61 protein-coding genes and 1 pseudogene (2 of these 62 cut by a window edge) are annotated in these 57,671 nt (G+C 53.6%); 58 read left to right on the top strand and 4 right to left on the bottom strand.

The annotated features are described in order from the left end of the window. The 16 genes from truB to KNP67_RS02780 all read left to right on the top strand — a co-directional run. Positions 1 to 151, top strand: the 3' end of a protein-coding gene (truB, locus tag KNP67_RS02705) for a tRNA pseudouridine(55) synthase TruB (protein WP_214755814.1). 758 nt of this gene lie to the left of the window's left edge; 151 of the gene's 909 nt are visible here — the last part of the coding sequence; its start codon lies off the left edge, out of view; it ends in the stop codon at positions 149 to 151. A gap of 15 nt (positions 152 to 166) precedes the next feature. Continuing rightward, the gene (locus tag KNP67_RS02710; RefSeq protein WP_021067163.1) at positions 167 to 1,093 is read left to right on the top strand and encodes a bifunctional riboflavin kinase/FAD synthetase; all 927 of its coding nucleotides are present in this window, start codon (positions 167 to 169) and stop codon (positions 1,091 to 1,093) included. Positions 1,094 to 1,217: 124 nt separating this feature from the next. Beyond that, positions 1,218 to 1,487, top strand: a complete 270-nt coding sequence (gene rpsO / locus KNP67_RS02715) for a 30S ribosomal protein S15 (protein WP_015881433.1) — start codon at positions 1,218 to 1,220, stop codon at positions 1,485 to 1,487. Between the two features lie 132 nt (positions 1,488 to 1,619). Next, positions 1,620 to 3,836 carry a polyribonucleotide nucleotidyltransferase gene (gene pnp, locus KNP67_RS02720; RefSeq protein WP_021067164.1) on the top strand — a complete coding sequence of 739 codons (2,217 nt, stop codon included), beginning with the start codon at positions 1,620 to 1,622 and terminating at the stop codon, positions 3,834 to 3,836. Between the two features lie 50 nt (positions 3,837 to 3,886). After that, a complete protein-coding gene (locus KNP67_RS02725; protein WP_029595681.1) occupies positions 3,887 to 5,104 on the top strand; it encodes a M16 family metallopeptidase in 1,218 nt (405 codons plus the stop codon). A gap of 83 nt (positions 5,105 to 5,187) precedes the next feature. Continuing rightward, positions 5,188 to 6,648 carry a UDP-N-acetylmuramoyl-L-alanyl-D-glutamate--2,6-diaminopimelate ligase gene (locus KNP67_RS02730; protein WP_029595680.1) on the top strand — a complete coding sequence of 487 codons (1,461 nt, stop codon included), beginning with the start codon at positions 5,188 to 5,190 and terminating at the stop codon, positions 6,646 to 6,648. Between the two features lie 3 nt (positions 6,649 to 6,651). Next, complete coding sequence (locus KNP67_RS02735; protein WP_214755815.1) at positions 6,652 to 7,905, top strand: lipid II:glycine glycyltransferase FemX; 1,254 nt, start codon at positions 6,652 to 6,654, stop codon at positions 7,903 to 7,905. Further along, on the top strand, positions 7,902 to 8,555 hold the full coding sequence (locus tag KNP67_RS02740) for a M15 family metallopeptidase (protein ID WP_029595678.1): 654 nt from the start codon (positions 7,902 to 7,904) through the stop codon (positions 8,553 to 8,555). The genes KNP67_RS02735 and KNP67_RS02740 overlap by 4 nt, the downstream gene beginning before the upstream one ends. A gap of 95 nt (positions 8,556 to 8,650) precedes the next feature. Continuing rightward, entirely contained in the window at positions 8,651 to 10,318 is a 1,668-nt protein-coding gene (locus KNP67_RS02745) for a ribonuclease J (RefSeq protein WP_021067169.1), read from the top strand. A 62-nt stretch (positions 10,319 to 10,380) separates the two neighbouring features. Further along, positions 10,381 to 12,558, top strand: a complete 2,178-nt coding sequence (locus tag KNP67_RS02750; RefSeq protein ID WP_214755817.1) for a DNA translocase FtsK — start codon at positions 10,381 to 10,383, stop codon at positions 12,556 to 12,558. A gap of 401 nt (positions 12,559 to 12,959) precedes the next feature. Continuing rightward, complete coding sequence (locus KNP67_RS02755) at positions 12,960 to 13,679, top strand: GntR family transcriptional regulator (RefSeq protein WP_021067171.1); 720 nt, start codon at positions 12,960 to 12,962, stop codon at positions 13,677 to 13,679. Positions 13,680 to 13,807: 128 nt separating this feature from the next. Continuing rightward, a complete protein-coding gene (locus KNP67_RS02760; RefSeq protein ID WP_214755819.1) occupies positions 13,808 to 14,893 on the top strand; it encodes a BMP family lipoprotein in 1,086 nt (361 codons plus the stop codon). Between the two features lie 61 nt (positions 14,894 to 14,954). Further along, positions 14,955 to 16,481 (top strand): ABC transporter ATP-binding protein, encoded by a 1,527-nt coding sequence (locus tag KNP67_RS02765; protein ID WP_021067173.1) that lies wholly within the window; start codon positions 14,955 to 14,957, stop codon positions 16,479 to 16,481. Next, positions 16,478 to 17,542, top strand: coding sequence for an ABC transporter permease (locus KNP67_RS02770; protein WP_021067174.1), 1,065 nt, complete (start codon positions 16,478 to 16,480; stop codon positions 17,540 to 17,542). The genes KNP67_RS02765 and KNP67_RS02770 overlap by 4 nt, the downstream gene beginning before the upstream one ends. Next, positions 17,539 to 18,498: an ABC transporter permease gene (locus KNP67_RS02775; protein ID WP_021067175.1), complete on the top strand. Its 960-nt coding sequence runs from the start codon at positions 17,539 to 17,541 to the stop codon at positions 18,496 to 18,498. Before KNP67_RS02770 ends, KNP67_RS02775 begins: the two co-directional genes overlap by 4 nt. Positions 18,499 to 18,580: 82 nt before the next feature. Then, on the top strand, positions 18,581 to 19,387 hold the full coding sequence (locus tag KNP67_RS02780) for a thermonuclease family protein (RefSeq protein WP_029595676.1): 807 nt from the start codon (positions 18,581 to 18,583) through the stop codon (positions 19,385 to 19,387). Positions 19,388 to 19,425: 38 nt separating this feature from the next. Here KNP67_RS02780 and KNP67_RS02785 read toward each other — a convergent pair whose 3' ends face one another. After that, on the bottom strand, positions 19,426 to 19,674 hold the full coding sequence (locus KNP67_RS02785; RefSeq protein WP_021067177.1) for a ferredoxin: 249 nt from the start codon (positions 19,672 to 19,674) through the stop codon (positions 19,426 to 19,428). Positions 19,675 to 19,816: 142 nt separating this feature from the next. On the opposite strand from KNP67_RS02785, the gene KNP67_RS02790 reads away from it, so the two are divergent. The 7 genes from KNP67_RS02790 (at position 19,817) to KNP67_RS02820 (ending at position 26,592) form a co-directional block, all read left to right on the top strand. Beyond that, positions 19,817 to 20,839, top strand: coding sequence for a YpbB family protein (locus KNP67_RS02790; protein ID WP_021067178.1), 1,023 nt, complete (start codon positions 19,817 to 19,819; stop codon positions 20,837 to 20,839). Further along, positions 20,823 to 22,250, top strand: coding sequence for a RecQ family ATP-dependent DNA helicase (locus KNP67_RS02795; RefSeq protein ID WP_029595674.1), 1,428 nt, complete (start codon positions 20,823 to 20,825; stop codon positions 22,248 to 22,250). Before KNP67_RS02790 ends, KNP67_RS02795 begins: the two co-directional genes overlap by 17 nt. Before the next feature lie 41 nt (positions 22,251 to 22,291). After that, positions 22,292 to 22,495 carry a hypothetical protein gene (locus tag KNP67_RS02800; RefSeq protein WP_021067180.1) on the top strand — a complete coding sequence of 68 codons (204 nt, stop codon included), beginning with the start codon at positions 22,292 to 22,294 and terminating at the stop codon, positions 22,493 to 22,495. Positions 22,496 to 22,659: 164 nt separating this feature from the next. After that, complete coding sequence (locus KNP67_RS15535) at positions 22,660 to 23,517, top strand: MerR family transcriptional regulator (protein WP_021067181.1); 858 nt, start codon at positions 22,660 to 22,662, stop codon at positions 23,515 to 23,517. 61 nt (positions 23,518 to 23,578) lie between these two features. After that, entirely contained in the window at positions 23,579 to 24,160 is a 582-nt protein-coding gene (locus KNP67_RS02810) for an adaptor protein MecA (protein WP_021067182.1), read from the top strand. A 95-nt stretch (positions 24,161 to 24,255) separates the two neighbouring features. Continuing rightward, a complete protein-coding gene (locus KNP67_RS02815) occupies positions 24,256 to 25,173 on the top strand; it encodes a D-alanine--D-alanine ligase (RefSeq protein WP_021067183.1) in 918 nt (305 codons plus the stop codon). Between the two features lie 150 nt (positions 25,174 to 25,323). Next, positions 25,324 to 26,592 carry a Glu/Leu/Phe/Val family dehydrogenase gene (locus tag KNP67_RS02820; RefSeq protein WP_021067184.1) on the top strand — a complete coding sequence of 423 codons (1,269 nt, stop codon included), beginning with the start codon at positions 25,324 to 25,326 and terminating at the stop codon, positions 26,590 to 26,592. A gap of 44 nt (positions 26,593 to 26,636) precedes the next feature. Here KNP67_RS02820 and KNP67_RS02825 read toward each other — a convergent pair whose 3' ends face one another. Both KNP67_RS02825 and KNP67_RS02830 read right to left on the bottom strand, forming a co-directional pair. Then, positions 26,637 to 27,644, bottom strand: coding sequence for a YpdA family putative bacillithiol disulfide reductase (locus tag KNP67_RS02825; RefSeq protein WP_214755946.1), 1,008 nt, complete (start codon positions 27,642 to 27,644; stop codon positions 26,637 to 26,639). 36 nt (positions 27,645 to 27,680) lie between these two features. After that, complete coding sequence (locus KNP67_RS02830; RefSeq protein WP_021067186.1) at positions 27,681 to 28,652, bottom strand: asparaginase; 972 nt, start codon at positions 28,650 to 28,652, stop codon at positions 27,681 to 27,683. Positions 28,653 to 28,759: 107 nt separating this feature from the next. On the opposite strand from KNP67_RS02830, the gene prsW reads away from it, so the two are divergent. The 27 genes and pseudogenes from prsW to KNP67_RS02965 all read left to right on the top strand — a co-directional run. After that, complete coding sequence (prsW, locus tag KNP67_RS02835; protein WP_029595670.1) at positions 28,760 to 29,416, top strand: glutamic-type intramembrane protease PrsW; 657 nt, start codon at positions 28,760 to 28,762, stop codon at positions 29,414 to 29,416. A 19-nt stretch (positions 29,417 to 29,435) separates the two neighbouring features. After that, positions 29,436 to 30,101: a flagellar brake protein gene (locus KNP67_RS02840; protein WP_029595669.1), complete on the top strand. Its 666-nt coding sequence runs from the start codon at positions 29,436 to 29,438 to the stop codon at positions 30,099 to 30,101. Positions 30,102 to 30,175: 74 nt separating this feature from the next. Next, entirely contained in the window at positions 30,176 to 30,853 is a 678-nt protein-coding gene (gene cmk, locus KNP67_RS02845; protein WP_214755947.1) for a (d)CMP kinase, read from the top strand. Next, a complete protein-coding gene (locus tag KNP67_RS02850) occupies positions 30,850 to 31,473 on the top strand; it encodes a lysophospholipid acyltransferase family protein (protein WP_021067190.1) in 624 nt (207 codons plus the stop codon). Before cmk ends, KNP67_RS02850 begins: the two co-directional genes overlap by 4 nt. Before the next feature lie 140 nt (positions 31,474 to 31,613). After that, on the top strand, positions 31,614 to 32,762 hold the full coding sequence (gene rpsA, locus KNP67_RS02855; protein WP_021067191.1) for a 30S ribosomal protein S1: 1,149 nt from the start codon (positions 31,614 to 31,616) through the stop codon (positions 32,760 to 32,762). A 130-nt stretch (positions 32,763 to 32,892) separates the two neighbouring features. Continuing rightward, positions 32,893 to 34,203 (top strand): ribosome biogenesis GTPase Der, encoded by a 1,311-nt coding sequence (der, locus tag KNP67_RS02860; protein ID WP_021067192.1) that lies wholly within the window; start codon positions 32,893 to 32,895, stop codon positions 34,201 to 34,203. A gap of 17 nt (positions 34,204 to 34,220) precedes the next feature. Further along, positions 34,221 to 35,264: an NAD(P)H-dependent glycerol-3-phosphate dehydrogenase gene (locus tag KNP67_RS02865; RefSeq protein ID WP_214755820.1), complete on the top strand. Its 1,044-nt coding sequence runs from the start codon at positions 34,221 to 34,223 to the stop codon at positions 35,262 to 35,264. Between the two features lie 80 nt (positions 35,265 to 35,344). Next, positions 35,345 to 35,545, top strand: coding sequence for a DUF2768 family protein (locus tag KNP67_RS02870; protein WP_021067194.1), 201 nt, complete (start codon positions 35,345 to 35,347; stop codon positions 35,543 to 35,545). A 3-nt stretch (positions 35,546 to 35,548) separates the two neighbouring features. Then, positions 35,549 to 36,259, top strand: coding sequence for a hypothetical protein (locus tag KNP67_RS02875; protein WP_021067195.1), 711 nt, complete (start codon positions 35,549 to 35,551; stop codon positions 36,257 to 36,259). 109 nt (positions 36,260 to 36,368) lie between these two features. Beyond that, positions 36,369 to 36,641: an HU family DNA-binding protein gene (locus KNP67_RS02880; protein ID WP_021067196.1), complete on the top strand. Its 273-nt coding sequence runs from the start codon at positions 36,369 to 36,371 to the stop codon at positions 36,639 to 36,641. Positions 36,642 to 36,768: 127 nt separating this feature from the next. After that, complete coding sequence (locus tag KNP67_RS02885) at positions 36,769 to 37,341, top strand: heptaprenyl diphosphate synthase component 1 (protein ID WP_214755825.1); 573 nt, start codon at positions 36,769 to 36,771, stop codon at positions 37,339 to 37,341. Positions 37,342 to 37,361: 20 nt separating this feature from the next. Continuing rightward, positions 37,362 to 38,063: a demethylmenaquinone methyltransferase gene (locus KNP67_RS02890; protein ID WP_021067198.1), complete on the top strand. Its 702-nt coding sequence runs from the start codon at positions 37,362 to 37,364 to the stop codon at positions 38,061 to 38,063. Between the two features lie 3 nt (positions 38,064 to 38,066). Then, entirely contained in the window at positions 38,067 to 39,029 is a 963-nt protein-coding gene (locus KNP67_RS02895) for a polyprenyl synthetase family protein (RefSeq protein ID WP_021067199.1), read from the top strand. A gap of 91 nt (positions 39,030 to 39,120) precedes the next feature. Further along, complete coding sequence (ndk, locus tag KNP67_RS02900) at positions 39,121 to 39,537, top strand: nucleoside-diphosphate kinase (protein WP_021067200.1); 417 nt, start codon at positions 39,121 to 39,123, stop codon at positions 39,535 to 39,537. A 117-nt stretch (positions 39,538 to 39,654) separates the two neighbouring features. Next, positions 39,655 to 40,434, top strand: coding sequence for a CheR family methyltransferase (locus tag KNP67_RS02905; protein WP_029595663.1), 780 nt, complete (start codon positions 39,655 to 39,657; stop codon positions 40,432 to 40,434). A gap of 10 nt (positions 40,435 to 40,444) precedes the next feature. Then, positions 40,445 to 41,605, top strand: coding sequence for a chorismate synthase (gene aroC / locus KNP67_RS02910; protein ID WP_214755826.1), 1,161 nt, complete (start codon positions 40,445 to 40,447; stop codon positions 41,603 to 41,605). Then, entirely contained in the window at positions 41,599 to 42,645 is a 1,047-nt protein-coding gene (locus KNP67_RS02915; protein WP_029595661.1) for a 3-dehydroquinate synthase, read from the top strand. Before aroC ends, KNP67_RS02915 begins: the two co-directional genes overlap by 7 nt. A gap of 1 nt (position 42,646) precedes the next feature. Next, the gene (gene aroA, locus KNP67_RS02920; protein WP_029595660.1) at positions 42,647 to 43,897 is read left to right on the top strand and encodes a 3-phosphoshikimate 1-carboxyvinyltransferase; all 1,251 of its coding nucleotides are present in this window, start codon (positions 42,647 to 42,649) and stop codon (positions 43,895 to 43,897) included. A gap of 36 nt (positions 43,898 to 43,933) precedes the next feature. Next, positions 43,934 to 45,205 (top strand): tetratricopeptide repeat protein, encoded by a 1,272-nt coding sequence (locus KNP67_RS02925; protein WP_214755828.1) that lies wholly within the window; start codon positions 43,934 to 43,936, stop codon positions 45,203 to 45,205. Positions 45,206 to 45,229: 24 nt separating this feature from the next. Then, positions 45,230 to 45,763 (top strand): ReoY family proteolytic degradation factor, encoded by a 534-nt coding sequence (locus KNP67_RS02930; protein WP_021067206.1) that lies wholly within the window; start codon positions 45,230 to 45,232, stop codon positions 45,761 to 45,763. A 165-nt stretch (positions 45,764 to 45,928) separates the two neighbouring features. Then, a complete protein-coding gene (locus tag KNP67_RS02935) occupies positions 45,929 to 46,369 on the top strand; it encodes a DUF2487 family protein (RefSeq protein ID WP_021067207.1) in 441 nt (146 codons plus the stop codon). 110 nt (positions 46,370 to 46,479) lie between these two features. Then, the gene (locus tag KNP67_RS02940) at positions 46,480 to 46,983 is read left to right on the top strand and encodes a QcrA and Rieske domain-containing protein (RefSeq protein WP_021067208.1); all 504 of its coding nucleotides are present in this window, start codon (positions 46,480 to 46,482) and stop codon (positions 46,981 to 46,983) included. Between the two features lie 15 nt (positions 46,984 to 46,998). Continuing rightward, positions 46,999 to 47,670: a menaquinol-cytochrome c reductase cytochrome b subunit gene (qcrB, locus tag KNP67_RS02945; protein ID WP_021067209.1), complete on the top strand. Its 672-nt coding sequence runs from the start codon at positions 46,999 to 47,001 to the stop codon at positions 47,668 to 47,670. 33 nt (positions 47,671 to 47,703) lie between these two features. Beyond that, complete coding sequence (locus tag KNP67_RS02950) at positions 47,704 to 48,498, top strand: menaquinol-cytochrome c reductase cytochrome b/c subunit (RefSeq protein WP_021067210.1); 795 nt, start codon at positions 47,704 to 47,706, stop codon at positions 48,496 to 48,498. A 99-nt stretch (positions 48,499 to 48,597) separates the two neighbouring features. Beyond that, entirely contained in the window at positions 48,598 to 49,212 is a 615-nt protein-coding gene (locus KNP67_RS02955; protein WP_214755830.1) for a DUF1405 domain-containing protein, read from the top strand. A 38-nt stretch (positions 49,213 to 49,250) separates the two neighbouring features. Further along, complete coding sequence (locus tag KNP67_RS02960; RefSeq protein WP_029595658.1) at positions 49,251 to 49,934, top strand: zinc metallopeptidase; 684 nt, start codon at positions 49,251 to 49,253, stop codon at positions 49,932 to 49,934. A 61-nt stretch (positions 49,935 to 49,995) separates the two neighbouring features. Further along, positions 49,996 to 50,301: pseudogene (locus KNP67_RS02965) on the top strand (GreA/GreB family elongation factor); the annotation flags it as partial. On the opposite strand, the gene KNP67_RS02970 reads toward KNP67_RS02965, so the two are convergent. Further along, positions 50,264 to 51,031 (bottom strand): YitT family protein, encoded by a 768-nt coding sequence (locus KNP67_RS02970; RefSeq protein ID WP_251130765.1) that lies wholly within the window; start codon positions 51,029 to 51,031, stop codon positions 50,264 to 50,266. The pseudogene KNP67_RS02965 and the gene KNP67_RS02970 sit on opposite strands and share 38 nt — an antisense overlap. A 111-nt stretch (positions 51,032 to 51,142) precedes the next feature. Here KNP67_RS02970 and bshB1 point away from each other — a divergent pair, with 111 nt between their 5' ends. From bshB1 to dinG, 8 genes are all read left to right on the top strand, one after another. After that, a complete protein-coding gene (gene bshB1 / locus KNP67_RS02975; RefSeq protein ID WP_214755834.1) occupies positions 51,143 to 51,826 on the top strand; it encodes a bacillithiol biosynthesis deacetylase BshB1 in 684 nt (227 codons plus the stop codon). After that, the gene (gene bshA, locus KNP67_RS02980; RefSeq protein ID WP_021067216.1) at positions 51,823 to 52,944 is read left to right on the top strand and encodes an N-acetyl-alpha-D-glucosaminyl L-malate synthase BshA; all 1,122 of its coding nucleotides are present in this window, start codon (positions 51,823 to 51,825) and stop codon (positions 52,942 to 52,944) included. Before bshB1 ends, bshA begins: the two co-directional genes overlap by 4 nt. Further along, positions 52,941 to 54,080 (top strand): CCA tRNA nucleotidyltransferase, encoded by a 1,140-nt coding sequence (locus tag KNP67_RS02985; RefSeq protein WP_058763416.1) that lies wholly within the window; start codon positions 52,941 to 52,943, stop codon positions 54,078 to 54,080. The genes bshA and KNP67_RS02985 overlap by 4 nt, the downstream gene beginning before the upstream one ends. Further along, positions 54,053 to 55,015 (top strand): biotin--[acetyl-CoA-carboxylase] ligase, encoded by a 963-nt coding sequence (locus KNP67_RS02990; protein WP_214755835.1) that lies wholly within the window; start codon positions 54,053 to 54,055, stop codon positions 55,013 to 55,015. Before KNP67_RS02985 ends, KNP67_RS02990 begins: the two co-directional genes overlap by 28 nt. A 218-nt stretch (positions 55,016 to 55,233) precedes the next feature. Then, a complete protein-coding gene (gene panB, locus KNP67_RS02995; RefSeq protein ID WP_021067219.1) occupies positions 55,234 to 56,070 on the top strand; it encodes a 3-methyl-2-oxobutanoate hydroxymethyltransferase in 837 nt (278 codons plus the stop codon). Further along, positions 56,067 to 56,897: a pantoate--beta-alanine ligase gene (panC, locus tag KNP67_RS03000; protein WP_214755837.1), complete on the top strand. Its 831-nt coding sequence runs from the start codon at positions 56,067 to 56,069 to the stop codon at positions 56,895 to 56,897. The genes panB and panC overlap by 4 nt, the downstream gene beginning before the upstream one ends. A 5-nt stretch (positions 56,898 to 56,902) precedes the next feature. Further along, positions 56,903 to 57,286: an aspartate 1-decarboxylase gene (panD, locus tag KNP67_RS03005; protein WP_021067221.1), complete on the top strand. Its 384-nt coding sequence runs from the start codon at positions 56,903 to 56,905 to the stop codon at positions 57,284 to 57,286. 107 nt (positions 57,287 to 57,393) lie between these two features. Then, positions 57,394 to 57,671: the beginning of an ATP-dependent DNA helicase DinG gene (gene dinG, locus KNP67_RS03010; protein WP_214755839.1), read on the top strand. 2,533 nt of this gene lie beyond the right edge of the window; the window shows 278 of its 2,811 coding nt (coding positions 1-278); its start codon is at positions 57,394 to 57,396; its stop codon lies beyond the right edge, outside the window.

Genomic DNA, 57,671 nt, shown 5'->3' on the forward strand with positions numbered 1-57,671 from the left:
GTATATTCGAAACGGAGGTCGTTTGAACGACGTCTCGCTCGAATTTGAACTGTTTACTGTCTATAATGAAGAAGGAATTCCACTTGCCCTCTATCGACGGCTTGACGGAACAACAGACGCAACTGTCGAGGTCATGTTGACTATCGACTAAAGGGGAGATTGAAGTATGGAAACGATCCATCTGACGTATCCTGAGACACCAGACCTGGTCCCTTCGGTCATGGTGCTCGGATTTTTTGACGGCGTCCACACCGGACATCAGGCCGTGATTCGGCATGCGCAGGCGCAAGCAAAACAGCTTGACGTGCCCGTGACCGTCATCACGTTCGACCCGCACCCGAAACAAGTGTTATCGAACAAACCGGATGCGGTCCGTTACATCACACCGCTCCAGCGGAAATTGAACCGGATTGCCGCACTCGGTGTCGAACGGTGCATCGTCATCACGTTCACGAAAGAGTTGGCGAGCCTGTCGCCACAACAGTTCGTGGATGACTATTTGATTGGTGCCGGTGCGGTCCATGTGACGGCAGGTTTTGACTACTCGTACGGTAAATTCGGCGAGGGGACGATGGAAACGCTGCCGTATCATGCGCGCGGTCGCTTCACGACCTCGGTCGTCGCCGAACAGACGAGCGGCGGCGAAAAAGTGTCGTCGACGCGGATTCGTCAGTTGCTCGGTGCCGGTGATGTCGATGTGGCGAGCGAATTGCTCGGTACGCCGTACGTTATCTGCGGGGAAGTCATCCACGGTGACGCCCGAGGCCGGACGATCGGCTACCCGACGGCGAACGTCGTCATGGACGCATCGTATGTCATGCCGCGTCTAGGCGTCTACGCGACGCGTGTACGGCTTCAGGACGGTCGGACGTTCGACGCGATGACGAACGTCGGTCGGCGGCCGACGTTCTATGCGACCGGTGACGTCTCAATCGAGAGCCACTTGTTCGACTTCTCGGAAGATTTATACGGACAATTGATCGAAATCGAATGGATGCACTATTTACGGGACGAGCGGGCGTTCGACGGACTCGACTCGCTCATCGCCCAACTCAAGCAAGATGAGACGGCCGCTCGGGCAATCCTGTCTTGACTTTGGATGGGTGGTACGGTATCCTATTTTGGTACGCAAAGTACACCGCTTCGCTTGGCTGATCGATTCACCAACGTCGGCTCGGCAACGCGGCAATTTTCTATTAAATGGAGGTGGAGAGGCAATGGCACTCTCAAAAGAACGTAAGAACGAAATCATCGCGGAATACGCGACAAAACAAGGTGACACTGGTTCACCGGAAGTTCAAGTTGCAGTATTGACTGAACAAATCAACACTTTAAACGATCATCTTCGTACACACAAGAAAGACCACCACTCACGTCGCGGTCTTTTGAAAATGGTTGGACGTCGCCGTAACTTGCTTACGTACCTTCGTAACAAGGACGTTACACGTTACCGTGAATTGATTCAACGCCTTGGTCTCCGTCGTTAATCCGAACGGACCATGTGACGGGCTGGGACACTTGTTCCTAGTCCGTTTCTTCTTTTTTAGGAGGAAAATCATTAGACATTCATATGAATGAGTTACATAATAAACTAGATAAGGTTTGAGAGGAGAATGTTCATGTTAGGTACGAAACAAGTATTTTCTACAGAATGGGGCGGGCGTCCGCTGTCTGTAGAAGTCGGGCAACTTGCGAAACAAGCAAACGGCTCGGCACTCGTCCGTTATGGGGACACGGTCGTGCTCGCCACGGTCACAGCATCGAAAGCGCCGAAGGATTTAGATTTCTTCCCGCTCACGGTCAACTATGAAGAAAAATTATACTCGGTCGGTAAAATTCCAGGAGGTTTCCTCCGTCGGGAAGGTCGTCCTGGGGAGAACGCGATTTTGACATCGCGCCTCATCGACCGTCCGATCCGTCCGCTTTTCCCGGATGGCTTCCGTCATGATATCCAAGTGATGATTTACGTCATGTCGAACGACCCGGACTGCCCAGCTGAGATGGCCGGTATGCTCGGAACGTCAATCGCACTCTCGATTTCAGACATCCCGTTCGATGGCCCGATCGCCGGTGCGACAGTCGGACGCGTCAACGGTGAGTTCGTCGTCAACCCGACGACGGCTCAGCTCGAACAGACAGACCTCGAACTCCAAGTCGCCGGAACGGCAACTGCAATCAACATGGTTGAAGCAGGCGCCAACGAAGTACCGGAAGACGTCATGCTCGAGTCAATCTTGTTCGGTCATGAAGAAATCAAGAAATTGGTCGCTTTCCAAACGGAAATCGTCGAAGCTGTCGGGAAACCGAAGTTCGAATACACGGTGTCGAAATTTGATGACGCCTTGACGGCTGAGCTCGAAGCAGCTCGTCCAGAAATCAACGCTGCGGTTCAAGTCGAAGAGAAGCATGCGCGTGATGCAGCAATCAACGAAGTGATTGCCAAGTACGTCGCCATCTACGAAGAGCGCCTCGTCGACGAGCCGGCCAAGTTGAAAGAAGTGTCTGGCATCTTGAACAAATTTGTCAAAGATGAAGTTCGCCGTCTCATCACGGTCGATAAAGTTCGTCCGGACGGTCGTCGCCCGGAAGTCATCCGTCCACTTGCGTCGGAAACGGGCTTATTGCCACGCGCCCACGGCGTTGGATTGTTCACACGTGGACAAACACAAGTCATGTCGGTGGCGACACTCGGCGTCATCGGAGATGCTCAAATCATCGACGGCATCGGTCTCGAAGAGAACAAGCGCTTCATGCACCATTACAACTTCCCGCCGTTCTCGGTCGGAGAAGCTCGTCCGGTGCGTGCGCCAGGTCGTCGTGAAATTGGTCACGGTGCTCTCGGAGAACGTGCGTTGCTCCCGGTCATCCCGAAAGAAGCCGACTTCCCGTACACGATTCGTCTCGTCTCGGAAGTACTCGAGTCGAACGGTTCAAGTTCACAGGCGTCAATCTGTGGCTCGACACTCGCTCTCATGGATGCAGGGGTTCCAATCAAGGCACCGGTTGCCGGGATTGCGATGGGTCTCATCATGGAAGGCGAACATTACACGGTTCTCACGGACATCCAAGGACTCGAAGATCACCTCGGTGACATGGACTTCAAAGTCGCTGGAACGAAAGACGGGATCACGGCGCTCCAAATGGATATCAAAATCGCCGGAATCACGCGTGAGATTTTGGAAGAGGCACTCGAACAAGCACGTTCAGGCCGTCTCCACATCTTGAATCATATGCTTGAGACGCTCGACGCACCGCGTCCGCAGTTGTCGAAGTATGCACCGAAAATCGTGACGATGACGATCAATCCGGATAAGATCCGCGATGTGATTGGACCGGGCGGGAAGATGATTAACAGCATCATCGACCAAACGGGCGTCAAAATCGATATCGAGCAAGACGGAACGGTCTTCATCGCGTCGACCGATCAAGATGGCATCGATATGGCGATGGCCCTCATCGGCGACATCGTCCGTGAAGTCGTCGTCGGCGAAGAGTTCGATGCAACGGTCCGCCGCATCGAGAAGTTCGGCGCGTTCGTCGAATTGTTCAAAGGGAAAGACGCGCTCGTCCACGTCTCTGAGTTCAGCTTAGAGCGTGTCGCGAACGTGGAAGACGTCGTTAAACTCGGCGATACAATCAAAGTCCGTGTGACGGAGATTGACGACAAAGGCCGAGTCAATGCCTCACACAAAGTACTCATCCTTGAAGGATTATCACCGGAAGAACGTGAAGCATACGAAGCAAAACGTAAAGCGCAGCGCGAAAGCCGTCCACCACGTGACAGCCGTCCGCCGCGTCGTGACGGAGACCGTCGTCCGCCACGCTCGACAAACTAATCATGATGGCCATCGTCTGGTGCGATGGCCTTTTTCATAGGAGTGATAACATGGAATGGATCACATTAGACAACGGCGTCCGCATCGTGATTGAGCCGATGGCGGATGTCCGTAGCACGTCGACCGGTGTCTTTATCAAAGCCGGAACTCGGACCGAAGACATGACCGAGATCGGCATCAGCCATTTGATTGAACATATGTTATTTAAAGGGACGAAGACGCGAACGGCAAAAGAAATCGCGTCGTTCTTCGATGAGCTCGGGGGTAGCGTCAACGCGTTCACGTCGAAAGATCATACGTGCTATTACGTGAAGACGCTTGACGAGCACGCGGTCATCGCGTTCGATGCGCTCGCCGACATGCTGTTCGATTCGTTATTTGATGAGACGGAGCTCGAGAAAGAGAAGCGGGTCGTCTTAGAAGAAATTAAAATGTATGAGGACACACCGGAAGACCTCGTCCACGAGCTGCTCGCGAAAGCCGTCTATAAGGACGACATCCTTGCCGAACCGATTCTCGGGACGGAAGCGAGCGTCCTCAGCCTATCGCGGGACCAACTGCTCCGTTACGTCGCTTCGACGTACACGGGCAATCGTGTCGTCGTTTCAATCGCCGGGCATGTGACCGATGAATTGATTGAGGCGGTCAAGACAAGGTTTGCCGACCTCCCATCAGGGGAATCTCCGAAAGAATCGACGACTCCGATTTTATACAGTGACGTGATGAAAAAACAGAAAGAGACAGAGCAAGCACACCTCTGTTGGAACTTTGAGGCGATTGCCGCCAAAGATGACCGTCTGCCGCATTTGGCCTTGATGAACAATGCCATCGGGGCCACGATGTCATCACGTCTTTTTCAGTCGATTCGAGAAGAAGAGGGGCTGGCATACTCGATTTACTCGTACTACACGACGTTCGATGACCACGGGACGTTCACCATCTATATCGGGACATCTCCGGATACGCTCGCCCAAGTCGAGACGATTATGACGCGCGAACTCGAGACGTTGATTGCGGACGGATTGTCCGACGAGGAAGTCGAGAAAGGCAAGCGCCAATTGAAAGGCTCGCTCGTCCTCGGGAATGAGAGTACGAGTGCCCGCATGAACCGAAACGGTCGAAACCTCGTCCTGCTCGACGATGTCGAGGACTTGAATGAGGTGCTCGATAAAATCGATCGCATCGATGTGCATGGTGTCAACGCCTTAATCAGAGAGGTGCTCAGCCACGCCCCTGCCAAATCTTATGTCCTTCCGTCCGAAGACTGACTTGAAACCGAATTGTAAGTTCTCTACACTGATTAAGAGGTATTCTTTACTTTGGACAGGAACAGGTGAAAGAAGGGAAAGACTTGAACTTAACGGATTTAGCTAAACACATTCAATTGATTAATCAACCAAACTTACAAGCCATCCCAGTGACCCATGTGACGACCGACTCGAGAGAAGTCGTCCCTGGGACGCTGTTCGTCGCCATCAAAGGCTATACGGTCGACGGCCATGACTATGCCGAATTGGCGGTCAGCAAAGGGGCCGTAGCCGTCGTCAGCGAGCGTCCGCTCTCGTTAAGCGTACCGAACTTAATCGTGCGCGACAGCACACGATCGGTCGGCCTCTTAGCGTCGGCGTTCTATCAGTATCCGTCTGAACAGATGCGTCTGTTCGGGATCACGGGGACGAACGGCAAGACGACGACAACGACGATTTTGCGCGACGTCCTCACCGAGCTCGGTCATAGCACCGGATTGATCGGCACGGTCGAGGTCCGCATTAACGATACGATCGTCCCAAGTAAAAATACGACACCGCAAAGCTCGGAGCTACAACAGTTGCTCGCCCGGATGCACGCAGAAGGCGTGACCGATGTGATGATGGAAGTGTCATCGCACGGACTCGAACTCGGCCGTGTCATCGGGACGGACTTTGATATCGTCGGATTCACGAACTTGACGCACGACCATCTCGATTTCCACGGTACGTTCGAGAACTATGCGCGAGCGAAAGGCCTACTGTTCGCACAGCTCGGACAGATGGCGTCACGTCACAAGGTCGCCGTACTGAACGCAGACGACCCGTACAGCAAGCTGTATGAGACGATGACAGGGGCGCGAGTAATTACTTATGCGATTGACGCGATGGCAGACGTGACGGCATCAGATATCGTTCAGACGCTGTCAGAGACGAGCTTTTGCCTCAACTATCAAGGCGAACGCCATCCGTTGACGGTTCAATTCATCGGCCGCTTCAACGTGTATAACATCTTGCTCGCGACAGGTTGCCTGCTCGCGGCAGGCTATCGCTTGCCCGAAATCGTCCAGGCGCTCGAAGCGATCCATCCGGCCAAAGGGCGGATGCAACGCCTCGATGTGCCGGGCTATAACGTCTATGCGGATTACGCCCACACGCCCGACGGCATCGAGCAATGCTTGAAGTCGCTCGTCGGCGTGCCGAAAGAGAAGATTGTATTCTTAATCGGGACAGGCGGAAATCGTGACGTTACGAAGCGACCGACGATGGGAGAGATGGCCTCGAAGTATGCGGGAACGGTCGTCATCACGACGGACGATCCACGCTTTGAAGCCTACGACTCAATCACGAGCGGCATCGCTGCCGGGATGACCCACGACAATTTCGTTGAGATCGGGGACCGCGAAGAGGCGGTCCGCTACGCGGCCAAATTGGCCGAGTCCGATAACATCGTCGTCCTGGCCGGCAAAGGACATGAGAAATATCAAATCATTGGCAATGAGAAAATTCCGCTAGATGAAGAAGCGATCGTCCGAGCGACAATTTTGAAGACGGAGGAATCATGATTTATGGCAGTACAACCGATCACCTTGACAGAAAAAGAGCATGACGAGTTCGTCAAAACACATGACCGTGGGGATTTGCTTCAACTCTCAAGTTGGGCCAACGTCAAACGACAAAACGGCTGGTTCGCCGAGCGGATCGCCGTCGCGACCGGTGATGTGACGAGCGGGGTCGCATTACTCTTGTTCAAACGCGTACCTAAACTCCCGTTCACGCTTTGCTACGCGCCACGCGGTTTCGTCGTCGACTATGACGATGTGGCTTCGTTGACCGCGTTGACCGAAGAAGCGAAACGGGTCGCCAAAGCGAATAAAGCAATCACCGTGAAAATCGATCCAAATATCGACCGAGACGAAGTGCCAGGCCTGTTGACGGAAATGGCTAGCCTCGGTTTTAGCCATAAAGGATACGGCGGCGGGTTCGATTACGCCCAGCCGCGGTTCACGATGGAGACGGACTTGCGTCCGAGCGAGAAAGAGATTTTTGGCAAGTTCCATCATAAGTTCCGCTATAACGTGCGTTTGGCAGAACGAAAAGGAATCGTCTGCACGGAAGTCGGTCGCGATGGTCTCCAGACGTTCGCGGAGTTGATGAAAGTGACAGGCGAGCGGGACGGCTTTGCCATCCGCGGCCTTGATTACTTCGAGAACTTATACGATTGCCTGCAGCCAGGGGACGCGCGTCTGTTCTTGACGAAACTCGAACCGAAGCTCGCGCTCGACCAACAGATGGCCACGCTCGAAAAAGCCGAACGTGACCTCGGCAAGATTGAACGTTCCCTCGAGACGGAGACGGTCGAGAAGAAACGGACAAGTCTGTTGAACCGTCAAAAGCAGACGGGCGAACAGATTGAAAAGATTAAAGCTGCGTTGCCGGAACTGAACGAGTTGCACGACAAGTACCCGAACGGGCTCGTCTTATCGGGCGGTCTGTTGACGTTAGCCGGCCGACGCTCGTATTACTTGTACGGTGCGTCTTCGAACGAGTTCCGTGACTTCATGCCGAACCACCTCATGCAATGGACGATGATGCAAGCGGCCAAGGCGAGCGGGGCCGAACGCTATGATTTCGGTGGCGTATCGGGCAGAACCGACGCCGATGATGAGTATGCGGGTCTGTATGCGTTCAAATCAGGTTGGGGTAGCGATATGATCGAGAAGGTTGGCGAGTTCGATCTCGTCTTGAATCGTCCGCTCTATTTCGCCCTTGAAACAGGATTACCGCTCGTCAAAGGACTCCGTAAACGGTTGCGCCGATGAAATGGACCGGCGTCTTGACGTTCGCGATGACGGCTTTTTTAGTCGGAATCTTTTTAGCGTATACGTTGTCACGTCCGGGGCCGATGCCATGGGTCGATGAACCGACGTTCGAGTCGGGGATGTGTGAGCGCAACTCGCGCTCGGAAGCGGTCATCGTCGAGCGTAGCGAGAAGGCGTTCGCCAAACTGCATCCGCACGTACGGGAGCGGAGTGAATCGTTCGTGCGGCTAGCCTATTCGTGCCTCGGTCTCGAGGTTCGCCTGACGTCAGGATACCGTTCAGCCGATGAGCAGAACGCCCTGTACGCCCAAGGTCGCTCGAAACCAGGTCAAGTCGTGACGAACGCCAAAGCAGGTGAGAGCTACCATAACTATGGCCTTGCCGTCGACTTCGTCATCATTCACAACAACCGCGCCGACTATGATTTGGAGTCGGACCACAATCGGTCGGATGAACCGGATTGGCAAGAACTAGGGGAGCTCGGCAAGGCGCTCGGCTTCGAATGGGGCGGGGATTGGAGAAGTTTTCCGGATTACCCACACTTACAAATGGACTTCGGTTTGTCGATTCGTCAGCTCGCTTCCGGGAAACGTCCGGATGACAAAGCGACGATGCCGCTTGCCGATGTGATGAAACCTCTCGTCGATTGAACGGAAATGTTGGCATATCAGCAGTTTTCCGATACAATATTCAGTAGCGATAAGTGGACGAAACAGAATATGCAACATCTAGGAGGTTTTTGTTAGTGTCAAAGAAGAAGACAGAGAACGTTAGCGTCTTTGCGCTTGGAGGCGTAGGCGAAATCGGGAAGAACATGTACGTCGTGGAACTAGACGACGACATCTTCGTCATCGATGCCGGCCTTATGTTCCCAGGCGATGAGATGCTCGGGATTGATATCGTCATCCCGGACATTACGTATTTGAAAGAAAATAAAGATCGGGTACGCGCGATTTTCATCACACACGGTCACGAAGACCATATCGGTGGACTCAGCTACGTACTCCGTGATTTGAAACACGTTCCCGTATATGGGACGAAATTGACGCTCGGTTTAATCGAGCTCAAATTGAAAGAGGCTGGCTTATTGAAAGAAGTCGACCTCCGATTGATTGACGCCAAAACGAAATTGACTATCGCTGATCATTTCATCACTTTCTTCCGCGTCAACCACTCGATCCCGGATTGTGTCGGGGTCTGTATCCAAACGTCACAAGGCGCCATCGTTCACACGGGCGACTTCAAGTTTGACTACACACCGGTCGATGGGAAACAGTCAGACTTCAACAAGTTGGCGGCCATTGGCCAACGGGGCGTCCTTTGCCTCTTGTCGGATTCGACGAACGCGGAACGTCCGGGTCAAACCGGTTCGGAATCGCTCGTCGGCGCCGAGTTGAACGACGTCATCTATCAAGCCGAAGGCCGCGTCATCGTCGCGTCATTCGCCTCGAACGTGCACCGTCTGCAACAAGTGTTCGCGGCAGCCGAAGCGAACGACCGTAAAGTGGCCGTCGTCGGCCGCAGCATGGTCAATATCGTCGAAGTGGCCCAGAAGCTGAACTACTTGCGCTTCAAGCCGAAGACACTCGTCGAGCTTTCACAAGTGAATCGCTTGCCTGACAACAAAGTCGTCATCTTGACGACTGGTTCGCAAGGTGAGCCGATGGCGGCCTTGACGCGCATGGCGCGCAACGCCCATAAACAAGTGAACATCCGCCTGAACGATACGGTCGTCATCGCGGCGACGCCGATTCCGGGGAACGAGAAGTCCGTCTCGAAGACGATTGACCTGCTCTTCCGCTCAGGCGCCAACGTCATTTATAACCAACGCAAAGTACACGTCTCTGGACACGGTTCGGCCGAAGAGCTCAAGCTCATGTTGAACCTCGTCAAACCGAAGTACTTCCTCCCGATTCACGGGGAGTACCGGATGCAGATGGCCCACTCGAAACTCGCCGAGCAAGTCGGTGTGAAGTCGAACAACATCTTCATCGTTGAAAAAGGAGATGTCGTTGAGTTCACGGGCCGCAAAGCCCGGATGAGCCGCAAAGTGCCGGCTGGAAACGTCTTAATCGATGGAATCGGTGTCGGGGACGTCGGGAATATCGTGCTCCGTGACCGTCGTCTCTTGTCGCAAGACGGTGTCGTTCTCTGTGTCGTCACGTTGAACCGGAAACAGAAGAAATTGATTTCAGGACCTGAACTCATCTCGCGTGGATTCGTCTATATGCGTGAATCGGAAGAGATGATTTCAGAAGCGAACCGCATCGTCACGAAACAGATTGAGAAGAGTCTCCAAGCTGGAAGTGATTGGACCGAGTTGAAATCAAATATCCGCGAACGGCTCAGCGTCTATTTGTACGAGCAGACGAAACGTCGTCCGATGATCTTGCCGATCATCATGGAGATTTAAAGAATTGAGATTAAGGCAAAAGTCATCAGACTTTTGCCTTGTTTTTTTAGGAGGAATCTAAGGTGGCACAAAAAACGAGAAAAACTCCGGTGAAGCGGAAGCGACCGACGACGAGACGTGCGAAAAAACAGCCCATCCCACTGCGTACATATGGCTGGATCGCCTTCGTCCTGTCGATTACGGCCTTCATCTTTTCCCTGTTCGATTTCGGATGGGTCGGCAATCAGACGTCGCTTCTCGCGACGACGTTGTTCGGGGGCTGGGGGGCACTGACGTATTTGGCAATCGCGTTCACGTTGCTCGTCTTCTTAAATGAGTTTCGTCCGATGCAACGGACCGGGATTCTATTGTTGTTCACGTCGTTTCTCATGTTCGGGGACTTGGTATGGGGGGCCGAACGAGGCGAGGTCAACGGGGCGCTCTATCGACTCAATCAATACTTGCTCTCTGACTTCGGGATTGTCTTTTTAGGCGCCCTCTGCATGATTGTCGGGATTTCCCTATTGTCGCCAACGATTTGGCGGACGATGGGTTCGCGGCTGCTTGAGACGGGCACGGCCATCAAACAAGAGTGGCACGACCGGGAACGGGTCAAACCGGCCCCTGTGAAGCGTCAGAAGGCTGTCCCGGCCCCGGCAAAGGTCGTGGAACCGACACCTGCCGAAGCGGAGCCTGAGGCGGATGCGGTGACGATGCACGATATCCCGATCGTCGGGTTCAGCGAGAAAGTCGTCGCCGAGAAACGTCCGAAAACGGAGGAGGCGGCCCCGTCGGAAGAAGTGACCGACCTGCCGACCGAGGATATGATGATGACGGCGTCACAGGATGTATCGGATACGTATGAGCTTCCGACGTTCACCATTCTCAGTGAACCGGTCGTGACCGATTTGTCCGGCGAGAACGCCCGCTTGAAAGCGAATGCGACAAAACTCGTCCAAACGCTCAAATCGTTCGGCGTCGGCGTGAAAGTATTGAAGATTCATCTCGGGCCCACCGTGACGAAATATGAACTGCAACCGGATATCGGGGTCAAAGTGAGCCGCATCACCTCGCTCAGTGACGATCTTGCCCTCGCGCTCGCGGCGAAAGATATCCGCATCGAGGCACCGATCCCGGGCAAAGCAGCCATCGGGATTGAAGTGCCGAACCAGGAAGTGGCCCCGGTCTGTCTCCGTGAAGTGCTCGAAGCTGATCCGGTCAAGCGGGAACAGTCGCCGCTCCTCGTCGCATTGGGCCGCAGCATCAGCGGTGAGACGGTGACGATCGCCTTGAACAAGATGCCGCATTTGCTCGTCGCCGGTTCGACTGGTTCGGGGAAATCGGTCTGCATCAACGGAATGATCGTGTCGCTCTTGATGCGGACGCGTCCTGATGAGGTCCGGCTCATGATGATTGACCCGAAAATGGTCGAGTTGAACGTCTATAACGGTGTCCCACACTTATTGACGCCGGTCGTGACGGATCCGAAGAAAGCGGCCCAAGCGCTCAAACAAGTCGTCGCCGAGATGGAGCGGCGCTATGAGCTGTTCAGCCGCTACGGAGTCCGGAACATCGAAGGCTATAACGAACTCGTCGATAAGTCGGATGACGAGGACGCGAAGCGTCTGCCGTTCATCGTCGTCATCGTCGATGAGCTCGCCGACTTGATGATGGTCGCCTCGAACGACGTCGAGGACGCGATTATGCGTCTCGCCCAGATGGCTCGGGCAGCCGGCATTCATATGGTACTTGCCACGCAGCGTCCATCGGTCGATGTCATCACCGGTGTCATCAAAGCGAACATCCCGTCACGGATCGCGTTCGCGGTCTCGTCGCAAACGGATTCCCGGACGATTCTTGACGGCGGCGGTGCGGAAAAGCTGCTCGGACGGGGTGACATGCTCATGCTCGCCAACGGGATGAACAAACCGATTCGTGTCCAAGGTGCGTTCGTCTCGGATCAAGAAGTCGAGACGGTCGTCAATCACGTCATCGCCCAACAACGGGCCCAGTATGTCGAGGCGATGATGCCGAAAGAAGAGGAAGTCACGACGATCGACTCGGACGATTCATTGTTTGAAGAAGTCGTTCAATTCATCTTGACGCAAGAGACGACTTCCACTTCGATGATTCAACGAAGATTCCGCATCGGTTATAATCGAGCCGCCCGATTGATCGATTCGCTCGAACAGGCTGGATATGTCGGGCCGTCAGAAGGCTCAAAGCCGCGGAAAGTGCTCATTAACCAACCAGAGGGTTAAACATTAAAACGAACGATTAGGTATAAAAAATCCTAATCGTTCGTTTTTTATATAATTTCAGATAATCCTGTTCAAACGTGATGATCGAGGTCGACGTCATGTTGAGACGAACTAATATAGCACATCTGACCTATTCGAGACATTAAGACATACTACTAAAATCGTTGAACCGCTTTCATTTTTTAATACCGTTTACATTTTACGTTTTCTTTTCAAACGGCTTCACAACAGGTATTATAGACTAAGAGGTATACATAATCCCTTCACTTTAAAATATTTCCCTGATTCCGAACAAAAAGTATTGCGTTCTAATTCTCGAATCCCTATACTTAGTATTGGCAAGGACATTCATACGTCAGATGTCTGAGCACTGGTTAGAATAGGTAAAGGTGGTGAGGCCCATGTCGATCAAGCTCGATCATCGCTTGCTCTATCTTCGCGTGATTGAGAAAATCAAGCAAGATATCGACGATGGTGTCTATCGTGAAGGAGAGAAACTTCCTTCAGAGTTCGAGTTGTCGAAGCAACTAGGAGTCAGTCGAGCGACACTCCGGGAAGCCCTTCGTATCCTCGAAGACGAGAAATTTGTCGTGCGGAAACATGGCGTCGGAACATTTATCAGTTCAAAACCCCCGTTCACTTCAGGGATTGAAGAACTGTTCAGTGTCACGGACATGATCATGCGCGCCAAGATGACACCAGGAACGAAAGTATTGGTGGCCGAAAAGGTTCTAGCGACCGAGAGAGAAGCTGAGCGTCTGAAAATCGAACCGAACTCGCCGATTTATCGGATCGTGCGGATTCGTTATGCAGACGAGACACCAGTTGTATACTGTGTCGATAAAATTCCGGCCCACCTCGTCTCGAATCCTAAAGCGTTGACGGAAGGTAAGTCGTTGTTTGATGCGCTCGAACAAGAGGTAGGACGTCGGGTCGCTTATGCGATCACGCACATCGAACCGAGTGTGAACGCGGAAATCTCGACGCAACTTCAAACGGACCAACCGTTACTGGCATTAAAGCAATTGCATTACGATGAGAGCGACTTACCGCTGCTCGATTCGGCGAACTTTTTCCGAGCGGACCGCTTCGACTTCCACGTCGTTCGCAAACGCGTCTAAGCACGTTCGTTTTATCCGGAAACGGTTATTTTTGGGGAACAGCGTGAAAGCGCTTTCTTATACCGGTGTAAAGACTACTGATGACATGACAACCTTAATTGTTATGATCCGAAAGGGGAAACACGACGATGAACAAGAAAAAAACGATTCTCTCAGCTTTAGCAGCAGGTCTCACACTCTCAACAGTGCTCGCAGCATGTGGCGGGGATGACAATGAAGGTGCTTCAAACGGCGAAGGCGGCGGCGAAGGCAGCGACTTCAAAGTAGCAATGGTAACCGATACTGGCGGTGTCGATGATAAATCGTTCAACCAATCAGCTTGGGAAGGTCTTACGAAGTTCGGGAAAGACAACAACTTGACTGAGAACGAAGGCTTCAAATATCTTCAATCTTCAAAACAAGCGGATTATCAGCCTAACTTGCAACAATTGGCACGCGATAATTTCAACTTGATTTACGGAATCGGCTTCTTGATGGGCGAAGACATCCAAAAAGTTGCTGAGCAGTTCCCAGACAACAACTTCGCAATCGTCGACATGGTCGTTGATGCACCGAACGTCGCATCGATCACGTTCAAAGAGCAAGAAGGTTCGTTCCTCGTCGGTGTTGTCGCTGGTCTCACTACGAAAACTGACAAAGTTGGATTCGTCGGTGGCGTTGAGTCTGACTTGATCAAGAAGTTCGAGAACGGTTATAAAGCTGGCGTCATGGCCGTTAACCCGGATGCAACAATTGACGTGAAGTACGCTGAAGACTTCAACTCAGCTGAAAAAGGTACAGCAATCGCTTCAGGTATGTACGGAGCAGGTTCTGATATCGTGTATCACGCAGCAGGCGGTACTGGGGTAGGGGTATTCACAGAAGCGAAAAACCGTAAGAAGAACGGCGAAGATGTATGGGTCATCGGTGTTGACCGTGACCAATACGAAGAGGGTCTTCCAGAAAACGTAACGCTTACTTCAATGGTCAAACGTGTTGACACGGCTACTTACGAAGTATCGAAACTTGCAATGGAAGATAAATTCCCTGCAGGCGAAATCGTTGAGTTCTCTTTGAAAGACGATGGAGTAGGGATTGCTGAAACATCTGATGAGAACGTTGCAGCTGACGTCCTCACAAAAGTTGAAGAGTACCGCACACAGTTGATCGACGGAGACATCACGGCTCCAGCGACTGACGCTGAGTTCGAAGAGTTCATGAAAACAGTAAAATAATTCATTGAGTTAGGGGGGACCCATGCGGTCTCCCTTTACTTAAAGTTAGGGGTGGACTTTCTTGGAATATGTAATTGAAATGCTCAATATTCGCAAAGAGTTCGGAACGTTCGTTGCCAACGACAATATCACCCTCCAATTGCGTAAAGGAGAGATTCATGCGTTGCTCGGCGAGAATGGTGCCGGAAAATCGACGCTCATGAACGTCCTGTTCGGTCTTTATCAGCCGGAAGGCGGGGAGATCCGCGTGCGTGGGGAGAAAGTGAACATTGAGAATCCGAACATCGCCAACGACCTTGGGATCGGTATGGTACACCAACACTTCATGCTCGTCGAGAAGTTCACGGTGACCGAGAACATCATACTCGGCTCAGAGCCGAAGAGTGGATTGACGGTCGACCGGGCCACGGCGCGTAAAAAAGTTATGGAGATCTCGGAACAATACGGTCTCCGCATTGATCCGGACGCTAAAATCGAGGACATCTCGGTCGGGATGCAACAACGTGTCGAAATTTTGAAGACGCTCTATCGCGGCGCTGAAATCTTGATTTTTGACGAGCCAACCGCTGTATTGACGCCACAAGAGATTCAAGAACTCATTCAAATCATGAAGCGTTTGATCGAAGAAGGTAAATCGATCATCTTGATCACGCATAAACTGAAAGAGATCATGCAAGTGGCCGACCGCTGTACGGTTATCCGTCGCGGACGTTATATCGGCACCGTCGATATCGATGAGACGGTCAATGAAGACCGTTTGGCTGAAATGATGGTCGGGCGTGAAGTTAACTTTGATGCGGAATATTCCAAGGCAGATCCACAGCAAGTCGTCCTCGACGTGCAAAAACTCGTCGTCAAAGACAGTCGCGGGCTTGAAGCCGTCGACGGCTTGGATTTACAGATTCGTTCAGGAGAGATTCTTGGAATCGCCGGGATTGATGGAAACGGACAGACCGAGTTGATTGAAGCTATCTCAGGCTTGAAGAAACCGGAGTCTGGAAAAGTATTGTTGAATGGGAAAGACGTGACTGGGTTCACGCCACGTAAAGTGACGGAATCTGGCGTCGGTCATATCCCGCAAGACCGTCATAAACACGGACTCGTCCTCGACTATTCGATTCGGGACAACATGGTCCTCCAAACGTATTACAAAGAGCCGTTCTCGAAGCGTGGTTTGATGAACTATAAAGCTGTGGCTGAGAAAGCGAAGGCGTTGATTGAGAAGTTTGACGTCCGAACTCCATCGGTCGATGTGCCAGCCCGTGCCTTATCAGGTGGTAACCAGCAGAAAGCGATTATCGCCCGTGAAGTCGACCGGTCACCTGACTTGTTGATTGCGGCCCAACCGACGCGTGGACTTGACGTCGGTGCAATCGAGTTCATTCATGAACAGCTCATCAAAGAACGTGAGAAAGGACGCGCCGTCCTCTTAATCTCGTTCGAACTCGAAGAGATTTTACACGTCGCGGACCGAGTCGCCGTCTTATATGAAGGTAAGATTGTCGGGATTCGTGATCCGAAAGAAACGACCGAGCAAGAACTCGGCTTCTTGATGGCCGGCGGTAAGAGAGGAGAAGAAACAGTATGAATAAGTTAGGATTCAATCGACTGCTCATCCCGCTCTTGTCGATTTTGATGGGACTTCTCGTTGGGGCAATCGTCATGCTGATCGGCGGTTATGACCCGATTCAAGGGTTCTCGTCATTGTTCGAAGGTATGGTCGGAAGCCCATATGCAATCGGAGAAACACTTCGTGCCGCAGCGCCGCTCATCTTCTCAGGTTTAGCGGTCGCGTTCGCGTTCCGGACCGGTCTCTTCAACATCGGGGTCGAAGGTCAAGTGTTAATCGGTTGGGTGGCAGCCGTTTACGTCGGAATCAACTTTGATTTACCGATGTTCATCCACCTTCCGCTCGCGCTTCTCGCGGCTATGTTCGCGGCAGCGCTCTGGGCGTTCGTCCCTGGTTTTTTGAAAGCCAAGTTCCACGTCCATGAAGTTATCACATCGATCATGATGAACTATATCGCCTTGTACACGACGAACGCGATCTTGCGTAGCGTCATCGGCGTAACGAACGAACGGACCGAGTCAATCAACGAGTCGGCGTCGCTCGCGTCGCCATGGCTTCAAGAAATGACGCAGTTCTCACGCTTGCACTGGGGTGTCCTCATCGCTGTGCTCGCGGCGATCGTCTATTACTACATCTTGCAACGGACGACGCTCGGCTATGAGCTTCGGGCCGTCGGTTTCAACAAACACGCGTCGCAATACGCAGGTATGAGTGTCAATCGCAACATCATCCTATCGTTCGTCATCTCGGGTATGTTCGCTGGACTCGCTGGAGCGATGGAAGGTCTTGGTACGTTCAACGGGATGACGCTCAGTGCCTCGTTCACTGGGGTCGGATTCGATGGGATTGCCGTCGCCCTTCTCGGTGCGAACACAGCCATCGGTGTCGTCTTGGCAGCCATCTTGTTCGCCGGACTCAATATCGGTGGACTCGCGATGCAGCTCGGCGCCAACATTCCGTCCGAGCTCGTCAAAGTCATCATCGCCGCCATCGTCATCTTCGTGGCGTCTGGTTATGCGTTCAACTACGTGATTGACAAATTCAAAGGAAATCGTAAGAAAGGAGTGGAGAAAAAATGAGCTTCTTAGAAGTCCTCTATATCGTCGTTCCGGTCGCGTTGGCCTATGCGACTCCACTCATCATCGCGGCGCTCGGCGGCATTTTCAGTGAACGTTCGGGTGTCGTCAACATCGCCTTGGAAGGCATCATGGTCATCGGTGCCGCCACGGGAATCATCACGACGCTCACGTTGACGGAGATGGGGCTTGGTGGTCTCAGTCCTTGGATCTCGCTCTTGGTCGCGATGGTCGTCGGCGCACTCTTCTCACTCTTCTTGGCAGTGCCGGCCATCCTTTGGCGTGCTGACCAGACGGTGCTCGGGGTCGCGATCAACATGCTTGCGATCGGTCTCGCCATCTTCGTCGTCCGTGTCCTCTACAACAAAGGACAGACCGATTTCATCGAGTTTCGGATTGCGAAAGAGAACGTGCCGATTTTATCGGATATCCCGGTGCTTCGTATGTTCTTCATCAACGTCCAGTACACGTCGTTCATCGCCATCGCGCTCGCGTTCGTCGTCTGGTTCGTCATCTTCAAGACGCCGTTCGGCCTTCGTCTCCGCTCGGTCGGGGAACACCCGATGGCAGCTGACACGATGGGAATCAACGTCACGAAAATGCGCTTCATGGGCGTCATGCTCTCAGGTGCGTTCGGCGGTCTCGCCGGTGCGGTCTACGCCGTCACGGTCACGACGAACTTCAGTGGGACGACGATTGTCGGTCAAGGCTTCTTGGCCATCGCCGCCATGATCTTCGGGAAGTGGAACCCGCTCGGCGCGCTCGGAGCCGGCCTCTTCTTCGGTTTCGCCCAAGCGTTGTCGATCATCGGCAGTAACTTGCCGGTCATCAGCAACGTGCCGCAAGTGTTGCTCTTGATTGCACCGTATGCGCTTACGATTCTTGCCCTCGCGGGTGTCGTCGGACGTGCGGATGCACCGAAATCAGTCGGTATCCCATATATTAAAGGGAAACGCTAATCACCAAAAGGACAAATGTCCATTTCACCAAGGTTGTTTGACGCTTAAGTCAAACAACCTTTTTTGTTATACTGGTGTAGAGGTGAGACAATTGAAAAAATGGTGGCAACTGCTGATTGCCGTCGTGCTGAGCATCTCGCTCGCAGGCTGCTCAGTCGATGACTGGTTCGCTGAACAAATCGACCCGCCGGAGTCGCTCGTCGAACTCGAGGCCGACTTTCCGTCGGCGTCGGTCACGCAACAAGTCGCACGGCCGCTCGGCAAGACTGAGACGGTCACGCTCGACCGCGTCATCGACGGGGATACGCTCAAAGTCGAGTTTGAGAACGGGGCGACGGAATCGATTCGCCTCTTGCTCGTCGATACGCCAGAGACGAGTCATCCGACGTTGCCGGTACAACCGTTCGGAGAAGATGCAAAATCATTCGTCGAGCGTTGGCTACCAGAAGGGGATACGATCACACTGGAGTATGACGTCGGGCGCTACGATCGCTATCAACGGACACTCGCCTACGTCTGGTACGATGATGCGATGCTGAACGAGGAATTGTTACGTCGCGGTCTGGCGCGCGTCGCCTATGTATACGCGCCGAACACGCAACACATCGATGCGTTCCGGGACGTCGAACAGGCCGCGCGTCAGGAATTGCTCGGGATTTGGAGTCTCGAGGATTATGTGACCGGCAACGGGTTCGACTACGAGGCGACCGAGCCGGCCCAGCCGAAACGAGACACGGATGGATGTGACATTAAAGGGAATATCAATCGGGACGGAGAGAAGATTTATCACGTTCCGGGCGGGGCGAGCTATGAGCGCACGATCCCGGAAGAGATGTTCTGTACAGAGAAAGAGGCGCGGGAGGCCGGTTTCCGCAAAGCGACACGTTAAAAAAAGACATGTGCGCCGAGATGGCACACATGTCTCCCTTATTCGTACTTGAGTGCGTCGCCGTCGAATGATTCGTCTGCGACTTTGATTGAGTCGGTCGGGCAGCCCTCGAAGGCGTCCATCAAGTCCTCATACAACTCATCCGGGACTTCAATCGTACCCGTGTTGTCGTCCATCAAGTTGAACGCGAGGCCTTCGTCATCATAGTCGAAGATGTCTGGGGCAGCTGCTCCGCAGGCCCCACATGCGATACATGTATCTTTATCAACAATCGTAAATTTTGCCATTTGTAACCCTCCATACGTTTCGTCTCTCTGCATAGAAATGATTTTCTACTGACTATGAGTAATTGTAGTCTACATACCCAAATATTTCAATGAGGAAACGAATAACGTTTTGGAAGCATAATTTTAACAAGGAGGTGGAACGATGGTTCATTTAGCGGACGGGGTGTTATTACTATCCATCCAACGCTTGAAAGGTGAACGTAGCGAGCGCAGTTTGTTTCATGTGTTGAACGGGAAACGATCGGCGACGACGCTGCAAGATGCCTTTTTTTATGATTTGGAACCGATTTTTGGCTTGTTCCCCTACACGAAGTACGACTATGAGAAACTGCTCGCCTCGTTCGAGAAGCGAGGTTGGCTCAACCGCTCGAGTTTTACCTTGACCGAAGCCGGGTCCATGCTCGCTTCGCCCGAGGCCGTCAGCGACTTGTTCGACCGTCTCGGCGGCGAGTACCGGGACTATACGACGATGACATGGAAACGGCTCAGCCTGTTCGTGCAGACGTTCATGTCGCTCGAGCATGAGCGGACGTTTTATCCGGTCCAGGCCGATCGTCTGGCCGAACGTTGGGTCAAACAAATCGTGCGGACCGAACGCGAATGGCGACCGTTGATTCAAAGTTTCCATCACGAGCTCGAGACGGCGCTTGAAGACATCGGCGACCCTTATGCGACCGCCGTCGTTTATAGGTTCACGGGAGCGTTCGAGACCGGGTATACGTATGAACAAATCGCGGCCCTCCTCGACGTCGATGCACGGACGGCCCGGCTCTACTTCTTGGCCGGGTGGAATGCGCTCCTCTGGAAATTGCCGCGAGATGCGAAACTGTTAGGATTCGCCCACGGCTTATCGAGTGAACGGATGACCTTATCGGCGCGAGGGTCGTATGAACAGTTCTTGGCTGGTCGATCGTTCCAACAAGTCCAGTCACAGCGGCGGTTGCGCACTAGTACGATTGAAGACCACGTCGTCGAGATGGCGATGTATTTAGACGAATTTCCGCTCGATCAATTTGTTCCGCTCGAGCAAATCAAGCAAGTCGAGCAACTGCGTGACGAATCGAGCTGGGCGCTCAAACCGATTTTTGAACAAATCGACGGGATCAGTTATTATCAAATCCGATTGGTGTTCGCACGATTGAAACGAGGTGAGACATTTGTTTGAGAAGACGTTGAAGCGGGTGTTCGGTTATGACAGTTTCCGTCCGGGACAGCGCGAGGTGATCGATGCGGTCGCCGATGGACAAGACGTGCTCGCCATTATGCCGACCGGGGCCGGGAAGTCATTGACGTTCCAACTCCCGTCCTATATCAAGAACGACGGCTTGACGATTATCGTCTCGCCGCTCTTGTCACTGATCGAGGACCAGATGCTCCATATCCGCGAGCGCGGCGAACGTGGGGTTGCCCGATTGACGTCGATGGAGACGCTCGAAGAGAAGCAAGAGATTTTAAACCATTTGAAACGGTACCGCTTCTTGTATTTATCGCCGGAGCAACTTGCCGTGCCCCATGTGACACGGGCGCTGGCGCGCACAAAGATTCAAATGCTCGTCGTTGACGAGGCGCACTGTATCTCGCAGTGGGGCCATGAGTTCCGCCCGGAGTATGCGCGCCTAGGTGAACTGCGCAAGCAGCTCGGCAGTCCGCAGTGCATGGCTGTCACGGCGACCGCACCGGAGACGGTGAAACGAGATATTGTCGAGAAACTGGCGCTCTTCTCGCCGGCGCAGTTCGTCCACTCGGCGAACCGTCCCGAGATTCGCCTCATCGTGGAACGTCTCGGGTCAGAAGATAAGATGCGCCGTCTGAGCGAACTCGTCCACGACGTGCCGAAACCGGCCGTCATCTATACAGCGACACGGCGTGAGGCCGAAGCGCTCGCCCTCCATCTCGATGACGCCTTGTTTTATCACGGTGGCATGTCGACCGAGGACCGGCGCCTTGTACAGTCACAATTTTTACGTGACGAAGTCGCCATCATGGTTTGTACGAGTGCGTTCGGGATGGGTGTCAATAAAGATAACGTCCGTTCCGTCATTCATTATCAAATCCCGGCCACGCTCGAGGCGTACATGCAAGAGATTGGTCGGGCTGGGCGTGACGGCGAGCCGGCTTTCGCGGTCTTGCTATACGCCGAAGGGGATGAGCGGATTCAACAGTTTTTGATCGACCAGCAATATCCGAAAGACAAAGATATCCGTCTCGCCTATTTTGAACGAGACAATGGCACGAGCCTGGCCCAGTTGCCACGTTTATTGCGCTTGAACGAGGAAGATCCGGTTTGGGGACTGTTGAATCAGATGCTTGCCGAGCGGACGCTTGCCGAGGCGGTGGATTGGGTAAAAGATAGAAAGCGGGCCCGGTATCGTCAACTCGGGCAGATGATGGACTATGCCCTCATCAAGACGTGTCGGCGCGATTATTTGTTAAATTATTTCTCGGAGCAACCGGTCAAGCAAAGCGATTGTTGCGACATCTGCGGCGAAATCGTGTTCCCGCCGTCGGAGCAACTTGTGTCTAAAAATGTGACAGATTGGAAACATCGGTTGGCTCGTATCTTTTCCTTTGATTGATATCATAGTAAAATGATAAAAAAGGTAAAGGAGGGCACACGTTGCGACATCGGAACCAAGCGGACTCACTTCGTGAAAAAGTGGTGGACACGTTGCCATCTCGCGCTGAACGGCAAGAGCATGAGCGAAAAGAGAAATTGAACGACAACTGGCTGAAGCGACCGCTCGCCATGATGCTGACACTGACGATGTTTGCCATTATTCTTGTATTTTTATATATAGGTCGTCACGACATCTTTTTCTAAACAATACGACGAGAACGTCGTATTTTTTTTATGATTGCGTGCCCGAGGTTGTGAATATGCACAATCTCACCAATTTCTCACAAGATTTGCACAATAAAACAGGTAAAGCCGTACAGATGGGTCTATACTGAAAGAGAAGAACTAGTAGGAAAGGAGGGGCTGCTGTGCCGAAGTACTCCATCAAGACGGTCGCGTCACTCACCGGAGTCAACCCGACCACGATCCGGGCGTGGGAACGACGCTATCAATTCATCGTTCCGAGCCGGACAGATTCGGGTCATCGATTGTATTCCGACCAAGACGTCGAGAAGATAAAATGGGTCGTTGAAAAACAACGGGAAGGATTGACCGTGTCCCAAGCGATTCAACAGCTACATGAAGCCCCGAAGCCGAAGCCTGCCCGCCTTTATGACGAGGAGCTCATGGACGGGTTGCTCGAGGCGTTACTTTCATTTGATGAACGTAAGGCGCACGATTTGATTAATCGTGCCTTTAATACGTTTAGTTTTGAAAAGGTTACGACAGATATCATCGGTCCGTTATTGATGGAAATCGGGACACGTTGGGAGAATGGGACGATTACGATTGCGCATGAACATTTTGCGACGGCCTTTTTGCGTGCCCGCCTGTCTACGTTGTCGCTCCAAATGCCGATGAATCCCTTTTTGCCGCGCATCATTTGCGTCTGTGCCCCGGGCGAGATGCATGAGATCGGGCTCTTGTTCGTGACGCTTTACTTACGCCAATACGGTTATGACGTGATTTTCCTCGGTGCGGGATTCCCGAAAGAGGATTTGAACGAGGCGTTGCACGATATCGATGCCAAGTGTCTGATTTTCTCATGTACGTTGACAGAACATCTCGATGGCCTGAAAGACGCGATGCAGTTCATCCAAGCCGACCACCCGAACCTCGTCATCGGGGCCGGTGGTTACGCGGTCAGCCTTCAAGCGTCCGAATTCGGATCGGCCTTCCTCGGGGACACGCCCGAGGCGTGGACCGAGTGGTTGTCAACTATTTGACAGCTCGAACAAACGGGAGTAGCTTATAAAGTAGGATTGATTATTCTTTGGAGGTTTTCGTTTGAGATTTGAAAAGCAAACAAAAGAACATTTAAGGGTATATTTGACCGCGAGCGACCTATCCACTCGAGGCATCGCCATCGATACCATCGTGGGGGAGAGCGGTCAAGACCTGTGGCGGGAATTGCTTGAGACGGCGGAAGCGGAATTTGGCTTCATGCCGCAAGGGACCGTCGACTTGAACGTGACGATGTTTCCCCGTGACGGGCTCGTCATCGACGTCCAGAAAGTCGATGCGCCCGTAGCGGAATCGGATCAAGAGCAAGTCGAGATTCGGCTCACCATCGACGTGATTCATCATTTGATTTATCAATTTGACGATATCGAGGACGTCATCAACGCCTCGATTCGCTTGTTCCCACATATGCGAGACACCGAGCAAGGCGGAGCGTTCTATCATTACGAGGGACGATATTATCTGCACTTTGTCGAGGTGCTCAAACCAGACGTGGAAGAACGACTGGCCGCCATCTTGTCGGAGTACGGTCGGACGACGACCGTCAGTCCGTACGTCATGATGGAGTACGGGAAGACGATTCAAACTGAACAGGCCGTGAAACAGCTGTACGATACGTTCGCGTAAGTACGGCTTTTTACCGTTCTGTTTCTATTGTTTTCGGCCGACACATGGTATGATAAAACTTGAATTTTGGAGTAGCTAGCTGAAGGAGAGATTTGATGAAAGTCGCGGTATTATATGGTGGTGTATCAGGTGAGCGGGAAGTGTCGCTCACGAGTGGTAAAGGAATGATTGAAGCGCTCGAAGAACGGGGTCACGACGTCGTGGCGATTGATTTTCACCCGGACCGGGCCAATGAACTGTTGACGCTTCAAGCCGACGTCGTCGTCAGCGCCTTGCATGGCAAATACGGTGAAGACGGACGCGTGCAGTCGCTCTTGGAGATGGCGGGCTTGCCGTACACGGGGTCTGGTGTGTTGGCGTCCGCGCTCGCGATGGACAAAGCCCGTGCGAAAATCATCTTCGCCGCTGCCGGCATCCGAATCGCCCGTGACGTCCTCATCGAGACAGGGGACGATATCGACGCGAAAATCGTCGAGTGGGGCGGTGAATTCCCATGTGTCGTCAAACCGGCCCAAGAAGGGTCTTCGAACGGATTGACGATCGCGATGGACGAAACGATGCTCCGTGAAGGAATCGACAAAGCGTTCGCCTGCGATACGGCCGTCTTGGTCGAACAATATATTAAAGGCCGTGAATTGACGGTACCTGTACTCGGAAACCATGGCGCCGAAGCCGCGCTCCCGGTCATCGAGATTATCCCGAAAAACGAGTTTTATGACTATGAGTCGAAGTATTCAGAAGGTGGATCGATTCACGTCTGTCCGGCCGAGTTGCCGGCTTCGTTGACCGAAGAAGTTCAGGCGGCCGCGATTCAAGCGCACCGTGCCCTCGGCTGCAGCGGATATTCCCGCTCAGACTTCCTCGTGTCAGAAGACGGGCTCGCCTATATTTTAGAGACGAACACACTGCCTGGCATGACGCCGCTCAGCCTGTTCCCGGACAGCGCCCGCGCCGTCGGCATCTCGTACGGTGAACTGTTAGAGCGATTCATCGCACTCGCACTTGAAAAGTAAGAAGGGGCACCCCCTTCTTTTTTCGTTTTAGAAAACGCTTTCATTATTTTTGTAAAAGCCTTTCAAATTGGGCGCGTATCAGATATACTTTTAAACGAATACGAGGTTGATTCTTGGGGGAGAATCGACAATTTAGGGGAGGAAACCTTCATGATTACGGATCAAGAAAAAGGTCATCAAAAACGAAAAAACATCCTTGAATCGACACAAGAAGTGATACACGAGGCGCTCGATAAACTCGGGTATCCAGAAGAGATGTACGAGCTCTTGAAAGAGCCGCTTCGGATGTTGACCGTCCGCATCCCGGTACGGATGGATGATGGATCGACCAAGATTTTCACAGGATATCGTGCGCAACATAACGATGCCGTCGGACCGACGAAAGGTGGAATCCGATTCCATCCGAGCGTGACCGAGGTCGAAGTGAAGGCGTTGTCGGTCTGGATGAGCTTGAAAGCCGGCATCGTCGACCTTCCATATGGCGGCGGTAAAGGTGGAATCGTTTGTGATCCGCGTGAGATGAGTTTCCGTGAAATTGAGCGGTTGAGCCGTGGTTACGTTCGGGCCATCAGTCAAATCGTCGGACCGACGAAAGACATCCCGGCACCGGATGTGTTCACGAACTCGCAAATCATGGCATGGATGATGGACGAGTATAGCCGGATCGATGAATTCAACTCACCAGGATTCATCACCGGGAAGCCGCTCGTGCTCGGGGGCTCGCACGGTCGCGAGACGGCGACGGCAAAAGGTGTCGCCATCATGATTCGAGAAGCGGCGCTTCGTCGCGGGATCGAGTTAAAAGGCGCCCGCGTCGTCGTCCAAGGGTTCGGCAACGCTGGTAGCTTCTTGTCGAAGTTCATGCATGACGCCGGAGCGAAAGTCATCGCCGTCAGCGATGCGTACGGAGCCATCCATGACGAGAACGGTCTCGACATCCCGTACCTGCTCGACCGTCGTGACTCGTTCGGGACGATCTCGACCTTGTTCAAGAACACGATCTCGAACAAAGAGATGCTCGAACTCGACTGCGACATTTTGGTCCCGGCCGCGATCGAGAACCAAATCACCGAGGACAATGCCGACAACATCAAAGCGTCCATCGTCGTCGAGGCCGCGAACGGACCGACAACGAACGAAGCGACCCGCATCTTGACGGAACGTGGCATCCTGCTTGTCCCAGACGTGCTCGCTTCGAGCGGTGGAGTGACGGTCTCATACTTCGAATGGGTTCAAAACAATCAAGGTTACTATTGGACGGAAGAGGAAGTGGAAGAAAAGCTTGAGAAAGTGCTCGTCCACTCGTTCAATACGGTATACAATACCTCGTCGGCCCGTAAGGTCGACATGCGTCTCGCCGCCTATATGGTCGGTGTGCGTAAGATGGCAGAAGCGTCGCGCTTCCGCGGTTGGGTATAACAAAAGAGAGGGAAGACCTGAAACCAGGTCCTCCCTCTCTTTATTTATATTGTGACACCGTTGCGCTCCCGAAGCGTCTCGGCGATCGCTTGGCCATGGAAACGTCCGTTCTCGATAAAAATCTTATTGGCATCATTTCCGGCAGCGACGACACCGGCGATGAACAAGCCGTCGACGTTCGTCTCGAACGTCGATTCGTCGAATGCCGGCACACCGGTCTCTTCATCGACTTGGACCCCGGCATCGGCGAACAGCCCATGGTCGGGCAAGTAGCCCGTCATGGCGAGGACGTGGTCGGTCTCGAGTCGATGTTCTTCACCATGCTGACGATAGACGACATGATGCGGTTCGATCCGAACGATCTCCGCTTCGAGCTCGAGTCGCACCTTGTCGTGACGGACGAGCGAGTCGAACGTCGGCAGTACCCACGGTTTTACGGACGGACTGTAACCGTCCCCGCGATAGAGCACCGTGACATGGGCGCCGGCCTTCTCAAGCTCGATGGCCGCGTCGACGGCGGAGTTTTTCCCGCCGATGACCGTGACGCGCTGCCGATAGAACGGATGCGCCTCTTTGAAGTAATGGGCGACGTGGGGAAGCTCTTCACCAGGCACGTCAAGTCGACGAGGGCGTCCGTAATAGCCGGTCGCCAAGATGACGTAGTCGGCCTGACGCTCTTTGGCACCGTCCCGGTCGTGTCGGGACCGAACGACGAAACCGTCCTCGGTCCGCTCGACCGCTTCGACCGTCTCGAACGGATGGACATCGAGCCCGGTCCGGCTGACGACTTCCCGATAATAGACGAGTGCGTCTTGACGTCGTGGTTTCAAATCTTTACAGATGAACGGGATATCCCCGATTTCAAGCAAACTAGCAGACGAGAAGAACGTCTGATGGGTCGGATACCGATAGATGGCATCGACGATATTGCCGCGCTCGATAATCGTGCACGAGATGCCGATGCGTTCCAATTCAATCGCAGCCGACAGCCCACATGGTCCGGCGCCGACGACGATAGCGTGTTTATTCAATGAAATCACCTCATCCCTCATTGTATGGAAGGACGAAACGGTTGGCAAGTCGCCAACTCATTGTTGGAAACTAAAGCTGTGCTCCATGACCGCTTGCGACGACCCAGACTCGAGTTCGACGAGGAGACGCAGTCTCGCTTTTTGTGAGTTCAACCCGTTCGAGAAGATGATGCCCATCTCTTTGAGCTGCTGGCCACCGCCGACGTAGCCGTACACGTCTTGCACGATCCCGTTGAAGCAACGGCTGACGATGACGACCGGCATGCGTTCGACGAGCAGTTCAAGCGCCGGGACGATTGACGGCGGGACGTTGCCTTGACCGAGCACTTCGAGGACGAGCCCGTCATAACCGAGAGCAAGTACCGCCTCAATCAAATCCGGGTCCATCCCGGCGACGACTTTTAGCACCGCGACCCGTTTCGTGATCGTCGAAATCATCTTCGGTTGCTTCGTCGTCGGCTGACTATAGATGAGGACATGGTCTTTCGTCACCATGCCGACGTTTCCGAAGTGGACCGATTTGAACGTGTCGACCGAGGACGTATGCGTCTTCGTGACGTTGAAGGCGGAATGAATCTCACCGTTGAAGACAACGAGCACGCCTTTGCCTCGCGCGACATCACTTTGGGCGACCCGAAGCGCCGTGATGAGATTGAATTCGCCGTCGGAGCCGACCTCGTTCGACGAGCGCATCGCCCCCGTCAAGACGATCGGGACCGGGGCGCCGAGCGTAATTTGTAAGAAATACGCCGTCTCTTCGAGCGTATCGGTCCCGTGGGTGATGACGACCCCGTCATATGTGTCTTGCGTCAACTGTTGATTGATGAACTGGGCGAGCTCGAGCATTTTTTCAGGCGTCATATGCGGGGACGGGATATTTGAAAAGTGCTTCGTCGTGATGTTGGCGATATCCGTCGCTTTCGGCAACGTCGCATCAATTGGATTGACCTCGCTCGGCATGACATGTCCCGACCCCGATTGGGACATGGCGATTGTGCCGCCGGTGTGGATGAGTAATAAATGATTCATAACAGACCTCCAACTTTTTTGTTCGTTTCTTCCAATTTCTAGGCGTGACCTACTTTTTCTTTCCTCTATTTCAGTGTATGCTTAACGTGAGAAAGGAGAGATGCATCATGATTGCAATCGCCTTGTCTGCGGTTGCGCCAGGGTTCGCCCTTCTTTCCTACTTCTATCTCCGGCATGAACTAGAAGCGGAACCGCTCGGCTATGTGATCCGGTCGTTCGTCGCCGGGGCCATTCTCGTCTTTCCGATCATGTTCGTCCAGTATGCGTTCGTGGAAGAAGGGGTGCTCGTGGGCCCGTTTTGGAAGGCGTTCGTGGCCACCGCGCTATTAGAAGAGTTTTTTAAGTGGTTCATGATTTATTATACAATATACATACATAAAGTCTTTGATGATTACTACGACGGGATTCTCTATGCGGTCGCCTGTTCACTCGGCTTTGCCACGTTAGAGAATTTTCTATATTTATGGGTGTACGACTCAATCGAAATCGCGATCTGGCGCGCCGTGCTGCCGGTGAGCGGCCACGCGCTGTTCGCCGTCGTCATGGGGTTTTGTCTCGGCCGGGCCAAACATTCCAACCACGAGCGGTTTTGGTTGTTCATCGCCGTCATGGCTGCCACGCTGTTGCATGGGATGTTCGACTATATCTTGCTCGTCGAACCGATGAACAAAGTTCCGGCTGTCGTCTATATCGTCGTCTTATGGATGGTCGCCTTATTGCTCGTCCGTACCGCCAATCGTTCCAATCATCGCCAATATAAATAGAATAAAGGGGAATCGTTTCATGTTAAAAGTAGGTCAAGAGTTACGGGTGGAAGTCGAAGGGAGAAAAGAAGGAAAGACGAAGATCGCAGCCATTAACGATCAAGTCGTCTGGATCGAGTCCCCGAGTGAAACGGATACGTTAAAGACGTTCTTCTTGCACGAAGACGAATCGATGCGTGTCTATTTCTTCAAAGGAGAAGAGCAACTGTACGCCTTTGATACCGTTGTGTCGAGACGCGTGAGCGATGCGCAGTTGACGCTTCGCTATGCGTTCCCAGTGCCGGATGAGAAGAAAATCAAACGAGTCCAGCGCCGTGAATATTTACGGGTGCCAGAGATGATTCACGTGACCGTGTCTGCGGAAGACGGCCAAGCGTTCCCATCGTTCGAGTCGACATCACTCGACGTCTCGGCCGGGGGCATGCGCATCATCGCCAATCGAGCCCCGGTCGCTGTCGACGAGGCGATGATCGTCTCGTTCCATATCAATGACGACCGAGGTATTCCGCAAACGTTCCGCGTCAAGAGCCGCCTCGTCCGCATCCATGAACAGACGGCCAAACAAGAGTTGTCGCTTTGCTTTGAAGAGTTATCACACCGGGACCAGGAGACGATTTTACGTTATTGCTTCCGAGCCCAGCTCGAAGCGAGAAAACGGACCGGCTCCGTATTTTCTTCACGCTAAAAAACTGGTATGATGTTCTCGGAACAAATGACCGAGAGGAGGCGGGTATCGGGATGAGCCGATACCCAATTTTTATGAATAAACCATTACAAATCGCATTAGATGGACCGGCTGGGGCCGGCAAGAGCACGATCGCGAAAACGCTCGCTAAAAAACTAGGGTACGTCTATATCGATACGGGTGCGATTTATCGCGCCGTCACGTATCGCGCGCTTCAAGACGGCGTCGGTCTCGAAGACGGTCCGATGCTCGCTGAGATGATCGACAAGATGGATTTACGTCTCGTCCCGTCCGAAAACGGTCAACGCGTGTTCGATGGCACGGAAGAAGTGACCGATGTCATCCGGACGAGCGAAGTGACGAACAACGTCAGCTTCGTCGCACGCCAGCCGGAAGTACGGGCTGCCCTTATGGATTTACAGCGTGACCTCGCCAGTAAAGGCGGAATCGTCATGGACGGCCGCGATATCGGCACGCACGTCTTACCAGGCGCCGACTTGAAAGTGTTCATGACGGCGACGGTCGAAGAACGGGCCCGCCGCCGCCACGAAGAGAACGTATCGAAAGGATTGCCGAGTGACCTCGAACAATTACAGCTCGAGATCGCCTTGCGCGACAAACGCGATTCCGAGCGTGAGGTCGCCCCGCTTCGTCAGGCCGACGATGCGCATTATCTCGATACGACCGAGCTGTCGATTGACGGCGTCGTCGAGGCGATCGAGCACTTGATGAAGCAGGTGATTGAACGATGAAACCGCTCAACAATGGACCGTTCGGCATGTATCGTCTTGCGGTAGGTGTCGTCAATATCATCCGCAGATTGAGCTTCCGCGTCGAGTATATCGGGCGCGATAACGTCCCACTCGACGGTTCGATGATCGTCTGTTCGAACCATCAATCGAACTGGGACCCGGTCATGCTCGCCGGGGCGATGCCGAAACAGCGTCAGCTTCGTTTCTTCGCGAAAAAAGAGTTGTTCGACGTGCCGGTATTGAAACACATTTTGAATCGGGCTGGACAGATTCCTGTGTCACGCGGGGAAGGAGACCGACAAGCACTCCGGGTCGTCTTGCAAAAGTTGAAGGAAGACGAGGTCATCTCGATTTTCCCAGAAGGAACGCGGTCAAAAGACGGTACGCTCGGCAAAGCCCAAGCAGGCGTCGGGTTCTTCGCGCTCCGTTCGGACGCGTCGGTACTTCCGGTGGCGATTATCGGGACGTATAAGTTCCGATCGAAGTTAAAGGTCGTCATCGGCCAACCGATCGACATGAGCGGCTTGAAAGCGGACAAGGCGAGCGCCCAAATCGCGGCCGACTTGATTATGACGACAATCGGTGACTTGTACATGCAGCATTCACGGAACGTTCGTTAATTTCAGGTTTAATCTCGCGCCAGGAGAGGAACTAACCTGATAACACCTTGACAAATCTTTCGAATTATAAGAAGTTTATACTAGGTGTAAGCGCCTTAGGGCGCTCCTTTTTGTACTCATCGTGAGGGGGTAGTGTTGGAATGGTCGAAGAAATGAAAGATATGCCTGATTTTGAAATCAATCGAGGTCAAATTGTGACCGGTACTGTCGTCAAAATCGAGGACAAGCAAGCGTTGATCGATATCGGTTATAAAACCGAGGCAATTTTACCAATCAGCGAAGTATCAAGCATGCATTTAGACGATTTAAACGAATCACTCCATGTTAACGACGAAATCCGTGTCAAAGTGAAAAAGGTCACGGACGAAGAGGTGGTCGTTTCGAAGAAAGACGTTGATGCCGAGGCAGCTTGGGATCAAATCGTCGAGAAATTCGAATCCGGCGAAGTATTCGAAGTCATGGTAAAAGACAAGGTCAAAGGTGGACTTGTCGTTGACATCGGTATCCGTGGATTTATCCCGGCTTCGCTCGTAGAGAACCATTTCGTCGAAGACTTCTCATCCTACTTGAATAAACCAATTACGGTTAAAGTCGTCGAGATTGACCGCGAGAAAAATCGCGTCATCTTGTCGCATAAAGCGGTTGCCGAAGCGGAAATGAGCGCCAAGAAAGCGGAGACGCTCGAATCGCTTGAAGTCGGTCAAATCATCGAAGGGACGGTCCAACGTCTCACAGATTTCGGTGCGTTTGTCGATATCGGCGGTGTCGATGGCCTCGTCCACATTTCGGAAATGGCGCATAGCCGGGTTGAGAAACCGAGCGATGTTGTGACTGAAGGAGATAAAGTCAAAGTGAAAGTGCTTGGACTTGACCTCGACAACGAGAAAGTGAAGTTGTCGATTAAAGAGACGCAGCCTGGACCGTGGGAATCGGTAGAAGGTAAAATTCAGCCAGGTGACGTGATTGAAGGGAAAGTCAAACGTCTCGTCACGTTCGGTGCGTTCGTCGAAGTCGCACCACAAGTTGAAGGTTTGCTCCATATCTCGCAAATTGCGAACCGACACATCGCGACACCATCTGAAGTCTTGTCAGAAGGCCAAGAAGTAACCGTCAAAGTACTCGACGTCCATCTTGACGAGAAGAAAATCTCGTTGTCGATGCGTGCGCTCGAGTCGAGCGATTCATCACGTGGCGACGCGGATCAATCGTTGCTTGACGAGTATAGCGACCAAGGAGGTTTCTCTGTCTCTGAATTGACAGGTGACGAGGCCTCGGACGATTCTAAATAAGACGATCGTTCAAGCGGGAGCCAGACTCCCGCTTCTTTTTGTATGGTCACAGAAATTCGCCTGTGATATGATAGTACAGTTGCAATTAGAAACGATAGACTTATTGAATGAAAGTTAGAGAGGTGTTTATATGGGAATTCCAGCAGTGGCCATCGTAGGCCGCCCGAATATTGGGAAATCCACGATTTTTAACCGGATTATCGGAGATCGCGTGTCGATCGTCGATGATAAGCCCGGTGTAACACGCGACCGCATTTATGGGACGGGTGAGTGGTTGAACCGTAAGTTTCATTTGATCGACACAGGCGGAATCGAGGTCGGTGATGAGCCGCTCCTCGTGCAAATGCGGCATCAGGCCGAGCTTGCGATCGATGAGGCGGATGTCATCGTCTTCATGGTGAACGGACGCGAAGGCATTACAGCAGCAGACGAAGAAGTGGCGAACTTGTTGTTCCGTTCGAACAAACCAGTCGTCCTCGCCGTCAACAAAGTCGACAACTTCGAGATGCGCGAACTCATGTATGAGTTCTATTCACTCGGATTCGGCGATCCGTTCCCGATTTCAGGGACGCACGGTCTTGGTCTCGGGGACTTGCTCGACAAAGTGCTCGACATGGCTCCAGACAAAGACGACTATGAGTACAATGAAGAAGTCATCCAGTTCTCGCTCATCGGACGTCCGAACGTTGGGAAATCGAGCTTGACGAACGCGATTCTCGGTGAAGAACGCGTCATCGTCTCGGACATCGCGGGCACGACTCGTGATGCCATCGATACACCGTTCACACGGGATGGGCAAGAATACGTTATCATCGATACGGCAGGGATGCGCAAGCGTGGGAAAGTGTATGAATCTACCGAGCGCTACAGCGTCATGCGTGCCCAAAAAGCGATTGAACGCTCGAACGTCGTTCTCGTCGTCATCGACGGTGAAGAAGGCATCATCGAGCAAGACAAACGTGTTGCCGGACTCGCCCATGAAGCGGGGAAAGCCATCGTTCTCGTCGTCAACAAATGGGACGCCGTCGACAAAGACGATAAAACGATGAAGAAAATGGAAGAGAAGATTCGTAAAGAATTTTTGTTCCTTGACTATGCACCGATCGTCTTCTTGTCGGCGCTCACGTCGAAACGATTGCAGACACTTCTGCCGGTCGTCAAAGAAGTGGCTGATTCACATCGCCGTCGCATCTCGACGAGCGTCTTGAACGACGTCATCGTCGACGCAGTCGCGATGAACCCGACACCGACGGACAAAGGACAACGACTCAAGATCAACTACGCGACGCAAGTGGCCATCGAGCCGCCGACGTTCGTGTTGTTCGTCAACGATCCAGAGTTGCTTCACTTCTCATACAAACGTTATCTAGATAACCAGATTCGCCGCGCATTTGACTTTACTGGTACACCGATTCATATCGTGGCTCGTCAGAAAAACTAGTAATGGGGGTGCCTCCTATGGCAAAAGTAGCTGTCATCGGCGCAGGGAGCTGGGGAACGGCGATATCGCTCGTCCTCGCTGACAACGGACATGATGTTCTACTATATGGACGTGAGGAAGACCACGTTCATGAAATCAACACGGCCCACACGAACGCGACCTATTTGAAAGACGCACCGTTGCCGACTTCGATTCGGGCGACGACAGACTTGGCGGAAGCGGTCAAAGATCGTTCCATCGTATTCCTCGTCGTCCCGAGTTCGGCGATTCGTCCGGTGTCGCGTGAGTTGAACGCGCTCCTTACGAAACCGGCGGTCATCGTGCATGCCGCCAAAGGAATCGAACCGAAGACGCATAAACGTCTGTCGGAGATTATCGCCGAAGAAATCGACCCGTCGAAACGTCGGGCCATCGGTGTCTTGACGGGACCGACGCATGCCGAGGAAGTGGCCGTCCGTAAATTGACGACCATCACAATCGCTTGCGAGGACTTGGACGTGGCCGATGAGATTCAAGAGTTGCTCACGAACGATCAGTTCCGGGTCTATTTGAATTCGGACGTCATCGGGGCGGAGTACGGGGGCGCACTTAAAAACATCATCGCGCTCGCCGCAGGAATGACGGATGGGCTCGGCTATGGCGATAACGCCAAAGCGGCCCTCATGACACGCGGGATCGTCGAGATCGCCCGGCTCGGGGTCAAACTCGGTGCCAACCCGGCGTCGTTCTCCGGCTTGACGGGAATCGGCGATTTGATTGTCACGGCCACGTCTCAGCATAGCCGTAACTGGCGAGCCGGGAACGCGATCGGTCGCGGCGAGAAGCTCGGGGATGTACTCGGTCAAATGGGCATGGTCGTGGAAGGAGTGCGTGCCTGTGAGGCGGCGCATACGCTCGCTCGGGAAGCCGGTGTCGAGATGCCGATCACAGAGGCCCTCTACAACGTGTTATTCGAAGGTAAGAGCCCACACGATGAAGTACAAAAGTTAATGAGACGCCCGCAGAAGCATGAAATGGAAGAAGTGTTCCATTTCGAAGGCGACGTAGAGCAAAGGGACTGACGTTTTCGTTCAGTTCCTTTGTTTTTTTTGCTACACTAATGTACGGAGCTAGATTTAAAGAGAAAGTCGAGGGGATAGACGTGACACCGTCACTGATCAAGATGTGGATTTCATTTGCGGGCATCGGGGCGTTTGCCATCGCCGCGCTCATGGTGGCAGTCAGCCATACGAAACTAACGGGATGGTTCGCGGCACTCGTCCGCGTCATCGCATTCGTCATATTTTTATTTGGGACGATCATCATGATTTATGTGGTCGCTTCAGGACCGACAGGAGGATAAGACGTGAAACGGATTTTTTTGGTCGCGAGTCTATTGGCGGCGACCGTGCTCAGTGGATGTATGTTCCCAGATTCGAACCGGGTCGATAACGTCCCGTATGAAGACCAACTGAAGTCGGTACAGACGGCCGTCGACTCGTTCAAGGAGACGACCGGGGTGTTGCCGATTAAAACAAGGCCGGCCGAGACGCCACTCATGGAACGTTATCCGATCGAGTTCGCCCGGCTCGTCCCCGGTTATTTAGCCGACCCGCCGGCAAACAGCTTCGAAGGAGGCGGTCTGTTCTTGTACGTCCTCGTGGACGCCGAGACGGAGCCGAAGGTCAAACTCATTGATTTACGTGTGTCAGAAAGCTTGCAACAGTTACAGACGAATATTAACGCGTTCCGGGCCAAAGAAGGCAAGTTCCCGTTTGACGGGTCGCTCGGAAAGAATCAATTCACGATTGATTATGATCTCGTCTTCGTCTCTGAAGAGCCAAGTATCCCGAGTCCGTACACGGAAAACGAGTTGCCGATCTATGTCGACGGGACCGGACAATTATTTGTCGACTACCGTGCCGACTTGGAAGCCGCCCTCGAGAACACGGATGTAGAGCCAAAAGTCGGTGAGGACATTCGGTATTTGCTCTATAATGACTCCCCATTCGCTCCGGCTTATTCGCAAGGGTACACGATTAATGAACAAGGTGAAGTCGAGTTTTTAAACAACTGATTGACTGAGCGGGTCGAATATAGGCCGATTGCTTAAAAAATGTTGTCATATCAACGTTTGTACGATATGATTAATCCCGTAAACTCTCAGTGAGAGGAGGTGAATCGTGATGAACAAAACTGAATTGATCCAAGCAGTTGCGGAGAAAGCAAATGTTTCGAAAAAAGAAGCTACACAAGTTGTAGAAGCTACTTTCGAATCTATCACTGAAGCACTCCAAAACGGTGATAAAATTCAATTGATCGGTTTTGGTACTTTTGAAGTTCGTGAGCGCGCTGCCCGTAAAGGTCGCAACCCACGTACGAAAGAAGATATCGAAATCCCGGCAAGCAAAGTTCCTGCCTTCAAAGCAGGTAAAGCGCTTAAAGATGCGGTCAAATAATGGGCAATACATAAGTCGCCGAAAGGCGGCTTTTTTTGTGTCGGAAAGCGAGTTCACATGGCGTGAATGTGACAAAAATGTGCTATACTATGTCAGAATGACAACGAAGAGGACGAGGGGGGATAGCATGGAACAGATGACATACGAAACCGTTGTCACCGACCTTGCTCGTCAAATCGAAGAACGCATGAACCATCCGTATTTGACGAGACACGAGATTGTACCCGTAGTCGACATGCCTTTACTTCGTTGGATGGTCGAGATGATTGAAATCGAATCGAATCAACAAGGTCAGCTCGTGCTTGCGACGTATTTTGCACATCAAGCACTTGAACTGCACGATCAAGTAAAGGATTGCCCGAACGGCTCGCTCGAGCGGCAACTCAAAGTGCTCGCCGGCGATTTCGCCTCGGCTCAATTTTATAAAATATTGGCACTGTTTCCTGCCGACTATAGCAATCGCTTCGGTCGGTCGGTCCAGCTTGTCAATGGGGCGAAATGTACGCTCGCGCTTGATGCGGACGTATCCGTCACGACTTGGATGGAAGCGAACTTCGGATTGATTAAAACGTTTTCTGAGGTGATAGGTCGGTCCTACTTGACCACATACGGAAAAACGATCATCGAACGAAAGGCGACAGTACTGCGCCAAGATCAACGAGAACAGCTAACGACGCTCCTGGCGCACGCTGTCGCTTAGAACGGAAAGGATGTTACGTATTGCAACCGAAAGAAAAAGAGCAAAAAGTATATGACGTGTTTCAATCAATCTCACCGAGCTACGATACGATGAACTCGATCATCAGTTTCCGTTTGCATAAATGGTGGCGCAAAGCGACGATGCGTCGCATGCAAGTGTTCCCGGGCGCGAAATGTCTCGACGTCTGCTGCGGGACGGCCGACTGGACGATTCAACTCGCCGAGGCGGCTGGTAATACCGGTGTCGTCAAAGGTCTTGATTTTTCCGAGAATATGCTCGCGGTCGGCCAAGAGAAAGTGGCCGATTATCCGACGATCGAACTCATCCATGGTAACGCGATGGCATTGCCGTTCGGGGATCACTCATTCGACTACGTGACAATCGGCTTCGGCCTTCGCAACGTACCGGATTACATGACGGTGCTCCGTGAACTGCACCGGGTCTTGAAACCGGGCGGGACGGTCGTCTGTCTCGAGACGAGCCAACCGACAGCACCGCTGTTCAGCGAACTGTATCGCTTCTATTTCGGCTCGGTCATGCCGTTATTCGGAAAAGTGTTCGCCGGCTCATACGATCAATACAAATGGCTCCAAGAGTCGACCGACCAATTCCCGGACCGGTTGACGCTAAAACGCATGTTCGAGACGGCAGGCTTCGAACAAGTCGAAGTGAAGGCGTTCTCCGGCGGTGCGTGTGCCATGCACCTAGGAAAGAAGTGGTGACCGATGTCTTTGAAGCGACTTTATCGCCACATGAACCGAGAGATTGAGCAGATTGATCGCTTCTTGTCGACGCGGGTCCATACGGATCACCCGGTCATCGAGGCGGCCTCGAAGCAACTGCTTGATGCGGGCGGGAAGCGGATCCGTCCGGCGTTCGTATTGCTGAGCGCTGGTTTCGGGCAAGCGAAAGACATCCGCTTGACGAAAGTGGCGGCGAGTCTTGAACTGATTCATATGGCCTCGCTCGTCCATGATGACGTCATCGATGACGCCACACTTCGCCGGGGCAAACCGACCGTCATGGAACGTTACGATGAGCAGGTTGCGATGTATACAGGGAATACGTTGTTCGGCGAAGCGATTCGACTCGTCTCTGAGGTCGACTCGCCGCGCGTGATGGAAATCATGGCAGACACGATGGAACTGATTTGTATCGGTGAAATCAATCAAATCCAAGACCAATACGACTGGGGCCAGTCCCCGAAACGATATCTCGATCGGATTGCCCGAAAGACGGCGCTCTTGATTGAGACGAGTTGTGCGGCCGGGGCCGTCGTCTCAGGGGCGTCACCCGAAGTCGTCAAACAGCTGCGGCTGTTCGGCTATGACATCGGGATGGCGTTCCAAATGACGGATGATTTGCTCGATTTCACCGCGAAAAGTTTTCAGCTTGGAAAGCCGGTCGGAGAAGATTTGAAACACGGCCATAAAACGTTGCCGCTCTTCTATTCAGCGGAAGACCCTGAATTCTTTGGTCGGTTGCAGCAAGTCAACCAGTCGTCCGATTACGCGACGACCCATACGCTCGTTCGTGAAGTGCAGCGCAACGGGACGCTCGAGCGAAGCCAACGAACAATCGACCGGTACGTGAACCGGGCGATTCAACGTCTCGATGGCTTGCCGGACGTACCGGATAAGCGCTCGCTCATTGAAATCGCCGAGTATATCGGGAAACGAAAATGGTAACAACCACCTTGTAAACCCTTTCAATAATCAAGATGACCGTGTAAACTAATAAAGTACATGGTACACATATTGATTTAGGGGGATTAGGGGAATGGAAAAAACATTTTTAATGGTAAAACCGGATGGAGTGAAACGCGGTCTGATTGGGGAAATCATCTCGCGCTTCGAAACGAAAGGATATACGTTGAACCGTCTTGAGCTATTGACGCCATCGGTTGAAGTCGCACAATCGCATTATGCGGAACATAAGGAAAAGCCGTTCTTTGGAGAGCTTGTCGAATTCTTAACGTCTGGTCCTGTTGTAGCGATGGAGTGGGAAGGCGAAAATATCGTCGCCGTCTCTCGATTGATGATCGGGAAGACGAACCCGTTGGACGCACAACCTGGAACAATTCGTGGCGATTTGGCCTCGACGATGTCACAAAACGTCATCCATGGTTCAGATAGCGTGGAGAGCGCAGAGCGTGAATTGTCACTCTGGTTCGCCACTGAAGCATCACACGTTTGATGACGATAAAAGGGACGGGGGCCTCCTGTCCCTTTTTATATTGGGATTAAAGCGCTTTCGCTTGTTTTGGCACGACATGATCTAGGAGAAGAGAAAGAATTGAGGTTGGAACTGGTGATAAATGATTATGCCATCTTCGTAAAAAAGTTTTATATGAAGTCGGGGATTGACTTAAACCTATACAAAGAAGCCCAGATGAAGCGACGTATGATTGCACTTCGCGAGAAGAAAGGGTATGCCACGTTTATCGAATACTTCAAAGCGATGGAGTCGGACCGGGGCTTATACGATGAATTTTTAGATCGCATGACCATCAACGTGAGTGAATTTTACCGGAACCCGGTCCGTTGGCAGCAACTAGAGACGGACATTTTGCCGGAACTCATCCGTAAGAGCCAGGGCAAGTTGCGCGTCTGGAGCGCGGCGTGCTCGACGGGTGAAGAACCGTATTCGTTGGCGATGCTGTTATCGAAACATTTGTCACCCGCACAGTTCACAATCACGGCGACGGACCTAGATGACGTGGTGATCGAAAAAGCGAAACAAGGCAAGTATCATGAGCGGGCGCTCGTCGACTTGCCATCAGAGTTTCGGCAGCGTTACTTCACCCGCCGTGGAGATGACTATTACATCACAGAGGACATCAAAAAATTAGTGACGTTCAAAAAACATAATCTGCTGGCCGACGTGTACGAGCGGAATTTTGATTTAATCGTCTGTCGTAACGTCTTGATTTATTTCACCGAGGAAGCGAAAGAGAAAGTGTATACATCGTTCCACCGATCGCTCCGACCAGGCGGTGTCCTCTTCGTCGGAGGGACCGAGCAGATCTTTCAACCGAAGCGATACGGCTACAAGATGAAGCAGAGCTTCTTCTACGAAAAATTTGAAGAATGAGGTGGCAGTTATGCGTTATTTGACGGCAGGAGAATCGCACGGGCCTGGACTTTCAATCATCATCGAGGGTGTACCGGCCGGGCTTGAGGTCGATGTGCAAGCCATCAATGCGGAACTCGCGAAACGGCAGTCCGGCTACGGCCGCGGCCGCCGCATGCAAATTGAATCAGACCGAATCGAGGTGAGGGCCGGCATTCGTCACGGGGTGACGACAGGGGCCCCTATTTCGTTCTGGATCGAGAACAAGGACCATACTCATTGGCGGAACGTCATGCAGGCCGAACCGATCGATGCGGACGTGGAAATCAAACGCCGCGTCGTCCGCCCGCGACCAGGACATGCGGACCTCGTCGGCGGCTTGAAATACGACCATCGTGACCTGCGAGACGTCCTCGAACGCTCGAGCGCACGTGAGACGGCCGCCCGGGTCGCCGTCGGCGCCCTGAGCAAACAACTGCTCGCTGCTGTCGGGATGTCGCTCGTCAGCTATGTCAAAGTGATTGGCGGGGTCGAGGCCGATGCCTCATACGAGTCGCTCGACACATTGCGCGCCACGATCGAGGCGTCACCGGTCCGGACGATGGATGAGACGGCAGGCCAGGCGATGATGCATCGAATCGATGAGGCGAAAGCCGCCGGTGACTCGCTCGGAGGTGTCGTCTGTACGGAAGTGCATGGTGTCATCCCGGGGCTCGGATCGTACGTCCAATATGACCGGAAACTCGATGCGGCCATCGCTCGCGCCGTCATGAGTGTCAACGCCATCAAAGGCGTCGCGTTCGGTGATGGGTTCGAGATGGCGTATCGACCAGGGTCGGAAGTGATGGACCCGATCGCTTATGGTCCCGACGGCTATACACGCCTGAGCAATCATCTCGGCGGTTTCGAAGGTGGGATGACGACTGGGATGCCGATTGTCTGTACCGCAGTGATGAAACCGATTCCGACACTTTACAAGCCGCTCCAATCCGTTGATGTCGATACGAAACAACCGTTCCTCGCCCAAATCGAGCGAAGTGACGCCTGTGCCGTCCCGGCCGCATCGCTCGTCGTCGAGGCCGTCGTCGCGTTTGAGCTCGCCCGTGAGTTATGCGAGACGTTCGGACATGATACGGTCGGGCGCATCCAAGCGCGCGTCGACGCGTACCGCGAGGAGATTCGCACGTGGTGACGATTCGCGTGAACGCCTCGACTCCATATGACGTCACAATTGAACGAGGGGACGCCTGGCTCGACCGCGTCCCTTACTTCTCGTGCTCGACCGTGTGGGTCATCACGGACGAGACGGTAGATCGCCTGCACGGGAAGGCGTTTCGGACTCGTCTCGAGGCAAGCGCGCGTCCAATCGTCTGGTCGGTCGTCCGTCCGGGCGACGCATCGAAATCGCTCGCGACGATCGAACGTCTCGTCGCGGACGGGTTGACGTCTGGCTGTGACCGGGACACGCTCGTCGTCGCCTTTGGCGGCGGCATGATTGGCGACTTGGCCGGCTTTTTGGCGAGTGTTTATATGCGTGGCCTGCATTACATACAAGTGCCGACGACAGTTCTCGCCCACGATTCAGCCGTCGGCGGAAAAGTCGCGGTCAACCATCCGCTCGCCAAAAATGCGATCGGTGCCTTTTATCAGCCAGCGGGCGTCCACTATAACGTCGACCGTCTCGAGACGTTGACGGACCGAGACATACTGAGTGGGCTCGGCGAGTTAATTAAACATGCCTACTTGTCACGATACGTCCTCGGGCACTCGTTCGAGACCGAGCTGTTCACCGCCTTGGCGCAAGGACCGCTCGATTGGGAGGCGTGGCTCGCGCGTGGGATTGAAGTGAAACGACAGGTCGTCGAGACCGATGAACGGGAACACGGCGTAAGGACTTGGCTGAACTTTGGTCATACGTTCGGCCATGCGTTGGAGTCGGTCGAGGCGTACCGATTAGCGCACGGGGAGGCCATCCTATACGGAATGGTGTACGCCTTCCTTGTCGCCGGAGACGTCTCACGCGCGGAAACGCTCGCCGGATTCGTGAAACAGCAAGCAATCACGCCGGTCGTCTGGCAGCCATTCGAGGCGTATCTCGAGGTGATGGGCCACGATAAAAAGAATCGAACTGGACAGATTCGCTTCGTACTGCTCGGTGAAGAAGTGACCGTGACGAGCGTCACGGCCGAACGGCTCGTCGAAGCGTATAATCAGTTGAAAGGGTGGTTTTAAGATGGGATTGAACGGATTGATACGCGTACCGAGCGATAAGTCGATCACGCACCGGGCGTTATTGCTCGGGGCCGTGGCGCACGGACAGACGACGGTGTACGACCCGCTCCTCGGTGAGGATTGCCGGTCGACGCTCGAGGCGATCCGTCGTTTGGGCGCACAAGTCGATGAACAAGCGGAACGACTCGTCATCACTGGCAGCCCGTCGCTCACGTCGGCGGAACTCGATTGCGGGAACTCCGGCACGACGATGCGTCTCTTGACGGGACTGCTTGCAGGCTACGACGGTACGTTCACGCTCACCGGCGACGCCTCGCTCTCGAAGCGACCGATGCGTCGCGTCACTGCCCCGTTGCGCGCCATGGGAGCCGACCTTGCAGGTGACGTCGCTCCGCTCCACATCCGCGGGAGGGCGTTGACGGGCATCGATTACACGTTGCCTGTCGCGAGCGCGCAAGTGAAATCGGCCATCTTATTGGCTGGACTCCGTGCGGACAGCCCGACGATCGTGCGCGAGCCGGTCTTGTCGAGGGATCATACCGAACGCATGCTGCCGCTGTTCAACGGGCAGATTGACATCACCTCGGAAGAGGGGGTTCGGACGATTCGGCTGTCGCCGTCCGTCCTGGAAGGCGCGACGGTGGCCGTACCGGCTGACCCGTCCTCGGCCGCCTTTTGGTGGGCCGGGGCCGCGCTCGTCCCGGATAGTCGCGTCACGACGACCGACGTCTGTTTGAACGAGACACGGATTGGCTTTTTGCGCACGCTCGAACGGATGGGGGCGCACGTTGACGTGACGAACGTCCGCGCACTCGGAGAAGAATCGGTCGGGGACGTCACCGTGTCGACGAGCACGCTCCATGGCATCCGGTTGGACGGGACCGCCATCCCACATCAAATCGACGAGTTGCCATTATTCGCCCTCGTCGCGTCGCAGGCATCGAGCCCATCGTCGGTCCGGGATGCGGGGGAGCTCCGCGTAAAAGAGACGGACCGGATTCAGACGGTCGCGAGCGAATTGAAGGCGCTCGGTGTCGACCTTCGCGAGACGGATGACGGCTTTGACGTCTATCCGAGCCGTTTGCACGGGGGACACGTCACCTCGCACGGAGATCATCGCTTGGCGATGATGCTCCAAATTGCGGACTTATTGACGACGGAACATGTGACGATTGACGACGTCGAGGCAGCGGATGTGAGTTATCCGCGCTTCCGTGACGATTTACAACGACTCGGTCGTGAGATAGAATAACGTCAATACGAGTAGCCGCTAGGAGGAATTTTGACGATGTTAGACGAAACAGAATTAAACCATATCATTGAGATGCTTGAAAAAGGTGAGACGGAGCATGCCCTCATGCATCTCGAATCGCTCGAGAAGGAAGGGTCGGACGAGGACCGGTTGGCCATCGCCGATCTCTACCTCGAACTCGGCCTCGCCGATCGGGCCGTCAAGTTGCTCGCGGCGCTATATGTCGATTATGCGGGCAACCCGCACGTCGCCTTGTCGCTCGCCGAGGCCTACTTGGACAGTGACCGGGAAGAAGAGGCGATTGCCGTCCTCGAGAAAATCGATACGACGGACAAGGAAGCGCATATGCGCAGTCTCGTCCTCCTCGCCGATTTATATCAATCACAAGGGTTGGACGAGGTCGCCGTCAAGAAACTGATGGAGGCGCTCGAGACGAACCCGGACGAACCGCTCCTCATCTACGGATTGGCCGAGTTGTACGCGTCGATCGGCTCGTTCGAACAGGCGGTCCCGCTGTACGCGCGTCTGCCGCACTTGCGCTTGCCGGAAGAACTCGATTATCAGGCCGATTACGCGGAGGCGCTCACGATGATCGGCTCTTTCGAAGAGGCACTCGATGAGTATGAGAAGGCGGAAGACCGCAACTTGAACACGATTTTCGGTCACGCCATGACGGCCCACCGCATCGGCCGTGACGAAATTGCCGTCAAACAGTTTGAGTCGCTTCGCTCGATGGACCCCGACTTCACGTCGCTCTATCTGCCTTACACGGAAGCGCTCGACGAACTCGGCCGCTTCGATGAGGCGCTCGAGGTGATTGGCCAAGGGATTGACCGCGACGACTACAACGATGAGTTGCGCACGGTAAAAGCGAAACTGTTCTTGAAACAAGGTCGGACAGATGAGGCGGTCACGGAATTGCGCGAGGCTCTCGCGTTGAATCCGGAGTCGCTTCAGGCGACTGAGCTGCTCTTATCGGTCTTGTTCGAAGGTGGGGACATGGAGGCCGTCCTCGAGACGATCGATGCGCTCGAGGAACATTCGACTTCCCCGCTCATGACATGGTACAAGGCGAAAGCGGCCTATGAACTTGAAGACTATGATACGGCCGTCACGTTATACCGGTCGATCGAGCAAGTTTATAAAGAGGACGTGTCATTTGCGATTGAATGGGCTACACTATTGATAGAAGAAGGACAGCGTGACCAAGCGCAACAAGTGCTCGAGCAAACGCTTGCGCTCACTGTCGATGTCGATGACCGCCAAGCACTTGAAGAGCGGCTCGAACGGTTGACGGATCACGATTAAACGATATAAAGGAGATGGGGTCATATGGTCGAGCGGAAAAGAACATTTTTAAAGCGATTCCTCGCTCATCATACGCTTCGTAAACGAGAAGCCAAGTGGATTATCGACTACTGGCTCAGACATCCAGAAAAACTCGGGAACGTTCATTTCGTCACGAACGCCTCGGTCTCACCGCGCAGTTTGATCATGACGGCGTATGGATTTGACGGCGAACCGTTCCGTTACCGTCGGGGTGACCTCATCACGGTCAATCCCGAGAAGGCGTATCACGACATCCGGCTCCACGACGGCGCCATCTACGTGGAGTTGAACTTTCAAGGCATGATGATTGATGAGCTGTGGATTGATATCGTGGAATTGAATCCGTTCGAACCCGTCGCCGAAGTGAAAGACGAAGTGACGACGTCGGCCCAGACGGTCATTCGGGCCTCGGTTGCCCAGTTCGAGGAGGAGCGTCTGCTCGTCGAAATCGATAAGGCACTCGACCGACGGGACGAGAAATTGTTCCGCAACTTGACGAGCCAGCTCCATCAAGTCCGAGCCTCAAAATTATTTTAATAAAAACAAGCGCTTCCGTTATGGTAAGCGCTTGTTTTTTGGTATATTAATGACGTAGGAATACACAATAATTTCACATTTCGTTCATAAGTTTCGCAGAGGGAACGATTGTAGGTACGCTACAATGAACATAATGATGTATGTCTAATGGAGAGGAGGAGGAAGATGAGGTTCGATGGTCTAGACGCGATGAAGTCGCTCTCAGAACGCCAATACGTCGATACGCTCGTCGTCCCGCTCGTCGAACTGGCGTTTGATGAGGACATGGTGCGCAAAGCCGAAGGAAACGAAGTCATCCAGGCGGTGGCACTTGAAACCGAGCGCCAATTGTCCGGCCGGACGATGCTAAGCCCGACAATCAGTTATGTCGACGCGGAGGCAGGGCGTGCGCTCGCCGAACAAGTTACTGTTCAGGCGACGGCATCGGGGTTTACCCACGTGTTGTTCATCTCCTCGGATTTGCGTTTCAAGGGCTCTGAACTGCCGATTATTTTCGTTCCGCCGCTTGCGTTGAAAGGCATGTCCGGCGAGCAGTCGCACACGATGGTTCAAAATTTTGCGACGCAAGTCATTACCGATCTTTCGAGCCGTTGGATGGCGACATGAAGCGGTTGACGTGGAGGTTTTATTGATATACTATTTTGTTGAGTGAGAAATTTTTGTGAAGAATGCATAAAGAATTATGGGGTTATGCACACGAATGAGGGGGGAACGAAATGGCTCAAAATGGGTCAAAAGTCACACGCCGTCAGTTCTTAACGTATACGTTGACTGGTGTAGGTGGCTTTATGGCGGCAACATTGATCAGTCCGATGGTCAACTTTGCGATCGATCCGGTCTTAAAAAAATCGGGAGCGGGCGATAAAGTAAAAGTCATCAGTCTTGATGACATCACGACTGAGCCGCAACGTGTCGACTTTAAGAAACAAACGCAAGATGCTTGGTATGAATTTGAAGAAACGCTTTCGGCGTGGGTATTTAAAGATGAGAGCGGCGAAATCATCGCCTTGTCTCCAATTTGTACGCACCTCGGCTGCCAAGTAGGATATGGTGGAGACCCGACTCGACCGACAGAATTCTTCTGCCCGTGTCACTTCGGTCGCTATGAGAAAGATGGAACGAACATTCCTGGTACGCCTCCGACTGCACCACTTGCACGCTACGAAAAAGAAGAAAAAGACGGCTTCCTATACTTGGGCAGTCCAGTCGCACAGTTGTGAGAGGGGGAATAGTCGATGTTACAAAAAATTTATGATTGGGTCGATGAACGCGTCGACATCACGCCGTTATGGCGCGACATCGCTGACCATGAAGTTCCAGAACACGTCAACCCTGCCCATCACTTTTCAGCATTTGTTTATTGCTTCGGCGGTCTGACGTTCTTCACGATCGTGATTCAAATTCTGTCAGGGATGTTCTTGACGATGTACTATGTACCAGACATCATCAACGCGCACGCGTCGGTGTACTATCTTCAAAACGAGATCGCGCACGGACAAATCGTTCGTGGGATGCACCACTGGGGCGCATCGGTTGCGATCGTCATGTTGTTCTTACATACGCTCCGCGTATTCTTTACCGGGTCGTATAAGAAACCTCGCGAACTCAACTGGGTCGTCGGTGTTCTCTTGTTCTTCGTCGTCTTGGCGCTCGGTCTTACAGGGTACTTGTTGCCGTGGGATATGAAAGCGTTGTTCGCGACGAAAGTTACACTTCAAATTGCCGAGAGTGTCCCGGTCATTGGTGGTATCGCCAAAACGCTTCTCGCCGGTGGCGAGATCGTCGGCGCACGGACGCTCACGAACTTCTTCGCCATTCACGTCTTCTTCTTACCGGCGGCCTTGTTCGGACTCCTCGGAGCCCACTTCTTGATGATTCGTAAGCAAGGGATCTCAGGACCGCTATAAGCCGATTCGAAGACAAAAAGGAGGAGAAACGATATGCATCGCGGTAAAGGGATGAAATTTGTAACCGACTCTCGAGTAGGAATCTCGAATCGGAAACAAAATATTGCTAAAGACTATTCAGAGTATCCAGGACGCACGGAAGCGTTCTGGCCGAACTTCTTGTTGAAAGAGTGGATGGTCGGTTCGGTCTTCTTGATCGGATTCATCGCCTTGACGATTGTCGAGGCCCCACCGCTCCAAAACATCGCCGATCCAACGAACACGTCATACATTCCGCTTCCGGACTGGTATTTCTTGTTCTTGTATCAATTGCTCAAGTATCAGTTCGCAGCAGGGGATTGGATCTTGCTTGGAACGGTCATCTTGCCAGGGGTCGCTTTCACGGCGCTCTTGATCGCACCATGGCTCGACCAAGGACTCGAACGCCGTCCGGCCAAACGTCCGGTCGCCATTAGCTTCATGTTGCTCGGCGTGTTGTCGATTTTCTACTTGACGTGGGAATCGGTTCAAACGACGCACTGGGATCAAGTTCATGAACAAGGAATCTTGGAAGTTCCGGGCGAGGGCCCTGAAATCGATACGGCCGCACCTGGCTATGAGATTTACTCGGCTCAGTCTTGTGTGAACTGTCACGGTCAGAACCTCGAAGGCGGGGCAGCAGCTCCTGCACTCGTCGGCACACAGTATACGGCCGAAGAGATCGCGGATATCGCGGTCAACGGTGTCGGTACGATGCCAGCCGGTCAATGGGATGGTTCGGATGAAGATCTCCAAGCCATGTCTGAATTCATCGCTTCATACGGTGAAGGCGGCGAAAACAACCAATAATCGATTGGTTCAAGAAGCGTGGCCCGTCTAACGGGTCACGCTTCTTTTTACTTCGCCTCCGTTGCGCTACAATAGAGAAAAAAAGGATGGAATACACGAATGATACATATGTTACGCCCGTTTCTCACCCATCGGACCGTCTTGGTGCTCCTGTTCATCATCAACTTGTTCGGAACGATTTACGGATATGTCTGGTATGAGCCCCAGCTCCGTGACACACCGCTCATCTATTGGCCGTTCGTGCCGGACAGTCCGACGGCCTCGTTCTTCTTCACGGTCGTGCTCGGCTTATGGATTGCCGGGAAGAAGTCACCCCTCATGGAGACGCTCGCTTTCGTGACGCTCATCAAATACGGGGTATGGGCCGTCATCATGAACATCTTGTTCTTACGGGAACTCGGTCCCGATGCCGAGACGTTCACCGTGCTCATGGCCGTCATGCTGATGGTGTCACACGGGGCGATGGCGTTCCAGGCGATGTTGTACGCACCGTTCATGACATGGACGGTCCGCTCGTTCGTCTTGACGCTCATCTGGGTCATCCATAACGACGTCGTCGACTACGTGCTCGGACAATGGCCGCGTTATCCGTCACTGGCCGAACATATCGCCTGGATCGGCTACGGGTCGTTCTGGTTGACCGGAATATGTTTTTTTATGGGATACCACATCATCCTACGCACTTCGCTTGATAATAAGTTCATTAGAATGTAAAATCAGATTATCAAATACACGCAGAGGTGATAGAGAACATGTCATTAGGTGGCTATATTTTCTATCTTGCACTGATTATGCTCATTCCGTTATGGGCCCAGATGCGAGTGAAAAGTACGTACAAAAAGTTTCTCCAACAACCGATTCAAAGCGGAGTCACGGGTGCACAGGTCGCTGACTTCATCATGAAACAAAACGGCGTTCATAACGTCCGGATCGAGATGGTCGATGGTTTGATGAGTGACCATTACGACCCGGTCAATAAAGTCGTCCGTCTGTCGCGCGAAGTGTATCAAGGGTCGACGATTTCATCGGCTGCGATTGCGGCCCACGAGATTGGCCACGTGATTCAAGATGCATCCGACTATAAGTTGATGCGGGTCCGTCACCGTCTCGTCCCGGTCGTGAACATCACGTCGAACTTGTCGTTCCCACTTCTCTTAGGTGGTTTTTTGCTCGGCGCGATGGGGCTCGCCCAACTCGGTGTCATCATGATGCTCGGGGCGGTCGTGTTCCAACTCGTCACGTTACCTGTCGAATTCGATGCCTCGAAACGGGCTATGGCTGAATTGACGAGCCACGGCATCGTCACGGCAACGGAAGAGTCGGGCGCACGCAAAGTGCTCAACGCGGCGGCTTGGACATATGTGGCGGCCACACTTGTCGCCGTCGCCGAACTGATCCGCTTGGCGCTCATCGTCTTCATGCCACGTGATGAGTAGAATCAAGGGTCCCGTCCACGTGACGGGACTTTTTTAATTTTGCTTTCGAAAGGAGTAGCAGATGAATCAACCACAATTGACGAAAGCGGGACGGCTCCGCTTACAAGAACAGCTGGAGACGTTGCGCGGGGATAGCCGGCATGAGGCGCTCGAACGCGTCAAGACGGCCCGAAAGTTTTGTGATTTTCGTGAAGACGTGACGTACATGGAGGTGGTCCGGGAACAAGAGCGGATTGAGACTAAAATTATCGAACTGGAGCGTCTGCTCGCCGATGCCGTTATCGTCGACGAGGGTCGGCCCGACGTCGTCGCGTTCGGGAGCCGAGTCGTCATTCGGGAATTACCGGACGGGAATGATGAGACGTATCGCCTCGTCGGTGAGCTCGAGGCTGATTTGGCGGAAGAAACGATTTCCGTATCGTCCCGCGGTTCATCGTGGCGTGAATCCCGTCAGCGATGGCCGTACGATGGTCGCTGATAATCATGGCGGCCTTGCCAGCGTATGTCCCTTCTTGCATCGAGTCGATGACGCGGGCGCCGATATAGACGGCGAGGAGTGTGTACATCGCCTCGCGAATATCGAGATACGTCAAGCTGAGGACGATGACGAAAAAGTCGAACACGAGGAACGTCTTGCCGATTGACCATCCGACGTAACGTTGGACGAGTCGGGCGATGATATCGACGCCTCCCGTCGTCCCACCGTTATTGAAGATGATGCCGAGACCGACCCCGATGAAGAGACCGGCGAATAGACTCGCGAGCACCATATCGTCCGTCAAATCGATGATTAGATTCGAGTACTTGGCGATGAGGGCGTACCAGAGCGAGAAACTGAACGTCCCGATGAGCGTATAGATGAACGTCGTCCGCCCGAGCAGCTTGTAGCTGACAAAAAAGAGCGGGATGTTGAGCGCCAAGTTCGTGATCGATGGCGACCAGTCGAACAAACCGCGCAGAATCAAGGTGATGCCCGTGAATCCGCCTTCCGCCAAATTGTTCTGGACGTTGAAATGATAGACGCCGAACGCGAAAATAAAGGAACCAATTAAAATAAAGAATATATTGCGAAACCGAATCGGTAATTGTACCGTCATTTGGTTCACCTCCCACCTAGTAGCGTACTCGAAAAACCTCTCGATTGACTACCCTCTACATATGACATTCCGCGATGAGTCCGATATACTTTTCACAGAAGAGGTGATTTTATGAAAATAGTAGCAATTGGGGCCCATCCGGACGATATCGAAATCGGAATCGCCGGCATGACCGCCCAATGGACCAAGGCCGGGGTCGACGTTCTATACGTCGATTTGACGAGAGCGGAGCTGTCTTCGAATGGGGACGTCGTCACGCGCAGCATCGAAGCCGAAACGGCCGATCGGGTGCTCGGCATCCGTCGCATCAATCTCGGGTTCCCGGACCGGGGCCTGACCGGGGACGCAACTCAAATCGAGGCGATCGTCCGATTGATTCGGTCCGAGCGTCCGACACACGTTCTGTATCCATACGGCATCGACCGCCATCCCGATCACGGCGCCTGCGCCCGACTCGTCGAGGAGGCGCTCTTTAATGCCGGAATCCGTAAATACATGCCCGACGTCCCGGCATATCGGCCGTCGAGTGTCTATCAATATATGATTAACGCCCATACGACACCGGACGTCTGTATCGACATCACGGGGACAATCGAGCAAAAACTTGACGCCTTGCGTGCCTATGCCAGTCAGTTCACACCGGTCGACGGCGTGGCAACGCCGCTCACGGACGCCTATCTCGAACGGGTATTGGCGAGGGAACGTCACTTCGGTAGCTTAATCGGGACCGCATATGCGGAAGGGTTGATGACGAGCCGCCCATACGTGGTCCATCAGGCAGGTGAGCTCACGTGAGTCTAAGAATCGGAGTTCTCTGTTATCCATCGGTCGGGGGCTCGGGCATTCTCGCCACTGAGCTCGGGATGAAACTCGCCGACCGGGGCCATGATGTTCATTTCATCACGTCGAGCATCCCATTCCGATTGAACGCTTATCATCCGAACATCACGTTCCACCAAGTCGAAATCAATCAATACTCGGTGTTCCGGTATCCACCGTACGACATCACGCTGGCGTCGAAGATTGCGAGCGTCATCCGGGCGTTCGGCCTCGATGTCATCCACGCCCACTATGCGGTGCCGCACGCCGTTTGTGCCGCCCTCGGACGCGAGATGGCGGGGACGAAGACACCGATCGTGTCGACACTCCATGGCACGGATATCACCGTGCTCGGCGAAGATGAGGAATTGAAGCCGGCAATTTTGTACGGCTTACGCCAATCGAACGCCATCACGGCCGTCTCGGACAGTTTGAAGCAAGAGACGCTCGAGCGGATCGGGTCCGACTTATCGATTGATGTCATCCACAACTTCATCGATGAGGCGGTCTATCAACCGCAGGCCGACACGTCCCTCCGCGAACGGTATGGCTTGTCCGATCAAGACCGGGTCGTCATCCATATCTCGAACTTCCGGCAAGTGAAGCGAATCGATCTCGTGCTCGAGGCGTTCCAGCAGATGAACGTCCCACATAAGAAACTGCTCCTCGTCGGCGACGGTCCGCTCATGGGAGCGATGCGCCGCCTCGTGAGCGAAATGGGACTCGAAGAGCAAGTCATCTTCGCCGGGAAGCAAGAACAAGTGGCGGCGCTCTTGTCGATTTGCGACGTCCACATCCTGTTATCGGACAAAGAGGCGTTCGGTCTCGTCGCGCTCGAGGCGATGGCGACGGGCGTCCCATCGGTCGTCAGCGATGCGGGCGGATTGCCGGAAGTCATCACTGACGGCGTGGAAGGGTTCGTCGTCAAACGCGGCGACGCGCTCGCGGCGACGAGAGCGCTCGAAGCGATTTTGCTCGACGGGGAACTGCATGCACGCTTCCGCACGAACGGGCTCGAACGGGCCAAACAGTTCGCGTCGGCCGATATCGTCACGGCATATGAATCGCTTTATGAACAGGTGGTGCGCCCATGACGGAATGGGAATACGCCAAACGGATTATCGAGACGATTAACGCCCACGGCGGCGAAGCGTATATCGTCGGGGGGGCCGTCCGTGACTATATGCGCGGTACGCTTCCGGATGACATCGATATCGCCACGTCGCTCTTTCCGGACGAAGTCATGCGTTTGTTCCCGAAATCGGTACCGACCGGAATCGATCACGGCACAGTGACGGTCATTCTCGACCATCATCCGTTCGAAGTGACGACGTTCCGGTCGGAAGGGACGTATTCGGATTCGAGACGGCCCGACCACGTGTCGCTCGGCGTCTCGCTCGAGGAGGACATGAAACGGCGCGACTTCACGATGAACGCGATGGCGTTCCACGATGGCAACGTCGTCGATTTGTTCGGCGGTCGGATGGATCTTGAGGCGCGTGTCATCCGTACCGTCGGCAGCCCGTACGAACGCTTCAATGAGGACGCGCTCCGCATCATGCGGGCGTTCCGCTTCATGGCCCAGCTCGATTTCCGTCTCGATGATGACGTGCAACGAGCTTCCCGCGAACTCGGTCATAAACTGCAAGACATCGCGATGGAGCGGGTCGCCATCGAGTTCGAGAAGTTGATGGTCGGTCCGGCGTATCGAAAAGCGCTGGCGGCGATACTGGACCTCGGCATCCATCAGTATTTACCGAACGTCTCGGCAGAACTGATTGAGCGCGTCATCGCCGACAGACGGACGCCGGTCAATCCGGTCGGCGGCTGGGCGCTGTTCGTCCATCATGCCGCTGCGACCGATTGGTTGACGCCGTGGAAACGCTCGAACGCGCTGAAACGGGAAGCGAATGTGCTCGCCCGGTTGTTCACGACCGGCCTCGACACGTTCACGATTTACGAGACGACGACGGCGACGCTCTCGACGTATCTCGACATGTCGGGTCGGACGGAGACGGCTGAACAGTTGAAGCGGCAGTTGCCGATTCAATCGCGCCGGGAGCTTCGCTTCGACGGTCGTGATGCGCTCCAAATCGGGGCCAAGGGCCCGCTCATCAAACAAGTGCTCGCCCACGTCGAACGGCTCGTGCTGGACGGCGAGCTCGCCAACGAACCGGAACCGTTACGAAAGGAGGCGAAACGATGGCTTCAACACGCGGAAAAGTATTAAACCTGTTGCAGGACGGGACCGTCTGGAGTGGTCAGGAGTTGGCCCGTCAATTAAATATTTCACGTACCGCTATTTGGAAGCATATCGAGACGTTAAAACAAGATGGGTATGCGATTGAGACGATTCCTCGAAAAGGGTATCAATTGTTCGGCCAGACCGACCGACTCGATGAGCCGGCGTTCGTATCGTTCCGAAAAGGGCGGTTCGGACAAGCCGTCCATGCGTTTGATCAAGTCGATACGACCCAACGCATCGCCCATGAATTGGCGCAAAAGGGCGTCCTCGAAGGAACGCTCGTCATCAGCGAGGAGCAGACAGCGGGACGAGGCCAACTCGGCCGGAACTGGTATAATCCGAGCCACGTCAATATCGCGGCGAGTGTCATCCTGCGCCCGGCGCTGCCGATTCGCGACGCCTCGAAGCTGACGCTCATGGCGGCGAGCGCGTTCGCGCGCGCTTTGCACGCGCAAGGTATCCCGGCCACCATCAAATGGCCGAATGACTTGTTGCTCAATGGGAAAAAAATCGGCGGCATCTTGACTGAGATGCAGACGGAGGGTGACCGGATTCAAGCCGTCATCCTTGGGTTCGGGTTGAACGTCAATAGCGATGTCATCCCGGACGAGCTCGCCCATCGCGCGACGTCCATCAAGCTGGAAACGAATCAGACGTATCGGAGAAGCGAGTTGCTTGCTCACTTGCTCGCCGAGCTCGAGACGGAATACGATTTGTTCCTCGCGTCAGGATTTGATTCTGTGCGCGCCCATTGGCTCGAACACGCCGCCTATCTGAACGAACCGGTGACGTTGACGGCGTCAGGGAAGCCAAGACGCGGGACGATGCGCGGCATTTCAGAGGAAGGGGCACTCCTGTTGGAACATGAAGGAACGGTCGAGCCGATTTACTCTGCCGAGATCGCAGTTTGGAATGATTGATGGAAACGGGTTCGTGGTCTATAATGAATGTGCCGGACGCTATCGCTCGCGAAGTGTACCAGTACTGCAGACCGTCACTACATTTTTTTGTCTGCCTTGATCATTTTGACAGGGACAGAAGGACACTCATCTACTTGAGATTGTTTTCGTGCGCCTTCTTACCATTCGTGTAGGAAGGCGTTTTTTCTAACCTGTCTCCACATTAGGAGGAGAACTATATGCATACGATGACTTCGTTATTGAAGAAGATGAAGCAAGAAGAGAAATTGGTCATGTTGACCGCCTACGATTATCCGTCAGCGAAACTGGCCGAGGCTGCAGGCGTCGATATCATTTTAGTCGGGGATTCGCTCGGGATGGTCGTGCTCGGTTACGATTCGACGATTCCTGTGACAATCTCTGACATGGTCCATCACGCGAAAGCGGTTCGCCGCGGGGCCCGTGACACGTTCGTCGTCGTTGATATGCCGTTCGCGACATACCACGGTGATTTCGACCGCACGCTCCAAGCGGCCGCGACGTTGTTCCAAGACGGACAGGCCGATGCGATTAAACTTGAAGGGGCTGGCGAGGTGCTTGAAACGATCGAGCGTCTGACGAAAGTCGGTATGCCGTGTGTCGCCCACCTTGGCCTCACTCCGCAATCTGTCGGTGTGCTCGAAGGTTATAAAGTACAAGGCAAGTCGCTCGAAGACGCAGAACAGTTGATTGCCGATAGCCTCGAGGCGGAGCGGGTTGGCGCGAAGATGCTCGTCCTCGAATGTGTGCCACATCAATTGGCCAAAAAGATTGCCGAGGCGCTCAGCATCCCGGTCATCGGAATCGGTGCGGGTGCCGATGTGGATGGCCAAGTACTCGTCTATCACGATATCTTGAAATATGGCGTCGACCGCCTTCCGAAGTTCGTCGAGGCATATGCCGACGTGAATGAAGTGGCGACGACGGCAATCCGCAATTACGTCGATGCGACGAAAGACGGCTCGTTCCCGCTCGAACGGCACACGTTCACGATGGATGAGTCATTGCTCGACACGCTCTACGGGGGCAAGGCATGAACATCGTCACGACCCCACGTTCGTTACAAGAAGCATTGACAGGTGTCGGGACGATCGGTTTCGTCCCGACGATGGGTTATTTGCATGAAGGGCACCTCAGTCTCGTCGAAGCGGCCAAGTCAGAAAACGACCTCGTCGTCATGAGCATCTTCGTCAACCCGACCCAGTTCGGACCGAACGAGGACCTCGACCGCTATCCACGTGATTTCGAGCGGGACGAGGCACTCGCCCGCGAGGCGGGTGTCGACGTCTTGTTCTACCCGAACACGGAGACGATGTATCCGCTCGACATGGCACGTGTGACGGTGCGCACCGGCGCTGATGTATTATGCGGGGCCAGTCGTCCCGGTCATTTCGATGGCGTCTTGACCGTCGTTTCGAAACTGTTCAATCTCGTCCGTCCGACCCGCGCTTACTTCGGGTTGAAGGATGCGCAACAGGTCGCTCTAATCGAAGGCTACGTCCGCGACTATTTCGTCCCGGTCGAGATTCGCCGCTGTGCGATTATCCGTGAACCGTCGGGCCTTGCGAAATCGTCCCGTAACGTCTATTTATCGGAGTCAGAGAAGGTGGATGCGAGTGACATCAACCGTGCCTTGATCGAGGCGCGAGACGCCCTTGCGCAAGGTGAGGCGATTCGAGACGTGATGGAACGGCTCGAGGACCGCTTGAGCAACATTCCGAACAGCACGATCGACTATGTCGAAATCAAAGACTATCCGACGTTGACCGAGGTGACCTCCGCGTCAACCGAACTATTGATTGCTGTAGCGGTGCAGTTCGAACGGGCCCGCTTGATTGATAATGTGATTTGGAAGAGAGGATGAATCCAATGATTCGAACATTTATGCACGCAAAACTACACAAGGCGACCGTCACCGAGGCGAACTTACATTACGTCGGCTCGATCACGATCGATGAAGATTTAATGGATGCGGTCGGGATCATGGAGAACGAGCATGTCCACATCACGAACAACCATAACGGGGCTCGCATCGAGACGTACGTCATCAAGGGCGAACGAGGTTCAGGTGTCGTCTGTTTGAACGGGGCTGCGGCCCGTCACTTCCAAGTCGGGGACGTCGTCATCATCATGGCGTACGGTCAAATGACGGCCGAGGAAGCGAAACAACATCGTCCGAAAGTCGCCGTCTTGAACGAGCGAAACGAGATCGATCAACTTCTATACGAAGAAATCGCCCATACGATTTTATAAGACAAACGGGGATGTCCGCGAGAGGCATCCCCGTTTTTTCGTGTATCGTTCTATGGTAAGATGAGACAGACAGAAAGCACGAGCGTGCCGAAGATGGGATGGATGTTATGGACACCTATGTGATAGTGGATTTGGAGACGACTGGTCATTCCGTCAAGTCCGGCGACGAATTGATTGAATTTGCGGCGGTGGTCGTTCAAGGGAGTGAAGTGATTGAGCGCTACAGTACCTTGATTCGTCCGAGTCGCCCGATCCCGCCTTTTATCACGCAGTTGACGACGATCACGAATCAAGACGTGGCGGAAGCCCCGACGTTTGAGGAAGTGATCCCAGATATATGGAAGATGCTAGACGGGCGGATTTTTGTCGCCCATAACGTATCGTT

The organism is Exiguobacterium sp. s157, assembly GCF_018618205.1.
GTDB lineage: Bacteria > Bacillota > Bacilli > Exiguobacteriales > Exiguobacteriaceae > Exiguobacterium > Exiguobacterium chiriqhucha.

Excerpts from the sequence above, each read along its gene's own strand:
- KNP67_RS02710 (WP_021067163.1), top strand. The coding sequence starts at position 167 with ATGGAAACGATCCATCTGACGTATCCTGAGACACCAGACCTGGTCCCT.
- rpsO (WP_015881433.1), top strand. The coding sequence starts at position 1,218 with ATGGCACTCTCAAAAGAACGTAAGAACGAAATCATCGCGGAATACGCG.
- pnp (WP_021067164.1), top strand. The coding sequence starts at position 1,620 with ATGTTAGGTACGAAACAAGTATTTTCTACAGAATGGGGCGGGCGTCCG.
- KNP67_RS02725 (WP_029595681.1), top strand. The coding sequence starts at position 3,887 with ATGGAATGGATCACATTAGACAACGGCGTCCGCATCGTGATTGAGCCG.
- KNP67_RS02735 (WP_214755815.1), top strand. The coding sequence starts at position 6,652 with ATGGCAGTACAACCGATCACCTTGACAGAAAAAGAGCATGACGAGTTC.
- KNP67_RS02740 (WP_029595678.1), top strand. The coding sequence starts at position 7,902 with ATGAAATGGACCGGCGTCTTGACGTTCGCGATGACGGCTTTTTTAGTC.
- KNP67_RS02755 (WP_021067171.1), top strand. The coding sequence starts at position 12,960 with ATGTCGATCAAGCTCGATCATCGCTTGCTCTATCTTCGCGTGATTGAG.
- KNP67_RS02760 (WP_214755819.1), top strand. The coding sequence starts at position 13,808 with ATGAACAAGAAAAAAACGATTCTCTCAGCTTTAGCAGCAGGTCTCACA.
- KNP67_RS02770 (WP_021067174.1), top strand. The coding sequence starts at position 16,478 with ATGAATAAGTTAGGATTCAATCGACTGCTCATCCCGCTCTTGTCGATT.
- KNP67_RS02775 (WP_021067175.1), top strand. The coding sequence starts at position 17,539 with ATGAGCTTCTTAGAAGTCCTCTATATCGTCGTTCCGGTCGCGTTGGCC.
- KNP67_RS02785 (WP_021067177.1), bottom strand. The coding sequence starts at position 19,674 with ATGGCAAAATTTACGATTGTTGATAAAGATACATGTATCGCATGTGGG.
- KNP67_RS02790 (WP_021067178.1), top strand. The coding sequence starts at position 19,817 with ATGGTTCATTTAGCGGACGGGGTGTTATTACTATCCATCCAACGCTTG.
- KNP67_RS02815 (WP_021067183.1), top strand. The coding sequence starts at position 24,256 with ATGAAAGTCGCGGTATTATATGGTGGTGTATCAGGTGAGCGGGAAGTG.
- KNP67_RS02820 (WP_021067184.1), top strand. The coding sequence starts at position 25,324 with ATGATTACGGATCAAGAAAAAGGTCATCAAAAACGAAAAAACATCCTT.
- KNP67_RS02825 (WP_214755946.1), bottom strand. The coding sequence starts at position 27,644 with ATGAGGGATGAGGTGATTTCATTGAATAAACACGCTATCGTCGTCGGC.
- KNP67_RS02830 (WP_021067186.1), bottom strand. The coding sequence starts at position 28,652 with ATGAATCATTTATTACTCATCCACACCGGCGGCACAATCGCCATGTCC.
- prsW (WP_029595670.1), top strand. The coding sequence starts at position 28,760 with ATGATTGCAATCGCCTTGTCTGCGGTTGCGCCAGGGTTCGCCCTTCTT.
- KNP67_RS02840 (WP_029595669.1), top strand. The coding sequence starts at position 29,436 with ATGTTAAAAGTAGGTCAAGAGTTACGGGTGGAAGTCGAAGGGAGAAAA.
- cmk (WP_214755947.1), top strand. The coding sequence starts at position 30,176 with ATGAATAAACCATTACAAATCGCATTAGATGGACCGGCTGGGGCCGGC.
- KNP67_RS02850 (WP_021067190.1), top strand. The coding sequence starts at position 30,850 with ATGAAACCGCTCAACAATGGACCGTTCGGCATGTATCGTCTTGCGGTA.
- rpsA (WP_021067191.1), top strand. The coding sequence starts at position 31,614 with ATGGTCGAAGAAATGAAAGATATGCCTGATTTTGAAATCAATCGAGGT.
- der (WP_021067192.1), top strand. The coding sequence starts at position 32,893 with ATGGGAATTCCAGCAGTGGCCATCGTAGGCCGCCCGAATATTGGGAAA.
- KNP67_RS02865 (WP_214755820.1), top strand. The coding sequence starts at position 34,221 with ATGGCAAAAGTAGCTGTCATCGGCGCAGGGAGCTGGGGAACGGCGATA.
- KNP67_RS02880 (WP_021067196.1), top strand. The coding sequence starts at position 36,369 with ATGAACAAAACTGAATTGATCCAAGCAGTTGCGGAGAAAGCAAATGTT.
- KNP67_RS02885 (WP_214755825.1), top strand. The coding sequence starts at position 36,769 with ATGGAACAGATGACATACGAAACCGTTGTCACCGACCTTGCTCGTCAA.
- KNP67_RS02895 (WP_021067199.1), top strand. The coding sequence starts at position 38,067 with ATGTCTTTGAAGCGACTTTATCGCCACATGAACCGAGAGATTGAGCAG.
- ndk (WP_021067200.1), top strand. The coding sequence starts at position 39,121 with ATGGAAAAAACATTTTTAATGGTAAAACCGGATGGAGTGAAACGCGGT.
- aroC (WP_214755826.1), top strand. The coding sequence starts at position 40,445 with ATGCGTTATTTGACGGCAGGAGAATCGCACGGGCCTGGACTTTCAATC.
- aroA (WP_029595660.1), top strand. The coding sequence starts at position 42,647 with ATGGGATTGAACGGATTGATACGCGTACCGAGCGATAAGTCGATCACG.
- KNP67_RS02925 (WP_214755828.1), top strand. The coding sequence starts at position 43,934 with ATGTTAGACGAAACAGAATTAAACCATATCATTGAGATGCTTGAAAAA.
- KNP67_RS02930 (WP_021067206.1), top strand. The coding sequence starts at position 45,230 with ATGGTCGAGCGGAAAAGAACATTTTTAAAGCGATTCCTCGCTCATCAT.
- KNP67_RS02935 (WP_021067207.1), top strand. The coding sequence starts at position 45,929 with ATGAGGTTCGATGGTCTAGACGCGATGAAGTCGCTCTCAGAACGCCAA.
- KNP67_RS02940 (WP_021067208.1), top strand. The coding sequence starts at position 46,480 with ATGGCTCAAAATGGGTCAAAAGTCACACGCCGTCAGTTCTTAACGTAT.
- qcrB (WP_021067209.1), top strand. The coding sequence starts at position 46,999 with ATGTTACAAAAAATTTATGATTGGGTCGATGAACGCGTCGACATCACG.
- KNP67_RS02950 (WP_021067210.1), top strand. The coding sequence starts at position 47,704 with ATGCATCGCGGTAAAGGGATGAAATTTGTAACCGACTCTCGAGTAGGA.
- KNP67_RS02955 (WP_214755830.1), top strand. The coding sequence starts at position 48,598 with ATGATACATATGTTACGCCCGTTTCTCACCCATCGGACCGTCTTGGTG.
- KNP67_RS02960 (WP_029595658.1), top strand. The coding sequence starts at position 49,251 with ATGTCATTAGGTGGCTATATTTTCTATCTTGCACTGATTATGCTCATT.
- KNP67_RS02970 (WP_251130765.1), bottom strand. The coding sequence starts at position 51,031 with ATGACGGTACAATTACCGATTCGGTTTCGCAATATATTCTTTATTTTA.
- bshB1 (WP_214755834.1), top strand. The coding sequence starts at position 51,143 with ATGAAAATAGTAGCAATTGGGGCCCATCCGGACGATATCGAAATCGGA.
- KNP67_RS02985 (WP_058763416.1), top strand. The coding sequence starts at position 52,941 with ATGACGGAATGGGAATACGCCAAACGGATTATCGAGACGATTAACGCC.
- KNP67_RS02990 (WP_214755835.1), top strand. The coding sequence starts at position 54,053 with ATGGCTTCAACACGCGGAAAAGTATTAAACCTGTTGCAGGACGGGACC.
- panB (WP_021067219.1), top strand. The coding sequence starts at position 55,234 with ATGCATACGATGACTTCGTTATTGAAGAAGATGAAGCAAGAAGAGAAA.
- panC (WP_214755837.1), top strand. The coding sequence starts at position 56,067 with ATGAACATCGTCACGACCCCACGTTCGTTACAAGAAGCATTGACAGGT.
- panD (WP_021067221.1), top strand. The coding sequence starts at position 56,903 with ATGATTCGAACATTTATGCACGCAAAACTACACAAGGCGACCGTCACC.